The following is a 57330-nucleotide window of genomic DNA, read 5'->3' as shown; positions in this document are numbered from 1 at the left end:
TCAACGACTAGTAATAACGCTTGTGCGGCCGCAGTTGCCGTTGTGCACGGGCAATCCTTATGAAAGGGGACCGCGTGATTAGCAGGAGAAAACGGACCGAAGCGCTTGTTGAGGGCGACCCTTTGTTGGCGGCCAAGCTGGCGCGCATGATCGAGGAGCAGCTTCGCGTCGAGGTGCTGTCCGCCCCGCGCCAGGGTTTGGTGATGTGCGAGGTCCGCGACACGGCCCGCTGCTCTCGCTTCTATATGGGCGAGGCCCTCATGACGGAATGCCGTGTGCTCGTAAGCGGTCCCGGTGCGGGTCAAGAGGCCGAAGGCTTGGGCGCGGTGCTTGGCGTGGACGAGGGCCTGGCCTACAGCCTCGCCGTTATAGACGCGGCATGCGCGCTGCCGGGTTCCCTGGAGTGCCGCATCCAGCTTGAGCAGTACATAGAAAACGCTTGGCACAGCCTGTGTGAGGCGCGCTCTGCGCAGGATGCGCAAACGCTTGCCTCTCGCGTGGCGTTCGATGAAATGGGAGGACAGGACATGAGCGTGCAGGCGGTGGCGAAATGACAACTTCTACGGCGCGCTTTGAGCGCAACGCGGATGCCGATCAGCAGGCTTTTAGGCTGCAGGCAACCTTTAGGGTGCTGCTCGACGCCATGGCTCGTCCCGGTGAGGTGCAGCGGCTTTTCGGCCTGGCGGATGAGGCCGCGCTAGCGGCGCGCGCGGGGTTGATGCCGGCGACCATGCTGCTGGCGGATGCGTTGCTGGATTCTGCAACAAGCCTGGCGGTGACGGGCGAGGAGGGGACGCGCGCGGAGCGTTTGCTGGTGCGTCGGTTCCATGCGTGCGCTCGCGACCAACGCAGCGCCGCCTACGTGGTTGTTCCCGTGAGCGTTCGCGGAGACGTGGCGGCCGCGTGCGTGCAGGGCGTGACGGCCGGAACGCTTGAAGCCCCGCACCTGGGGGCGACGTGCATTGTCGAGTGCTCGACCTTGCTGGGGCGCGGGCGCGATGGGACCGTCACGGGCTCCTCGTCCAACGCTTCTCACGTCGCGCCAGACCAGTATGGCGAGCCGGGATCCGTGGCGGCGGCGGTCGCAAGCGCTCAAGCTGCCACGGAGTGGCGCATAACGGGCCCGGGCGTTGACGGGTCCGCCGTTATCGCCTGCGACCGCGGCGACGTGCTGCGGGCGCGCGTGGAACGTGAGGATGAGTTTCCCTGCGGAATCGATGTGGTGCTGGTCGACGGCGCGGGCCACGTGATCGCGATTCCGCGGTCCAGTGCAATCGAGTGCGCAGGCGCGCTTGAAGATGGGGGTTGTTCATGGGATATGTAGCGGTGAGCGGGGGCGAGCAGGCAATTGCGGCGTCGCTTGACCTGCTTGAGCTGCAGCGAGTCTCGACGCACCGCGCGCTGGATGCAGACGACGTCGCTCGCAGCTTGCCGTGTTTGGTCGAGCAGGTTATGAGCGAGGGCTCGCTGTGGGCGCCGGATATCGCGGCGCTTGCGGTAAAGCAGGCGCGAGGATCGGTCGAAGAAGCCGTCTTTCTGGTCCGAGCCTACCGTTCCACGCTGGAGCGCCTGTATACCTCGCGCACCATCGATACCGGCTGCATGCGCGTGAACCGTCGCATCTCCGCGGCGTTCAAGGACATAGAGGGCGGCCAGGTGCTGGGTGCCACGCGTGACTACAGTCATCGACTGATTGATTTTGGCATTGCGGATGAGGACGATGGTGACCTGCGCGAGACCGCTCGGGTTTTGCGGGAGCGCCTTGAGCAGGTGGCGCCGCCTGTGGGCGAGGAATCGCTAGAGGCTGTGCCCAAGGTGTTGGATTATCTGCGCCATATTGGGATGACTCCCACCTTTGAGCAGGATGATACGGAGCCCGTGGACATTACCAAGACGCCGCTGGCGTTTCCCGCTCCCCGCAGCGTGGTGCTGCAAGCGCTCACGCGCGGGCTCACGCAGGCGGTGGTCGCCATAGGCTATGCGGCGATTCGCGGTTTTGGCCTGTCGCATCCAACGGTGGGGGAGCTGCGTCGCGGAGATGTGCCGGTGACCATCGCGTCTGCGGACTCGGACGCGGCAAGCGAGGATGACGCCTATTACCTGGGAAGCATCCCCGTAGTTGAGGTGGAAAGCCTCATTGTCTCTGACGAAGTGGTCGATGGCCGCCACGTAAGCTCGCTCGACGTGGGCTATGGCCTGGTAATGGGCGGGGATGAGAGCAAGGCGATCGCCATGAGCGTGCTTGATCACAGCCTGCGGGCAGATGATGTGCGCTACCCCACGCAGGACCAGGAATTTGTTCTTACCCATATAGACGGGGTGGAGGCCACGGGCTTTATCAGCCATCTTAAGCTGCCCCACTACGTCACGTTCCAAAGCAAGCTGGATTCCGCCTTGCGTTCCAGGCGCAACGGCGGCCCGGCGCAAGATCTTCAAAACGAGGTCGCCCATGCAAAATAGCTACAACTTTGCGTTTTTGGACGAGGGTTCCAAGCGCGAGATCCGCCGCGCGATCCTCAAGGCGGTGGCCATCCCCGGCTACCAGGTGCCTTTCGCCAGCCGTGAGATGCCCATTGGGCGCGGCTGGGGTACGGGCGGTCTGCAGGTGACGTTGTCTTGCATCGGTCCTGCCGATGTGCTCAAGGTGATCGACCAGGGCTCGGACGCAAGCGTCAACGCGGTGTCTATCCGTACGTTGGTGCAGCAGACCACCGGAGTTGCGACCACCACGTCAACGCAGGAGGCCACGCTTATTCAGAGTCGCCACCGCATACCCGAGCGCCCGCTTACCCGCGACCAGCTTATGGTGCTGCAGGTGCCCACGCCCGAGCCGCTGCGCACCTATGAGCCGCGCGAGACCGTGACGCGCCGCCTGCACGCGGAAGCGGAGTACACCGGCGCCTACCTAGAGCTGTTTGAACAGATTGTGCGATACGGAACAACCACTACCGGCGCAGACCATCCTGTGATGGTGAACGGGCGCTACGTTATGGCGCCCAGCCCCATTCCGCGCTACGACAACGGCCGCCTTAACAATGCTGACAACCTCTTTTTGTTTGGCGCCGGCCGCGAGAAGAAAATCTACGCCGTGCCGCCCCACACCAAGGTGGAGTCGCTCGCCTTTGACGACTACCCGTTTGTGCGCGAGGACTTTGAGGGCAAGCGATGCTGCGTGTGCGGTGCCACGGGCGTGTTCATGACGCAGACCGTGGACCCCGCCACCGGCGAGCCCGCATGGCAGTGCTCTGATACCGACTATTGCTCTAACCACGTTGCACACCACAGGGAAGGCGGGCGCGCATAGATGGATAACGTACACAACGGCGCGAATGGCGCCGCGGCCGCGGCGGGCCGGCAGCTGCCTGCAACCGTGACCAGGAGATTTGAAGATCTGCATCCCGTATTGCGGGTTAATCACCTGGCGAAGCGCTATGGCGAGGGTTGCGACTATTGCCGCAACGTCAACGCTCCCCTGGAGCGCAACATCTGCCCCAAATGCGGCACCGTGCACGCCGTGCGCGACGTTTCGCTCGAGGTTCATCCCGGCGAGATCTTGGGTATTGTGGGCGAAAGCGGATCGGGAAAATCGACCCTCATGCAGTGCCTGTATTTTGACCAGCAGCCCACGTCGGGCGATATGCGCGTCTCGGCCTTTGACGGCGGCGCTGCCAATTGCTTCGAGGTGTCGCGCCAGCAGCAGCGCTATATTCGCGACCGCATCTTTGGCATGGTGTACCAAAATCCCTACCTGGGCCTGCGCATGAATTTCTCCGCGCTGTCAAATATTGCGGAGAAGCAGATCGCCGCCGGCTCGCGCGAGGTGGGGCAGATGGTCGACCGCGGGCGCGAGCTGCTTGAGCGCGTCAACATTCCGGTTCGTCGCGAGCAGGAGGCGCCCCGCGCGTTTTCCGGCGGCATGCAGCAGCGCGTCCAGATCGCCAAGGCGCTCTCCAACCGTCCGCCCCTGCTGTTTTTGGACGAGGTCACCACGGGGCTCGACCTCTCCGTGCAGGCTCGCGTGCTCGATTTGATTTTGCAGCTGCGCCGCGAGCTGGGAGTCTCCATGGTGGTGGTAAGTCATGACTTGGGTGTCATCCGCCTGCTGGCGGACCGCACCATGGTGATGCTGGACGGCCGGGTGATCGAGCACGGCCTTACCGACCAGGTGATGCAGGACCCGCAGCACCCCTACACGCAGGAGCTTGTGTACTCGCTGCTGTAGCACGGGCGAGACGCAAAAGGCCGCCGGGTACGGGCGCCCGCCCCTTAAATCGTCCAAAACGCTTAGCTACCTATATTTGGAGGAACTAAGAGCATGTATGTAATTCGCAACGGTATCATCGTCCAACCGGACCGCCTGCTCTTTGGGTACGAGCTGGTGGTCGATGCCGACCGCATCGCCGCCATTCAACAGCAGGGCACGCTTGAGGCGGAGCGCGCCGGCGCCGGCGTGATCGATGCGCACGGCGGCTACGTGGTGCCGGGCCTGGTCGATATTCATTCTGACTATATCGAGGGCGTTATCTCTCCGCGCCCCACCGTTCTCATGGATTTTCCCACGGCGTTTTTTGAGGCCGAGCGCGAGCTGTTGGGCCATGGCATCACCACCATGTACCACTCGCTCTCTGCCTATGGGCGCGATGTGATGGACACAAAGCCGGTGCGAGCTTGGGAGAATACGCAGCGCATCATGGCCCTGATCGCCGCATCCAAGCGCACCGAGGGGCGCAATGCCCACCTTATTAGGCATCGACTGCATTTACGTCTTGAGATCGACAACGTGGGCGTGGTTGAGGACGTCGCCCGCCATATCGCCGCCGGCGAGGTGGATGAGCTGAGCTTTATGGATCACACGCCTGGCCAGGGCCAGTATCGCGACTTGGAGATCTGGCGCCGGTCGGTTCGCAGCGACCGCGAGCTCTCTATGGAGGACGCCCTGGAGGTTGCAAAGGCTTGCGAGGAGTCGCCCAAGATTACGCTGGACGCGCTGACATCGCTCGCCAGCCTGGCGCGCGAGCACGGCGTGCCCGTTGCCAGCCATGACGACGACACGGTAGAGAAACTGGAACTGATGCAGCAGCTGGGCTGCACTATCTCGGAGTTCCCCATTAGTCTGGAGGTCGCTGCCGAGGCGCGTCGTCGCGGCATGAGCACCGTGATGGGCACGCCCAACATCTTGCTGGGCAAGAGCCATTCTGGCAATCTGTCTGCCAGCGAAGCGGTTCGCGGGGGCGTGGCGAGCTGTCTGTGTTCGGACTACTATCCCACCGCTATGCTGCAAAGCGCATTTGTACTGCACCACACCTTTAAGCTGCCGCTTGAAGAGGCCTTTGCCATGCTCACTATCAACCCGGCGCGCGCCGTGGCGGCAGATGACCAAATTGGAAGCCTGGAAGAGGGCAAGAAAGCTGACGTACTGGTTGTGCGCGAGGTCGAGGAGGGGCAGCATAGCTACCCGGTGATCACCATGGCAATGGTCGACGGCCGCGTGGTGTCTCGTACCTGGTACCCTTCGCTGCCAAGCATGTCCGCGCGTTTCGCGACCGATGCCGCGACCGTGGAAGAGACGCTTGTGGACGAGGGGGTGCGCGCATGAGCGGAGCGAAGTCTTTTGCGGGGGCGTCCGCCGCGGTGCCAGCCTCAACGCCGCTGCTTGATATCCAAGACGTCAGCAAGGGGTTTACCCTGCATGCCGCCGGGCGTCGCGTGAGCGGTTGCGAGCACATCTCGATGCGCGTGGGCCATGGGGAGTTCGTGGGCGTGACGGGGCGCTCGGGTTCGGGCAAATCGACCATTCTCAAGTGCATCTACCGCACCAATCTGCCCGAGTCTGGCAAGATCCTGTATGATTCCGCTGCGTTTGGCGTGGTCGACTTGGCGACGCTGGATGAGCGGCGCATGATTTACCTGCGCAATAACGAGATTGGCTACATCAGCCAGTTTTTGGATTGCGTTCCGCGCACTACGGCTCGCCAGATCGTTCGCGCCAGCGCGTCAGAGGCGTTTGAGGACGAGGAGGCGATCGAGTCTGAGACCACGCGCATGCTGGAACATTTCGATTTTCCCAAGAACCTGTGGGATCTGTATCCCAACACGTTTTCCGGCGGCGAGAAGCTGCGCTTGAACATCGCCCGCGCTATGGTACGTCGTCCACGCTTTTTGCTGCTGGATGAACCTACCGACAGTTTGGACAACGCCAGCAAGGCGAAGGTGCGCGAGCTGATCGAGCAGCTTAAGGCGTCCGGTACCACTATGCTTGGCATCTTTCATGACCTTGAGTTTATGGAAGGCGTTTGCGATCGCGAGTACAACATGCAAGCAGGCGGGTTTGTGGCGGGGAGTTCTGTAGCAGAATAACGGTGACGACCGGCTCCCGTCTGTGCGGGGTGCCGGGCGGGCGCCCAGGGAGTGACTGGAAAGCGATTGGGGAGGATTCACATGGCGATGGAATACGGTAGTCCGGCGGGAACGCTCGACCTACATATGCATAGCGTGTATTCAGATGGGTCGGAGACGGTCGAAGGGCTGATCGCTGCCGCTCAAGGTATGCGGCTGGCGGGCATCGCCGTGACCGATCACGATTGCCTGCGCCAGCTTTCGTCCATTCGCGCCGCCGCCCGCGGTGCTGCCGTGCCCGTGTTGGCGGGTGTTGAGGTGTCTGCCATGGATCCCGCAACGGGGCACAAGTTGCACGTGCTGGCGTACGGCCTTGAAGCCACGCCCGCCGGCGACGGCCCGCTTGAGCGTATGGTGGACGCCACGCTTTTCGCCCGCACGCAGTTGTCGCTGTGGCAGGCGTGGACCATTATGCGCGCCGGTGAGACGTTTGACGGTCGCGAGCTATCGCTAGACGAGGCCATCGGCGTGGGATCTCGCAGCACGGGCTTTTATCGGCAGCATCTTATGGAGGCGTTTTCGCATCTGCCCAATGCGGACGAGCGACACCAGGCGTGCGTGAAGCGCCTTTTCAAAGGCGGTGGTATCGCCGACCGCACCGTCGACTACCCTGCGGCGGAAGATGCGGTTCGTGCGATCCGCGAGCAGGGCGGTGTCGCCGTGTTGGCGCATCCGGGCCAGATGGATTCTTGGGCCGCGGTGCCGGGGTTGGTGCGCGCGGGCCTTCAGGGTATAGAGGTGCACCATCCGGATCACAGCTTGGCAGATGTCGAGCGCGCCCGCCGGGTCGCGGCGGAATACGGCCTGTTTGCAACCGGCGGTAGCGACTACCACGGTACCTTTGGCAAGCCCAAGGCCGTTGGCTGCCGGTATATTGGCGCGGATGAGGCGGGCGAGCGCGTCTCCCGGCTTTTTGAGGACGAGGTTCGCCTTAGCTAGCGGGCTGCGCGGCGGCTGCGGCGTCGCTGTCGCTGGCGGCGTTGTTGTCAGCGCCAACGGCGTCAAGATCCTGCGGGTCGACGGGTTCTATAAGCTCTTGGTTTTGAGCCGTGGCGTCCTCGCCCAAAACGGTGCGTACTAAACGGTCGAGCTGGACCATAAGCCAGTCGATGCCTTGGGGTGCGGATTGGTTCTCGGCGGCGACAAGCTCGGCGCGCGCGACCTCGCGGCCCTGCTGGCTCAGCACCAGTTCGCCCACGGTGTCGCCGCGCTTTACGTCGCCCTGCACCCGGTCGATGTCAAGCGCGGCCTCCACATCGCCTGCCAGGCTAAACAGCGAGATCGCCTGCTCGGGATCTGCAAGCGTGACGTCGACGGTCTTGTCCGTCCAGTCGTCATGGGCGGCGCGGCCCACCAGCGGCGTGCCCTCGGCGGTTACGGCTTGCGTGCGGCTGCTGGCAACGGGGTAGCTAACCACGTGGTCGTAGTACCAGTTGGCCAGGGTGCGGGTGTCATCCCAGCGGGTGTCGCTGGTCTCGCTGCCCAGTACAACGGTGTAGATCTCGCCGCCCGTCTCTCGGTTGAACGCGCCAACAAAATTGGAAAGGGCGATGTAGGTGCCGCCGGTCTTGCCGCCAATGTTGCCATCCTGCCCCAATATCTCGTTGCGCTGCTTAAGCTCTATAGTGCGCTCGCTTCCGTCCGCGCTGGTGACGGTGATGTGGTTATCGGTGTCCGCTACAATCGAGCGGAACGCCTCGTTTTTCATCGCGTGGGCAAACATGGTTGCCACGTCGCGCGCGGTCGAGTGGAAATCGCCCTCCCAGCCATCGAAGTCCAGGCCATGGGGGTTGGCGAAGACCGTGTGGTCCATGCCCAGCTCCGCCGCCTTGGTGTTCATGGCGTCGATAAAAGTCTGGTAGGGGTCATCGCTTTGCGGGTCGATGAGCGCTCCCACAGACGTTGCGATCGCCATGGCGGCGTCATTGCCAGACGGCATCATAAGGCCCTTGAGCGCCTCGGAGAGGGGGAGCTTGTCGCCCTCTTTAAGGTCGGCGGTCGACTGGCCAACGGTGGCCGCACGTTGGTCTACCGTTATGGTGTCATCAGATTGGGCATTTTCAAGCGCGATGATGGCCGTCATGACCTTGGTGAGCGAGGCGATCTTTACCTCCGCGTCGGCATCGCGCTCAAAATAGGCTGTTCCGTCCTGGCCAACAACAATCGCGGCGGCGGCAACAATATCGGGCTGATCTTCCGCTGCGCGCGCTTGCTCCGCATAGGATGCGCCGCAGATGATATCCGTGTCGCGGACGTCCGCATAGGCAGACGGCGCCGTCAGCGCTCCCACAAGCGCAAGGGTTGCAGCGGAGGCAAGGGCGCGAATGCGGAACTTACGGGGGCGATGCGGCGGTTGTCTGTGTTTGAGCATGGTTTCCACCTTAAAAGAATGTGACCCGGCGGTGCGGTTGCGACGCCGCGCGCAAATGAGTGTAGACTGGCTAAAGATGAGTATACCTGCTGCCATGCGATTAATCGGGGGTCGCGTTGGCGCCAGACGGATAGCCCAAAGGGGAGGTCGCATGGACGCGCATATCCTTGTTGTCGATGACGAGAAGACCATTACCGACCTGGTTGGAATCTATTTAAAGAACGAGGGCTACCAGGTAACGCTTGCCTACACGGGAGCGGATGCGGCGCGAGAGATCCTGACAAACGAGTTCGACCTGGCGGTGCTGGACATCATGCTGCCGGACGTCGACGGCTTCGAGCTGCTGCGCACCATCCGCAACAACCATACGTATCCCGTCATCATGCTGACCGCGCGAGACTCGCAGACTGACAAGATCGAGGGCCTCTCGCTGGGTGCGGACGATTACGTGGTCAAGCCCTTCCGCCCGCTTGAGCTGGTCGCCCGCGTCAAGGCGCAGCTCCGTCGCTACACCAAGTACGGAGCCCGCGGCCAGGCAGAGGAAGAGGCCTCTGAGATCGGCTTTAACGGACTTGTCATCAACCGTGATTCGCGTAGCGTGATGGTGGACGAGAAGCCGGTGCGCTTAACGCCGCTCGAGTATTCCATCTTGCTGTATTTGGCTGAGAACCGCGGGCGCGTGGTGCCGGTCGCGGACTTGTTCCAAGCGGTGTGGGGCGAGGAGTTCATGTCCTCGTCCAACAACACGGTGATGGTGCATATCCGCCATCTGCGCGAGAAGATCGGCGACGACGCGCAGAGCCCGCGTTTCATCAAGAACATCTGGGGCGTCGGCTATACCATCGAGGGATAGAAAAACCGCAGGTAAAAGACTATATAGCAAGCAATCGTGCGTAGTATTGCATCAGGGATTGCACCAAATCTTGCAACGTAGGATTGCAAGATGTATACAAATCTTGCAACGTAGCGTGGCAAGATTGGACGTCTCATGAACTCGATAATTGCTGAGAAGATCCAGGATTTCTTCGACACAGGCATTCCCGAGGTGTTTGAGCGGGACCTTGACCTGGGTGCCGTGCAGCCTCCTGCACGTGGCAATCTTGCGATTGTGGTCGCGGGCGTTCGCCGTTGCGGAAAGACATATCGTCTCTATCAGGAAATGCATCGCATTGTTCAGGCGGGATACAGTTTCGACAATATCCTCTACTTCAACTTTGAGGACGAACGCCTCAGGCCATATGATTCGCAGCTCCTGTCGAAGGTTCTCGACACGTTTTATGCCATGCGTCCGCAAGCGAAAACAGAGGGCGCGTTCCTATTCTTTGATGAGATCCAAGAAGTGCCCGAATGGGGAGCTTTCTTGCGCCGCGTTATCGATACGCAAAAAGCGACAATGTACGTTACCGGTTCCTCGTCCAAAATGTTGTCAACGGGCTTGGCAAGCGAGTTTCGAGGACGTTCGCTAACTCGCGAGCTGTACCCCATGAGCTTTGGGGAATATGCGCGTTTTCGCGGCGTACGGGCAAAAGGCACGGGCGCCGGCGCGTCCATTGTGTTTGGCAGCACGTTGTCCGCCCAGTTGCGAAACCTCTTGCCCGAGTACCTTGAGCGAGGAGGGTTCATTGCCGCGCAAAATCTTTCTCCGGCAGATAGAATCTCTCTGTTGCAAGAATATGCCTACCGCACGGTCAACATGGACGTTGTAGAACGTTATGGAGTTCGCAACCAGGTGGTGGCCTCTCGGTTTCTAACTCGGTGCCTTGCCTCATCTGGCAGAGAGCTGTCGATCAATAAACTTGCGGCGCAGTTTAAGAGCGCCGGCGTGTCGACGTCTAGGGCGACGCTCTCTAATTTACTCTCGTATTATCAGGAAGCTGATCTGGTGTTCGAGCTCAACGAGTTTTCGCGTTCGCTTGCGGACAATACGCGATCGGCCTCAAAGGTGTACGCCATCGACCCGGGAATGCTTATGGCGTTTTCGCCTTCAGCAAGCAGGGATGAGGCGCAGCGATTGGAGACCGCCGTCTTTAATAAGATGAAAAGGGTTAACGTGAGCCCCAGGCATGGCTCCCTTTCGCGGCTGCTGGTAACTGAGTCCGGCGCGATACGCCATGAAATCGACTTTGTGGTCGGCGGCCCTCTTATGGGCGAGGCGTATCAGCTTGTCCAGGTGACATGGGACATGTCAAATGAAAAGACCCGTGCGCGCGAAATCTTGGGCCTGCAGGCGGGCATGCGCTCGCTAGGTGTACCCGAGGGTTGGATCGTTACTATGGACGAGGAGGACGAGGTTGCGTTTGAGGGCGGAGTCGTTCACATTGTTCCCGCGTGGAAGTGGTTGCTAGATTAGCTATGTGCGCACCGCGAGCTTAAGCAAGTCTTTTGTACACATGGACGCGAGCGCTCAATATACTCGATACCAAGATTAAACGCCCGAGTGCCCGTCACATCGGCGCTCCCATGTCTATAGGGGTATCCCATGGCTAAAAAGCACGGGGACTGCGCGCCCATCAATCCCATAACGGGTCGTCCGAATGATCCGGATGCGCCCGGTCCCAACACGCCCGGTCAAGCTGGCGCCGACGCAACCACGGCATCTACACCTGCCTCCAATCCATCTTTTGCCGCGGGCTCCGCGCAGTCTCAGGTGCCGGCGGCTCCGCCCCAGGACTTCGCGTGGGCGGGGGACGGCGTTGACCAGCGGGTGGACGATGCCATCCAGAAAGTACGCCGCGTGTTCGAGAGCCGCATCGTCTCTTGCGTGGTGCTTGGCCTGCTGCTTATCGAGTTGCTCGGCCTTGAGAACATCCTTATCGCGATGGTGGCGTTTGTGGTGGGGTACATGCTCATCGAGCGCTTTGTCAACGTCCGCCGCACCGTTACCATGGGCGGCATCGCCTGGCTGTCCATGCTGTTCATAGGTTCCCTTGTGACGCGGGCGGCCGGTCCGCTGTTCCTCAATATCGAGTACTTCTTCATGTTCTGCGGCTTCTTTTTGGCTCTTGCCATCTGCGGCAGCTTTTTTGCCGGACGGGCCATGTTTAACTTTGGGCGCGACCGCGGTCGCGAGGATGCGGACCGCGCCATCGCTCGGCACATGGTCGATCGCCTGGTGGACCACCGTGACAGTTGGGATAACTTGGATGGCGACTATCTGGAGGTCGAGGGCGCTATCAACCGGGTCCGCGAGCGCGAGCGCCAAAGCGCCCAGGCGCTGACCGATGAAGCGCGTCGCAAGGACGACCTGGTTACCTATCTGGCCCATGACCTCAAGACTCCGTTGGCAAGTGTGGTGGGCTATTTGTCGCTGCTGCAGGAGGCGCCCGATCTGCCCGCGGAGCAGCGCGTGCGTTTTACGGGGGTTGCGCTGGACAAGGCGCATCGCCTGGATGCTCTTATCGAGGAGTTCTTCGACATCACCCGTTTCGATTTCCACGATATTGTTCTTACGCGCGGCTATGTCGATCTGGGCCTCATGCTTGCCCAGGTGGCGGACGAGTTCTACCCCATCTTGTCCGACCAGAGAAAAGACGCCTCTATCGAGGTCGAGCCCGGGCTTACCGTGCTGGTCGATGGCGACAAGATGGCGCGCGTGTTCAATAACATCATGAAGAACGCCATAGCTTATAGCTATGAGGGCTCGACCATTCGGGTGAGCGCGGACCGAGAGCAGGATGCGGCGACGGGCGCCGCCTGCGTGCGCATACGCTTTGAGAATCAGGGAGACCCCATTCCCGCGCCAAAGCTCAAGGTGATTTTTGAGAAGTTTTACCGCTTGGATGCCGCACGTGCGACAAATCGCGGCGGTGCCGGCCTTGGTTTGGCCATTGCGAAGGAAATCGTAAACGCCCATGGTGGAGCTATTGAGTGCATATCGACTCCCGAGCATACGGTCTTTACTATTACGCTCCCGGAATGAGACAATACACGAGAGGCCAACCGGGCTATTCCGACTAATAGTTCCAAGGTGGCCGTAGGTGGATGTGGACGAGGAGAACCTGCCGCGGGCGTGCGCGCCCGCAAGCTTGGTTGACACGGCCTGCGAGCCGGTTGGGTTTCAGGCATCGCGCAGCCTTCTTGTTCACCTCTGCCCGGGACACAAGGGGCCTTCGGGCCCTTTTCTCGTTGACATTACAATGCCCTAACAATTGCCTTTCACCTGCATGAAGTGTGCCACGTACCATCTGATGAGCTAATAGGCTCATGAGGAGGTAGCGAGTGGAAAACAACGAGCAGGAGTGGACGGACGCGGTCGCGGCGGCGCGTGCGTTTGAGATGGGGGAGTCCGTGGCGTCTCCGGTATATGCGGATAAGGCGCCCGAACCTCAGCATGATGTTCGCCTGGGCGTGGAGCATCTGGACCTGTTCTACGGCGACCACCATGCGCTTAAAGACGTCAATATAGCCATTCGCGATCGTGAGATCACGTCGTTTATCGGTCCGTCCGGCTGCGGCAAGTCCACGCTGCTGCGCTGCTTCAACCGAATGAACGATAGCGTTAAGGATTGCCGTATCGAGGGCTCCATCACGCTGGACGGCGCGGACATCTACGCGGACTACAACGTGACCCGTCTGCGTCAGCGCGTGGGCATGGTTTTCCAGCGCCCCAATCCGTTTCCCATGAGCATCTACGATAACGTGGCCTACGGTCCTCGCGGTCTTGGTATCAAGGATCGCGATGAGCTTGATGGCTTGGTCGAGGAGTCTCTGCGCCGCGCGGCGCTGTGGGACGAGGTAAAGGATAAGCTCAAGAGTTCCGGACTCGGTCTTTCCGGTGGTCAGCAGCAGCGCCTGTGCATCGCCCGCGCGCTTGCCGTCAAGCCCGAGGTCCTGCTTATGGACGAGCCCACCTCTGCTCTCGATCCCATCTCTACAGTTATGATTGAGCAGCTGGCAATGGAGCTCAAAGAGCATTACACCCTGGTTGTTGTCACGCACAACATGCAGCAGGCGTCTCGTATTTCCGACTCCGTGGCGTTTTTCCTGTTGGGCGAGTTGGTTGAGCATGCTGAGACCGGTGAGCTGTTCCGCAATCCGCGAGATACCAGGACTCAGGATTACCTTACCGGCCGCTTTGGCTAATCGACCGAGTTCGCACCGATTGCGGAGTCGCTTTTGATGACATGCACGCTGCCTTGTTATCGGCGCGTCCGGCACGGTGTATGATTGGTCGCATAACAAGTGTGGGCAGTTGACGGGCGCCGAGGCCTTGATGGGTCTGCGGCGCCACACGATATCCGCGGGAGGCGAGCGGCATGATCTATTACGTTGAGGACGATGACAACATCAGGGGTTTGACACTATATGCCCTGCACCAGCAGGGTATCGAGGCGGAAGGGTTCTCGTGCGACAGCGAGTTCAAGGCGGCGGTGGCAAAGCGCGTGCCGGATGCCGTGCTGCTCGACATCATGCTGCCGGACACCGACGGCCTTGAGATCCTTCGTCGCTTGCGCTCGTCTTCGGAGACTGCAACGGTTCCCATCATGATGCTGACCGCAAAGGACACGGAGCTCGATAAGGTTGTGGCTTTGGACGGCGGCGCCGATGATTACCTCACCAAGCCCTTCTCGTTGATGGAGCTTACGAGCCGTTGCCGTGCACTGCTCCGTCGCGGTGGCATGACCAAAAAGACCTCCGACATCCTGACTCTGGGCGGCATCTCTCTATCTCCCAGCCATCGTCAGGTTGTGGTCGACGGGCAGGAGGTCAAGTTGACCCTGCGCGAATTCGACCTTCTTGAGTACCTTATGCGCAAGCCGGGCGTCGTGTTTTCCCGTGAAGCCCTGCTGCAAAGCGTGTGGGGGTGGGATTTCGATGGCGGTTCGCGTACCGTTGATGTCCACGTGCAGACGCTCCGTCAGAAGCTGGGTGAGCGCGCCGGTTGCATCGAGACGGTGCGCGGCGTCGGGTATCGCCTGGCTGACAGCGCAGAGTAGTTCGGGGCGTTGATTGTGACCACTCGCCATTCGCTTTCTCAACGCGTTTTCGCAACCTTGTTCATAATGGCCGTCGCGGTCATCGCGGTGTTCACCGTCGCGGGCACGTTGTATCTGCAGGGGAATCTTGCCGATTCCACTCACGAGGAACTGCGCGAAGAGACCGACGTGGTGGCGGCGGCGCTTAACCAGGCAAGCGATGACTATGTTCTCCTCGACCAAATCGAGCTGGGCGATACGCGCGTGACGCTGGTCGCCGATGACGGCACCGTTTTGTACGATAGCGATGAGAGCCCCTCCGACATGGCGAACCACGCTGATCGCCCGGAGATCGCCGAGGCGTTGGCGGACGGCGACGGTATATCAGAGCGCTCCAGCTCTACTATGGGCGAGACCATGCTGTACAACGCGGTGCGCTTGGACGACGGCAGCGTGATACGCCTCTCCAAGCGACAAGAGGGCTATATCTCCATCTTTTTCACCCTCCTCATTCCGCTTTTGTGCCTGGGCGCCGTGGCGGCGCTGCTTGCGTGGGCGGCCGCCAGCCGCGAGGCCAAGGCGATCATCGCCCCGCTTGAGCTGGTCGATCTCGATCATCCCAAGCGCAATATGGAAAATGCCTATCAGGAAATGGTGCCAATGCTTGAGCGCATCGAGAATCAGCGCCAGGAGCTCAAACGCCAGATGCGCGTGCTCGCTGACAACGACCGCATGCGTCGCGAATTTACTGCCAACATTACGCACGAACTCAAGACTCCGCTTACCGCAATCTCTGGCTACGCGGAGCTTATTGGCAGCGGTATGGTGGCAAGCGAGGATGACCAGCGTGATTTCGCCATGCGTATCTATAAGGAGGCGGGGCGTCTCACCTCGCTGGTTAACGATATCCTTACCCTGTCTAATTTGGACGAGGCCGAGCATAGTGCCGATGCCGCCGCTGCGAGCGTGCTGGGCACTCGAGAGCCGGTGGACCTGCCCCGCATGCTCGACTCCGTATATCAGAGACTTGAGGGCGTCGCCGCCAAGCAGGGGGTACTGCTGACCGTTTCCTCCTGCCCCGCGGTGGTCGAGGGCGTGCCGCGCCTGTTGGACGAGCTGGTCTACAACTTGGCGAGCAACGCGATTCGCTACAACAAGGCCGACGGCTCCGTTCTCTTGGCCTGCGGGCTCAATAGCGATGAACGACCCTATATTCGCGTATCGGATACGGGCATCGGCATCGCGGAGGAGGAGCGTGAGAAGATTTTCGAGCGTTTCTACCGCGTGGATAAGAGTCGTTCGAAAGCGCGCGGGGGGACCGGTCTGGGGCTTGCTATCGTGAAGCACGCGGCCGTGTTCCATAATGCCGAGCTAAATGTGGAGAGCAAGTTGGGTGAGGGCACGTGCATTACCGTTACGTTCCCCGAGGCATTCAAAGTCTCTTCGTTTTAGTTCATAAAAAGCGAGGCCGCCCCCTTTCGCTCGACATTATGCGCTGCTAGACGAATTTGCTTTTAGCCATGAGAGCGAAGGTTTCGTAAAGAACAACATTCTTTCGGTGAATGCGATAGAATGTCAAATTAGTCGCAATAGCAATTAGCTTCTTGTTACACCAATTTATGTGCGGGGGCATTTTTGAAAGGTAACGGCTCTTTATGACGCTGCTCGAGTTATTCCAACTTCTGCGGAAGCATATTAAGCTGCTCGTTGTGTTGCCAATCGTGTGTACAGTTGCCATGGCGGGCGTTAGCTTTTTCATGATGGAGAACACCTATACGGCAAGTACGAGCATGTACATCCTTGCTCGCGAGTCATCTGCTGGCGGATCCACCAACTATACCGACCTCTCCGCATCCCAGATGCTGGCGAATGACGTCGCCACGCTGCTGCAGAGCGACGTCGTCCAGGACGGTTCCGCTAAAAAACTGGGTCTTAAGAGCCTGAACGGCTATAAGGTGTCCGTTTCGAGCGAGACCACGTCGCGTGTCATTACGCTGAGCGTTACCGGCAAGGATGCCGAGGGTGTCGCCCGCGTTGCGAACGCTATCGCAGAAGAGGTCTCTGAGGTTGCGCAAAACGTGCAGATGGCTCAGAGCGTCAATGTGATCGATCGCGCCGACGCCCCCACATCTCCCAGCGGCCCCAACCGTACTTTGTATGTTGCCGTCGCGTTTTTGGCAGGACTGTTTGCCGCGGTTGCGATTATCGTACTTATCGATATGCTGAACACGCGCGTCCGCAGCTCTGAGGATGCCGAGGACCTCCTTGGCATCTCTGTCATTGGCCGTATCCCGGTTCTTAAGGACGGTAGGTAATCCATGGCGTTGAAAAAGAGGGCTGGCAACGATCGCCGCGCTGTTCAGAATGCAATGAAAACCTTGCTTGCCAACATTCGTTTTGCAAGCGTAGATAAGCCCATCCAGACCCTTGCGGTCACCTCGTCCAAACCTAAGGAGGGCAAGTCGACCACGGCATGCAATTTGGCTCGAGCAATTGCATCGAGTGGTGCTAGCGTGGTTTTGGTCGAGTGCGATATGCGTCGTCGCAGCCTGGCGAATATGCTTGGCGTCCACTCGTCTGGCGGCATCTACGCCGTTCTTTCCGAGCAGGCAACGCTTGATGAGGCGCTGGTTGAGGTCGATCAGCCCGGTATGTTCTTCCTTGACTGCGAGCCGCATATTCCCAATCCGGCTGACCTGATTGCCTCCCGTCGTTTTGCAGACCTAATCAGTCAGCTCGAGAACCGCTTTAATTACGTGGTTGTCGACACGCCGCCGGTGGGCGCCTTTGTCGATGCTGCCGAGATTGGCCAGCTGGTTGATGGCGTTTTATTTGTTATTCGCGAGAACTATACCAGGCGCAAGGAGGTTGTGGACGCTGTCGCCCAGCTTCGCAAGGCAGAGGTTCATATTATCGGCACGGTGATGAATTGCTGCGAGAACATTGGTAACGAGTATTATTACTCGTATTACTCCAAGGACGGCTCTCATCATAAGTCCAGCGCGGGCCAGCCCGATCCCGTGGTTGATGGCGTGCTGAGCGCTCCGGTAAAGCTTGAGCCCGCTTCGCGCGCCAAGCGCCCCAGCGGCAGCCGCTTCGCAAAGCGTTAACGCGGCCGTGCGCGATATACATTGCCACATTCTCCCGGGTGTCGATGACGGCGCCCGGGATTTGCATGAAAGCTTAGATATGCTGCGGTCGGCAAAGAAGGCGGGTATAACCCGTATTGTTTGCACGCCCCATTGCCGGGACCCCTACTTTAATTATGCGGCCATGTGGAATGCCTTTAGGCTCCTACAGAGCCGTGCCGGGGGGTTCCCCTTGCAGATGGGCTTTGAGGTCAACTATGCAAAGCTGATGGACTTGGGCCTTGATTACGCGCGCTACCTTCACTTTGATGGCAGCAACGAGCTGCTGCTGGAGCTTTCTCGCGGCGCCACCAAGTACGACTTTGTGGAGTACGAGCGCACCATCTACGAACTCCAGGGTAGGGGCTATCAGATTATCATCGCCCACCCAGAGCGCTGCCGGGCTATCCAGCAGGATATCGAGATCGCTCAGCGCTTGGTTTCGATGGGTTGCAAGCTTCAGGCTTCGGCTGACTTTATAGCTGGCGGCAGATTTGGCAAAGAGAAGCGTCCCGCGCTTAAGTTGCTCAATGCCGGCTTGTATGATTATGTGGCAAGCGATGCCCATAACGCCGGCCATTACCGCTACTTCAAAAAGGTATGCTTGCGCTACGTCGAGCGCTAGTGTCTAGGGCTTCGCGCTGCTTTTGGTTATTGTGCTGCGGCAAGGAGGCCCAGATGGAACTGACCGTGCGCTTTGATGCGCGAGATGCGGCGTTTGATGTGCGCAAGCGCGTGTTTATGGACGAGCAGGGCTATGAAAACGAGTTCGATCAGATTGACGACGATCCCCGGTGCATTCATGTGACGCTCTACGTTGATGGCGAGGTCGCTGGCTGTTCCCGCGTGTTTCCCGAGGAGCTGGAGAGGGCGGCTGCACTCGATGCCCCCAAGTCTCCCGCTTGCGAGTTCGATGAGGGAATTGGGGCTTCTGAAACCTACTTGCTGGGGCGCGTGGCGGTTCTGGGCGAGTACCGGCGCCGTGGCCTCGCGAGCGAGATAGTGCGTGCGAGCGATGATGCGGCGCGTGCCGCCGGCGCTCGTTTGGTCAAGCTGCATGCGCAGGAGTGCGTGCGCGACTTGTACGCGAAGATGGGATACACCCAGATCTCCGACGTGGATTATGAAGACGAGGGCCAGCCCCATCTTTGGATGGCAAAGCGGCTTTAGAGATTATCTAAGTCTTTATCGCTTAGGTTTTATGAGCGCGAATGTGGGTAGTATAGAATCCGTTAATGTATAGGGTGCCTCAGCAAGGTTTGTGGGCGCCCGCTTTATGGAGGGATTCTCGCATGCGCCAGTTTAAGACGGAGAGCAAAAAGCTGCTCGACCTCATGATCAACTCGATCTATACCAACAAGGAGATCTTTCTTCGCGAGTTGATCTCCAACGCGTCGGACGCCGTGGACAAGCTCAACTTCAAGAGCCTGACCAATTCCGATATCAAGCTAGACTCCAACGACCTGGCTATCAGAATCTCGTTCGACAAGGACGCGCGCACGTTGACCGTTTCCGATAACGGCATCGGCATGACCGCGGAGGATTTGGAGCGCAACCTGGGCACCATCGCCCATTCGGGTAGCGAGGAATTCAAGCAGGAAAACGCCGAGAGCCAGGGTGGTGATGTCGACATCATCGGCCAGTTTGGTGTGGGCTTCTACTCTGCGTTCATGGTCGCATCCAAGGTTCGCGTTGTGAGCCGCGCCTTTGGCGAACAGACGGCGCACGTGTGGGAGAGCGACGGCCTTGAGGGCTACACCATCGAAGATGGCGAGCGCGCCGAGCACGGCACCGATGTCATCCTGACCATTCGCGAGAACACCAAGGGCGAGAACGGCGAGGCGGGCGAGAATTACGACACCTACCTTACCGAGTGGGGCCTGCGTGACCTCATAACCCGCTACAGCAACTACGTGCGCTATCCCATCCAGATGATGGTAAGCAAGAGCCGCGAGCTTCCTCGTCCAGAGGATGCCGGCGACGACTATCAGCCCCAGTATGAGGACTACCAGGAGCTCGAGACCATCAACTCCATGACGCCCATTTGGAAAAAGCGCAGCTCAGATGTTGAGCAGTCCGATTATAACGAGTTCTACAAGTCGACTTTCCATGATTGGGACGATCCCGCGCGCACCATCAGCTTCCATGCCGAGGGCTCGCTCGAGTACGATGCGCTGCTGTTCATCCCCGGCCGCGCCCCCTTCGACCTATACAGCAAGGATTATCAAAAGGGCCTCTCCCTCTACAGCTCCAACGTCATGATTATGGAGAAGTGCGCCGACCTGTTGCCGGACTACTACAACTTTGTGCGCGGTGTGGTGGATTCCGCCGATATCTCGCTCAACATCTCTCGCGAGACCCTGCAGCAGGACCGTCAGCTGCGTGCCATCGCCTCGCGCGTAGAGAAGAAGATCACCAGCGAGCTCAAGGCTATGCGCGACGATGATCGCGAGACCTACGAGGCCTTCTTCGAGAACTTTGGACGCGGCCTCAAGTTCGGCATCTACTCCAGCTATGGTATGAAGGCTTCCGAGCTGGCAGACCTGCTGCTGTTCTGGAGCGCGCGCGAGAACAAGATGGTGACGCTGGCGGAATACGCCGCGACCATGCCCGAGGGGCAGAAGGCGATCTATTACGCCGCCGGTGACGACCGCGAGCGTCTGTCCAAGATGCCCGTGGTGAAGGGCGTGCTCGATCGCGGCTACGACGTGCTGCTGTGCACCATGGATGTGGACGAGTTCACCTTCCAGGCCATGCGGACCTATCACGCCTGCGGCCTGTCCAAGGTCTACGAGGACGAGGTGGCGCGCGAGGCGGCTGCCAAGGCGGTGGCCGACGGCGCCGAGCCTGAGGTGGAAGATCGCGACATCGAGTTCAAGAACGTTGCGACCGGCGATCTTGATCTGGCAACCGAGGATGAGAAGAAGGATGCCGAGGAGGCTACGCGCGAGCACGGCGACCTGTTCGAAGCCATGAAGGAAGCCCTTGGCGATAAGGTGGAGAAAGTCGCCGTTTCGGCCCGTCTGACCGATGCCCCGGCCTGTATCACCACCGAGGGTCCGCTGTCGCTTGAGATGGAAAAGGTTTTGGCTCGCGGTCCCGAGGCGGGTACCGAGGGCATGCCCAAGACCGTCCGCGTGCTGGAACTCAACGCTAAGCACCCGGTGTTCGAGAAGTTGGTGGCCGCTAAGGAGGCGGATGACACTGAGAAGCTCTCCCTGTACGCGGGGCTGCTCTATGACCAGGCACTGCTGGTGGAGGGTATCTTGCCTGCCGATCCCGTTGCCTTTGCTCAGAATATCTGCAGCTTGATGTAGATTGCTTCTTGGCGATGTAGTGCCGAGCGAACAGAGGGCTTCGCAGCTCATATACGAGTTGCGGAGCCCTTTTTGGTGGATTAAGGCTTTCTGAAGGGACATGCTTTGGCCTTCTATAATTATGTGGAGCTGCCGGTTTGGCTGCTAAAATAAAACTCCAAGTACTACGGGGAATTATGGGAGGCGTGCATGGCGAGTTCGTACGGCACCGATGCTGACAAAAGCGCTTTGCGAGCGGGCTACCTTGCCGCGCGCCAGCAGATTCCCGCCCCTTTCAAGGCCCGTATGGATCGATCGATCGACGAAACGCTACTGGATTTTCCGCTGTTTGCAGAAGCCCCGCTTGTTTTGTCCTATATATCTTATGGGAATGAAGTCGATACACACGGCATTATCCAGGGCGTTCTCGAATCGGGGCGCCGCGTGGGCGTGCCCTTGGTCGATTCGGCAACCCGAGAGATGGCGTTTTACGAGATCGAATCCCTCAATCAGGTCTCACCTGGTTTCAAGGGCATTCTCGAGCCCGATCCAGATGAGTGTCGCCTGCTTTCTATGGACGATTTCTTTGGGTCGGTATGTTTGGTCCCCGGTTTGGTATTCGATGCCCAGGGTCACCGCATAGGGTATGGAGGCGGTTGCTACGACCGTTTTCTCTGGCATTACCCGGGAGACAAAATCGCCCTGGCAAGGACCATGCAGATCAGTTCGAATCCGCTTCCCGTCGAGTCATTCGACGTTCCGGTTGATTTCATCGTGACCGAGGGCAGCGTCTGGGCGTGCCGCTAGGCGCATGCTAGGAGATGTCCTCTAGATCAATCTCGTCAAACGGTAGCGTAAGCTTTACGTGCGAGTTCACCATACCCTGGGATTCGTAAAAACCATGCGCCTCCGTACGCGTGCGGTTGCTGGTGACTTCAAGTTGCACGCATCCCATTTCTTTTGCGACGCGCTGGGCTTCTTCGAGGAGCGCGGCCCCAATTCCCTTGCCGCGGTGGGGCTCGTCCACAATGAATTCAAGGATCTCAGCGACGCGCGCCGCGTGGTGCAGCTGGTTTTCAAAGCGCAGGTTCAATATGGCGCATGCGGGGGCATCTGCTTCTTCGCGGGCGACAAGGCAGCAGTAGTGCGTGCTCTTCACTTGTTTGACAAACATTTCGCGAAAGGGCTCAAAGGGCAGCCGACACTTCTCTAGCTGGCAAATGAGGTCCCAAACGCGTTCGCAATCGTCTGCGGAAGCGGTATCAAAGACAAACGACATGATCATCCCCCGTCCCGGTGCGACTATAGGGTGCGCGCCGACAGTGTATCCAGTATAGGCGGTGCGTGCGTGGCCTTTTGTAAAGTCTCGGTGCGCGGTCTATCGCGGGGAGCATGCGGAAAAACAGAGCACTTACAACAGTATATATATGCTACAACAACTGTCGCGTAGGCTTCGAATGTGTTGGTTTATTTCATCTGTCAACCAAAATTACTCCCCACATGTACGTTTATACACAATTGTTGTATAGTGCTGGAGCAATCGTATCGGAATCCTTTTCTGTCAACGACCCCTGTCTTGGACGGGGAGTGTACGTGGGGGACAGCGTCGACTAGGTTTGGATGGTTCTAGTGAAAAAGGCATTTCAGATTTTCAAGCGCGATATCTTGCGCCTGCTTAAAAATCCCGTTGCTTTGGTTATCACTATTGGCGTATGCGTTATTCCGTCGCTCTACGCTTGGTACAACATAGTTGCCAACTGGGACCCGTATGGAAACACGGCAAATATCAAGGTTGCCGTTGCCAACAACGACCAGGGCACGTCCAACGAATACGTGGGAGAGCTCAACGCGGGCGATGAGACCGTCTCCAAGCTTAAAGAAAACGACCAGCTTGGTTGGGTCTTTACAGACGCGGATGCTGCCGTGGAGGGCGTGAAGTCCGGCGAGTACTACGCAGCGATCATCATTCCGGATGACTTCAGCACCAACCTTACCAGCATGTTGACGGGTACGTTTACCCAGCCTCAACTTGAGTATTATTGCAACGAGAAGAAGAATGCCATTGCGCCCAAGGTGACCGATACGGGCGCGCAGACGGTCGAGGAGCAGATTAACGAGACCTTTGTCGCAACGGTGAGTGAAACGCTGGTCGAGAAAATACAGAATGCGGCGGGCGATCTGGATGCTCAGGGCGCCGAGACCCAGGGCGGCATCTTGGAGAACGTCCAGCGTTCCAGCCAGGCTCTGCAGGACGTGCGCGATGCCCTAGCGGGCATGCAGAAAACCATCGCGACCTCCAAAGAGGCGGGGGCCAAGGCTGACGAGACCTTGTCGGCGCTCTCCGGCCAAATCCCCTCATTGGTCAACGCGCTCGATAAGGGCGATGCGCTGCTGGCATCCGCGCGCACCAGCTCGCGCAACTTTGCGAGCTCGCTCAACACAGCTCTTAGTCACGGCTTGACCCAAATGGGCAAGGCGTCTTCCAATGCCAACGTCGCCGTGGGCAAGCTTTCCGGTGCCATTAGCGCGGCTGGCGGCAAGGTTGATGGAGCCCTGGCAGATGTCCAAATGGTCATCAATGATGTTAACCGGATTATCATCGATATTCGCGAAATCACGGGCATCGACAGCGGTCTTGTTCTTTCCGCGCTCGAAGAGCAGCTGGCAGAGCTCCAGACGTTGAAGGACGCCCTGCAGGACCAGAGCACTGATATTCAGAACTCCGCGGGCGCGATTGCGGGCGCGGTGTCATCTCTTGACTCGGCCACCCAACAGGGGATCAGCGCTATGGAGGGCGTGCAGCAGGATATGGCCAGCACGGTGCTTCCGCAGCTAAGCCAGGGCATGGATTCATTCTCCGAGGTATCCGGCGATCTTACCGGCGTGGTGGCAAGCCTTGAGCCCACCATCGCGCAGGCTCGCGGCGTGCTCTCCCAGCTCATCACAACCTTGGACCAGGCTTCTTCGACCATGTCGCAGGCTGACTCCTCGCTAGAGAAGTTGCAGGGCACGTTGAGCACGGCTGCAAATGATGTTGCCGCGCTTCGCGCATCCGAGTCGCTTGATAAGCTGGACGAGATTCTTGGTGCCAGTTCTGCCGACCTGGCGGATTTCATGTCCAGCCCCGTGACCCTTACCACTAAGGCAGTGTATCCCGTGAGCAACTATGGCTCCGGCGTGGCCCCGTTCTATACCAACCTGGCGCTGTGGGTGGGCGGTTGCGTCCTCATCGCCATCATTAAGCTAGAGGTCGATGGCGAGGGCATTGGCGCGTTTACTGCTACCGAGGGCTACTTTGGCCGCTGGTTGCTGCTGGTGGTGCTTGGCTTTGTGCAGGCCTTTATCGTGTGCTGCGGCGATTTGGTCCTAGGTATGCAGTGCCTGCGCCCCGAGCTGTTTGTGTTGGCGGGTATTTTTACCTCATTCGTTTACGTCAACATCATCTATGCGCTTGCGAGCGCGTTCAAGCATATCGGCAAAGCGTTGGTTGTAATCTTGGTCATCGTCCAAATCCCGGGTTCATCGGGCATGTACCCCATCGAGATGATGCCGGGCTTCTTCCAGCGCTTGCACCCTCTGCTGCCCTTTACCTATGGCATCTCTGCCATGCGCGAGACCATTGGCGGCATGTACGGTATGGATTACGCAATCAATCTGGGTGTCCTTGCGGTCTTTTTGGCGGTCGCGCTCTTTATTGGTGTGAAGCTGCGCACCCTCATGCTCAACCTCAACCTGCTGTTTGATAAAGAGCTGGAGCGCACGGGCGTTATGATCTGCGAAAAAGATGACCGTCCCCGTGAGCGCTTCTCTTTGCGCTGGGCCCTGCGCGCCATGCTCGACACCGCGGGCTATCGTGAGGACCTTATTCTGCGGGCGGCTCGATTTGAGGAGCGCTACCCCAAACTCATCAAAGCTGGCTTCATGCTGGTGTTTGGTCTTCCCGTGGTGCTGTTCATCCTTACCGCCACGCTCGATTTGGAGATCGAGGGCAAGATTATCATGCTGGTCCTTTGGATTGTTTCGGTCATTCTCGCGGATACGTACATGATTGTGGTCGAGTACATACGCGAAAGCATGCAGTTCCAGCTTCGCATCGCCGAGCTTCCGGATGATGCCTTGGTGAATGAGATTCGCTCGCACACAACCGTGCTGCCCGGGTCGCTTGCGGTCAAGGTGGCCCATGACGGCGCGGATGAGGACAAGGACGTGGCGGGGGACCACAGCGCACCGCGCGCCAAGCACATGAAGGGAGGCGACCAGTAATGAAAAACATCATCAACCTGTTCAAACACGATCTTTCCAACATTCGCAAGAGCGTCATCGGCCTTATTGTGATGGTGGGCCTGGTCATTGTCCCCGTGCTCTATGCTTGGTTCAACATCGCGGGCAGCTGGGACCCGTATGGCAATACGGGCAACCTCAAGGTGGCGGTCGCCAACAGCGACGAGGGTTATACAAGCGATTTGATTCCCATCAAGATCAACATGGGCGACAACGTAACCTCTGCTCTGCGCGCCAATGATGCGTTGGACTGGGTGTTTGTGGATGAGGACGCGGCGATCGAGGGCGTGAAGTCTGGCGAGTACTACGCGGCAGTGGTGATACCGCAGGAGTTTTCGGCAGATATGATGACCTTGTTTTCAACCGAGGTGAAGCACTCTGAGATCATCTATTACGAGAACCAGAAAGCAAACGCCATCGCCCCGCGCGTGACCGATAAGGGCGCAAGCACGGTGCGCCAGCAAATCGACGAGACCTTTACCCAGACCATTGGCGACATTGGCCTAGCTACCAGCTCGAGTTTGCTTGAGTTCATGGATAGCGATGAGGTCAAGAATTACGTGTCAAACCTTAGCTCTACGCTGGATGGCGGCATCAGCAGCCTGCGCGACGCGGCGTCCACCGCCGGTTCGTTCGGCGGGCTCATGGGGTCAACCTCTAGTTTGGTGTCTTCTGCCGGCGACCTGTTGGGCACGTCTGGCGAGACGTCCGACCGCTCGCAAGAGCTTTTGACAGATGCCAAGGCCGGCCTGGCGAGCGTTCAGGGCGCACTTGGCGACTCGGCCGACTCCATCAATGACGCCCTAGCCTCTGTGTCCGGCAGTTTTGATGACGTTTCAAGCGCTGTGGACGATGTGTTCGACGCGGCGGGAACCCAATCGCAAGATACCCAGGATCAAATGAATGCCTTGGCAGATAAGGTGGGCGCGCAGGCGTCCAAGATCGAGGCGATCACGGCGGACGTCGAGGCGCTCAAGCAGAAGCTGCCGGATAACGCCTTGAAGCCCCGGCTTGAGGCGCGCCTGAACGATATCATCACCAGTTTGACGAGCGTCTCGACCAAGCAGCGCCAGCTTGAGAGCCGCTTGCGCCAGGCGGCGAGCGATTTGGCAAGTGGTCTTGCGAACGCCCAGCAGGCCCGCGCCGACGTTATCGCCCTGATCGACGAAGCGAAGCAGACCTTGTCCCAGGTTAAGGGCGACTACGATGAGACGTTGAAGGGCCAGGCTGAGGAGCTGAAGTCCTCTGTTGAGAACATTGCGTCTTCTGCATCCGGCATCTCAGACAACGTTGACGCGACGGTGGACAGTCTCAAGAGCGCATCGGGTTCCCTGGCAGCAGACCTGGGCAATGTGCAAAGGGTCCTGACAAATACCTCGTCCACGCTGAATGCGTCCGCAGATGATTTGCAGCAGATGAAAGCGGAGCTCGACGAGGCGGTCCAAAACGGTGATCTCCAGAAGATTCGCGAGCTGATCGGCAATGACCCCGAGGCGCTGTCGGAGGCGCTTGCTGCGCCCGTTGGCCTTGACCGCCATGCGGTCTACCACATCAAGAACTATGGGTCGGCGATGGCTCCGTTCTACACCATCTTGAGCCTGTGGGTGGGTGGCATCGTCCTGGCCGCTATGTTGAAGGTCGGCGTGGATGATTCCGTAAAGATGCAGCTGGCCCCGGTGCGTCTGCACGAGCTATACCTGGGTCGTTTCATGCTGTTCGCCATGCTGTCGCTTCTGCAGAGCACTCTGGTGTGCGCCGGCGACATCCTGTTCTTTGAGATTCAGTGCGAAAGCCCGCTGCTCTTCTTGGCGACGGGCTGGCTTGCGGGCTTTGTGTTCTGCAACATCATCTACACGCTCACCGTCTCGTTTGGCGATATCGGCAAGGCGCTTGCGGTTGTGTTGCTGGTCATGCAGGTGGCTGGCTCGGGCGGAACGTTCCCTATCGAGATGACAGCGGACTTCTTCCAGATGGTCTATCCGTTCCTGCCGTTTACGCATGGCATCAATGCGATGCACGCCGCCATGGCGGGTTCGTATGGAATGGAGTACTGGGTTGAGATGGGCACGCTTGCCAGCTACCTTATCCCGTCTTTGGCTCTGGGCCTGGTGTTCCGTCGTCCGGTGATTCGCGCCAACAACTGGATTATCGAGAAGCTCGAAGAGACCAAGCTGATGTAGCGCGCGCCCGTCCCTTGCGCCTGCCCGCCTTGTGAGAGGGAGGGCGTGGTGGTCGGCGAATCTGGGCTGCAGCGGCGTAGGCTTCTCTGCAGAACTGGGCAGTTGTTCGGTTTCCCGGCCTGGTATTATTTTGGACCGTTTTATTGGCTCAAAGTGGTTCCTTTTAATACAGATCCTGAGATTGGTATTAAAGGGAACCACTTTTTTAAGAAATTCTGGCACTAGATAATACCGATTTCTATTTGTGTATTAGATTGAACCATTTTTGATGAGAAAAATGGCACCAGATAATACAAGTATTATCTGGTGCCATTTGATCTTTTTGACGATTTTGCGTCGTCAGCTTCGCATCGTTCGAAATGACGAAGCATGCGCTCTCCCATGCTTTCTTTGGCGCGGCAAGCACGTCGGAGACGCCAGAGCAGATATATTTTCTTGTTACGTGAAGATTGGCTGGCTTACGACGGATGCTGTTGCCACCGAGGCGCTTATCTTAAGGGTTTGACCTGCACAAAAGAAGTCGGTGAAAGAATCATGAGTTATTCCAGACTCGCTTTGGGAGAGATATGGCGGTAAGAATGCGATATTCCTTCATGCGACCATGCACGGTGAATGACCGAGAAGTTTGAACGGCGGGTCTGTCATGTCCAAGGCAAATGTCGAACGAATCAACGAGATCCTAACTGCCGCGAGAAGCGACGGACGTCTTGCGACCTGTCAGGATAAGAACCTGCGTCGAGCATGTGGTCGCTTGGTTGAAAGCGGCAAGCTGGTGATGCCATATCAAGGCCTGTTCGCTGAGAAGGCTTACTGGGATGAGCTGGAGATGCGACAGCAAGCGAAATGCATGATTAAGAGCCTGGCTCGCATGCACCCTTCGTGGGTATTCTGCAGCCACTCCGCGGCGGTGCTGCACGGCTTAGAGGTGTCCACCTCAAAACTCAAACATGTTCATGTGGTGGGGACTCGCGAACCGTGCGGCATCGTTCGCTTTCACAATAACAGGCATGCTGAGACTGCGATGGTTGATGGCGTGGAGGTCACAACGCTAGAGAGAACCGTCTGCGATTGCGTCCGCGCAAACGGCTTTAGGTACGGGCTGGCAACGGTTGATTCTGCGCTCCGTACATCTCAGGTTAGTCCAGAAGAATTCCGAGACCGATTGGAAAGAGTTTGCAAGGCGATAAACAATGGGCAGTTCGTTCTCGATGTCTTCGATTACGGTGATGGCAGGAGCGAGAACGGGGGAGAGTCGTATGCGCGGGCGGTAATGATTGAGAACGGAGTGCAGTTGCCCGATCTTCAGGTTGAGTTGTATGACGAAGTTGATAAGAGGACATATCGAATCGACTACGGATGGCGGCTGAAGAAGGCTTACGTGGCGGGAGAGCTTGACGGCGCGGGGAAGTACAAACGGATTGCTAAAGAGCGGGGGATGTCCGTAGTCGACGTCATCCGTGTAGAACGCCTTAGGGAGTCAAGGTGCCGAAACAAGGGAATGCTATTCGCTCGGTTTACTTTTGCCCAGGCGGTCGCGGGTCAGCCCCTGCTCTCTATCCTTGATGCCTGCGGCGTTCCAAGGATTGAAGGAGCGAACGCGATTCCTGCAATGCGGGAGACTGGATAAGAGGCTTCGCGAGCTCTTCTGTAGACGAAGGGGCCGTTATATTGCGAGGAGAATTGGTACAACGCAAAAGGGCCCGGACGAATCCGGACCCTTTGAGTCGCCATGGGGCGAAGACAGCCTTGCGGTGACGCGCCTATACGGGGGAAATGCTCAACGCGTCAAGCAAGTTGTGGAAGGAGCGCTCCAAGTTAACCCGTTGGTTAGAGGAGCGACGTTTGGTGGAGTCGAGGAGGCCAGTTCTCTGTGTCGGGGGGAAGGAGAAATGGTTCGCACGTCGGGATGGCTGCACCGAAAAGGTACTAGCTGCGTCTTTGGGAGAATGCATGCGTCGACCTCCTCGCCCGTCCACCTGTACCATGCGCATTACAGTCGCTGCTCTCGTAACGCGCTTAGTCCATTATCCCTTGTTTTTGCGATTAGAAAAGACCTAGAATCTCTTACACTCAAACGTGGTATGTATAAAATCGCAGGTAAAAATGGTTGTATTAGGAATTACCTACCGTTTAACCGTGAAAAATATACCGTCTACCGTGTGCGCCTCGTGATGAAACGGTAGGGGGTCAATGGAGACGGTTCGGTGCGCTATCAAATGAAATCATTCTCACAGGCACTTTGCATAATGAATAAAAGAATCACAGGTAAATGAGAAATGCTATTCATAACGTGATAAAATGTTACAAATTGCTGCGAATTAGATTTGTTCTATGCAAAACCCAAACATGGCCATCACCTTACAAGGGGGCTACGCCTTGGTGGCCTCGCGTATCTGGGTGATAACGCGCTCCATGGTTTGGTCGATGTTCTTCTTTTTGAGCTCGCATTCCCAAATGGTGATAGCAGTCCATCCCAGGTTTTCAAGCTCGGCGATAGCCGCTTGATCTCGCTCCACGTTGCGCTTAAACTTGGCGATCCAAAAGTCGGTGTTGCGCTTGGGCATGGATGGATTGCAATGGGGGCAGCGGTGCCAAAAGCAACCGTTGACAAAGATGGCTATCTTGCGACCGGGAAACGCGATGTCGGGGCGGCCGGGCGCCTTCTTCCACTGCAGCCGGTATCCCGTAAGGCCGGCTTCGCGCAATCGCTGCCTCACCAGAAGCTCTGGCTTGGTGTTCGCCCTCTTGTTTCCCTGCATCGACTTCCTGCTGTCATGACGACGTTTTACCTGGCGCGCGTCTCCTTCGGCATCCTTTGCCTCGGTGAGCACTTGCACCACCTCAACGTCGGCGGGCATCCATTGCAGCGTGGCGAGCGCTTCGCGTTTGACCCAGCGGATATCCATCTGCTCGGTTTGCTTGATTTCGCCTGAATCTATCTGGCACAAGAAGCAGTCCATCGAGAGGTGGAAGTCGTCGTAGTCAAATTCAACGGTGTAGAAGTTTCTCAGGTTGGAAACGGTGACGTGTAGCTCTTCTGCGAGTTCGCGCACGCAGGCATCTAAAGATTGCTCTCCTCGTTCGACCTTGCCCCCGGGAAACTCCCATAATCCCGCCATGTCGCCGTACCCACGCTGGACGGCGAGGACTTCATCGGTTTCATGGTTGCAGATGACGCCGGCGGCAACATGGACGGTTTTCACGGTCTGGGCAATCCCTTCTAAACGCTTGGGCAGGGGGACGATTGAACGCTTGGTGCAAGCGATTGTCCCGATCGACCTAGCTATAGTAGCGCTCCGGCGACGCGGGAGTGAACCTTACAAAAGCGAAAGCATCTCGTAAGGCAAATCGATGGCTGTCGCAGCGTCAACTTGAGAGTATATGGTCAAGGAGGTGTTCGTCATGAAGGCAGCAAACAACACAATGGATGGAATCGCATACGGTATGTCGATGGGCCAGATGGCTCTTGTGCTCATTGTTATGGCCGTGCTTTCTCTGGGCATGCTGTGGCTCATGGCAAACGCATCCATGCACAGCACGTTATAGCTCGCATATACAGATGTAGGGCAAAAGGGCGCCGTTTGGCGTAGATGAGAAGTGGAGTCATTATATGAATATGAACGTACCTACTCCCAGTATGGTTGGACGCCATGCGGCGCCTGCGGCGTCTCGGATCTCTACGGCTCCGGTGGTACTCGATGCGCAACATATCGAGAAGGTGTACGGTTCGCGTAATAACGTGACGCGTGCTTTGGACGATGTCTCGTTCAAGGTCACCAAGGGCGAGTTCGTCGCCATCATGGGTCCTTCCGGATCCGGCAAGTCGACGCTTCTGAACTGCGTCTCCACCATCGATCAAGTGACTAGCGGATCGGTGATCGTGGGAGGGGCGGACGTCACCAAGCTGAAATCAGCTAAGCTCACCAAGTTCCGCCGCGAGCAGCTCGGCTTCATCTTTCAAGATTCAAACCTGCTTGATACCTTGACCGCGCGGGAGAACATCGCACTGCCGCTCACCATCGCGCGCGTTTCCGCCAAAGAGGTGCTTGCCCGCGTTGAAGAGGTGGCCCTGCGACTCGGCATCGCCCAGACGCTCGACAAGTATCCTTATCAGCTGTCCGGCGGCCAGCAGCAGCGCGTGGCGGCGGCGCGCGCCCTGGTGACCAAGCCCGCGGTGATTATGGCGGACGAGCCCACCGGCGCGCTCGATTCCAAGAACGCCCGTCTGCTGCTCGAGAGCTTTGAGAATATGAACCAGAACTACGGAGCGACGGTTCTCATGGTCACCCATGATAGCTTTGCCGCCAGCTATACCGGTCGCGTGCTGTTCATCCGCGACGGCAAGATCTTCACCGAGTTGCGTCGCGGCGACAGTTCTCGTCGCGAGTTCTTCGACCGCATTATGGAAGTCGTCGCCATGATGGGTGGGGAGGGATCCGATGCTCTTTAAGCTCGCATGGGGCAACGTGCGCCGAACGGGCAAAGACTACCTGGTCTACTTGCTCACGCTCACGCTTGCCGTAACGGTGTTCTACGCATTCAACACCATTTCCGTCCAGGCGGATATTGTCCTGGAGGAGGAGGGGTTGCCAGAGCTTCTCGGCACCATCATGTCCGGCCTCACCACATTTCTTGCCGTCGTCATGGGCTTCCTGATGGTTTACGCCAACAACTTCATCATGAAGCGGCGTAAAAAGGAGTTCGGTCTCTATCAAGTGCTGGGCATGAGCCGAGGCCAGGTATCGCGTGTCATGGCGCTTGAGACGGCGATCGCCTCTGGTGCGGCTCTGGTGCTTGGCATTGTGTTGGGCGTGGCGTTTTCTCAGTTCATGACGTTTTTTACGGCATCGTTGTTCAAGACGCAGATACGCGACTTTCACTTCTTCTTCTCGATTCCGGCCCTGCTGATTACCGTGGGGTGCCTGGTCGCCATCTTTTTTGTCACGTTGCTGTTCAATCTGGGCGTAGTTCGCCGCGCTAAGGTTATCGACCTTATGAGCGCAAATCGCAAGAACGAGGCGGTAAAGACGCGCAATCCCATCTTATCGGCTGTGATATTCATTGTCGGAGCGGTCATGATTGGCGTGGCGTACTACCGCCTGTTGCGCGACGGCCTGCCCATCGATGCGGCGCCAAGCGAGTACGATGCGGCGTTTGTACAGTTCGCGACCACTACGGGAATCGTGGTCGTCGGCACAATCCTGTTCTTCTTCGGTTTCTCCGGGTTTCTGCTCAAGGCGCTGCAGGGGGCCCGCGGTCTCTACTGGCGCGGTCTCAACATGTTCACCATGCGCCAGCTCTCCGCCAAGGTGAACACGGTGAGTTTCTCCATGGCGATTATCTCGATGATCTTGTTCCTCGCCATTACTAGCGTGACGGGCGGTATGTCTATCGCCAACGTTATGAACACCAGCGTGGAGCGGAGCACAATCGCGGACTATTCCCGTGCGGTGATGTATTACGGACCCGACATGTTCAACGATCCTCAACTTGAAGCCGATCGGGCTCAGGAAGGCTATGCACCGATTAAGCTCGCGTCCGAGCCGCTCAACATACTGAAAATCAGCGAGAACAATATCATTGATGCCGGCACTGCTAACGAAGAGCCCTTCGACCTTGCTCATATCTTGGGTAAGTACGAACAAGTGGAAGTGTATGACTCTCGACGGATGGGCGAGGAGGTTCCGTTGGTAAGCCTCAACGGTCTTGCCGATGCGGTGAATATGCCTTTGCCCAAGGGCACGGCAAGCAGCAACGCCAATATGATGGGCTTGCAGGTCATGAAGGAGAGCGATTATAACCGCTATCTTGCTTTTCGTGGCATGGATCGCGTTGACCTGGGCAGGGACGGGTATTTGATCGCGAGCGATCTGGGCGAAAGCGTCGGCAAGATATATGATGCCGCCCTCCATGATGGCGTTGAAATCGACATGGGCGGTAACGTTTTGCATCCGGTGTCCGATCATGTGGACGAGGCGGCGAGCTCATTCTTTAACGCTTCAATGGGTTCCAATTCGGGTACCGTCATCGTGCCAGACCGAATCGTCGACGAGCTGGGGCTTCCGCTCTATACGAGCTACTTTATGGGAAACTACAAAGAGGGGCTGTCCTACGAGGAGACCGAGGGCTATGTGCGACGCGAGCGCACATGGGGAAGCATAACAAACGCCGACGGCACGGAAAGCGCCATATGGGGCATGGAGGCAACTAGGCTGCAGACCTATGAATCCACCAACTCGATGAATGGCCTTATCAGCTATCTGGCGATTTATATCGGTTTCGTCCTCGTCGTGGCGTGCGCAGCCATCCTTACTATTCAACAGCTCTCCGGCGTGGCGGATTCCAGCAAGAATTGCCGCATTCTCTCCGAGCTGGGTACGTCGCGTCACGAGATCATGCGCTCCGTGCTGGTGCAGCAGGCGATCTTCTTTGTGTTCCCGTTGGTTATGGGCGTGGCGCACTCGCTGGTCGCGCTCCAGGTTGTTATCGAGATCGTGGCGCTTTTTGGTGGCATGTCGATCGGTGGCACGGTGGGGATGACCTGTTCGATCTTCCTGCTCTGCTACGGCGGCTACTTCCTGGTCACCTACCTCATGAGCAAAGGGATCGTGTCGGACGCCATCCGTGTGCGCCATGCGCACTAGCGAGCTCGTTTTTCGCGTACTCGTGTCCACCCTCGTTTTTGCTCGAGTGATTGGAGGCAAACCCCATGGTGCCTCGTCCCGTTATAGAAGCCATGGTCTGCGGTCTTAACGATGTGTTGCTTCCCGTTATGGGATGGGCAGCCGGATTAGCTGTCGTCTGGCTGGTTGTTGACATGTACCGCCGTGGACCCCGCGGCTAGGCTTGCTCCGGCAGGCTAAAACCGAGGATATAAGAAAGCGCTCCAGTGCCGCGTTTGGCATTGGGGCGCTTTCGCGTTGTGGTTGCAGAAAAAATGCGCCCCAGCTGTGGTACAAGGCAGCCGGGGCGCATTGGGGCCAAGTGCGGGGATGGGGGAGGAGGAAGGGAAACTCGTATCTCCCCGCACTGGCTAGATTGAGGCGGCGTAGGGTCGCATGGGCCAGGCCTCGGAAGGAGAAAGAACCTGGGCGGCGGCGTTGCCTGCCTTCTTGGATGCGCGGATAAACGCCTGGTATGCGCGCTTGAGATTGGCTCGCTGGTCGGCAGAGTGATTGCGCTTAAGCGTTACTTTCTTAACGGGCGCGGGTTTGTGTGCCGGTTTGGGCGCAATCTCGATGGCGGTCTCGCCGATGGTTGCAAGAGCTGCGTCCTGCAGGGGAAGCGGGACATCATCAGGCTTTGCAATCGTGTCTTTGTGGCGCATACGATCAACTCCAATTCAGCGTTGCCGGGCCAGTGGCCCAACGGTCGTTTGGCGCACCGCTGTATATGTACCACCGCCCTTTTTTATTAATCAGGGGCGGTCCTTAAGAAAGACTGAATACAGATTCAGTCCACAGTTACATCGTTCCCATCGACATCAACGGTATTGTTTTCGCTGTTAATGGTCTGTGCGGCATTGCGTAGGGCATCGTGGATAAGGGACGAGAGATTGCGAACAAATCGCTCGCGGTCGTCATCATCAAAAGCGCTGAAGCCGCCCGTCTTGCCGCCCGCTCGGCGCACCTTCTTCTCCTCATGGCGAATGAAGAGCTGCATGTCTATGGTCTCCTTGCGGTACAGGTGCCCGCGTACTCCTATGGCGAAGGCTCCTCGTCCCAACACCATGTTCTCCTCATGGCGAATGAAGAGCTGCATGTCTATGGTCTCCTTGCGGTACAGGTGCCCGCGTACTCCTATGGCGAAGGCTCCTCGTCCCAACACCATGCTGGCAAGGCCAATGTCTTGGGTTACAACCACATCGCCGGGTTGCAGGCGCTCGACGATGGCGAAGTCGGCGGCATCCGCACCTACGCTCACGTCGAGCGTTTCAACCCAAAAGCCCCGGCGCGCGGACAGGGCGTCTCGGGGGTCGTCGCGGCGGATGCGGCGCTGCAGGTTCTGCGTACTGTTTCCGGCGACTACGGTATGGATGCCGTGTCTCCTGGCGGCATCGAGCGCCTCGCGCGTGACGGGGCATGCATCGGCGTCGATAAACAGGGTGGGTGCAAGCGGGGACGCGGTTTGCATGGGTAGGTCCTTTGCTGGATTGCGGGAGGCTACAATGGGGAACAAATGCGTCGATAGATGTATCAAAGGGGGATACCGTGTCTGTTCTCTACGCACTTGCCGGCCTGCTCATTATAGCTGCCGTTGTATCGTTGGTCTTATCTCTGCTGGGCGTTATCGTGGTGGGTGCGCTGCGCATCCTGCCCGTGGTCTTTGTGGTACTCGCGGCGGTGTTTTTTCTTTCCGGTGGTCGCATCGACGTGCACCTGCCCGATAAGTGGCGTAGGAAATAGACGCGATCGCCTTTTGCCGCCACCGGTTTGAAAGGTTTTTGGGACGGCGGCCATGTGTGTCCAAGGTGTGTTTGTCCAAGTTATTCGCAATCAATCTTTTTCCTGTAGAATAATCTAACGACGTTAGATATTAGGAGGAACCGGTTGTGGCTACAGAAGAGCAGGTCGATGAATTCATAGCGTTGGTTGATGAAACAAGGCCGGTGCACCTATTCCATCACATCGATGAGACCACTGTGGGCGCCGGCGGCATCATGCGTATGCTGTGCTGCGCCAAGGAGGGAGACGATCCCGTCACGGCCGGCGCGATAGCCGAAGAACTGCACGTCAGCACGGCCCGCGTCGCAGCGCTCCTCAAGAACATGGAGGCCAAGGGGCTTATAGCGCGCGAGCGCGCCATATCAGACGCTCGCGTTACGGTGGTCACCCTCACGCCCCGCGGGCGCGCTCTGGCAGATGCGGCGTATCGAAACGTTCGCAACCATGCGGCCGCCATCATCGACGCGGTGGGTATCGAGAGGCTCCGGGCGTTTTTCGAAACGGCTCGCGACATCTGCGCCGTGGCTCGTCCCGCTTCAGTTGCTATGGACGAGGAAGATGGCGAGCAGGCACCCCGCGCATCGCGCTGCCCGTTCTCGTCCTAATACGGCTATGTCCTAATCAATCCCTGCAGCGCATGGCTGCATATAAATATCTCATAGGGTTAGGTATAAGGAGCGCGTGTACGATGGTCGATCTATCGGCGCATGCGCCTGCGAAGAAAAGGAGCAACGTGTGACAAAACTACTACGGTATCTCCGTTCGCGCGAATGGGCGGTGGCGGTGCTGGCACTGGCATTTATTGTTGTCCAGGTGTGGCTTGACCTTAAATCACCTGAGTATATGGCCGAGATTACCCGCCTGGTGCAGGTTGAGGGTTCAACTATGCCCGAGATCTTAACCGCGGGTGGCAAGATGCTCGCCTGCTCGCTGGGCAGTTTGCTGGCGGCCGTGGCAACGGCTGTATGCTCGTCGTTTATCGCGGCGGGTTTTGGCGGCACCATGCGCGCCAAGATGTTTCACAAGGTGCAGTCGTTCTCTATGGAAGAGATCGGCCGCTTTTCCACCCCAAGCCTCATTACCAGGTCGACCAATGACGTCATGCAGGTGCAGATGCTGATCGTGCTGGGTCTGCAGATGCTGATCAAGGCGCCTATTACCGCCGCTTGGGCTATCACCAAGATTGCCGGCAAGCGCTGGGAATGGACGGCCGCTACGGGTGTGGCGATTTTGGTTTTGCTTGCCGTTGTGGGAATCTGCCTGCTTATCGCTACACCGCGATTCCGTCGCATGCAGCGTTTGACGGATGACTTGAACCGGGTGTCGCGCGAGAACTTGTCGGGCCTTTCCGTGGTGCGCGCCTATAACGCCGAGGCCTATCAGCAGGATCGTTTCGACGTCGTCAACGATACGCTCACCAACAACCAGCTGGTGGCGTACCGAACCATGGTGTTCCTCATGCCCACCATCCAGGCGACCATGAGCGGCCTGTCGCTCGCCATCTATTGGATTGGCGCGGCAGTTATCAACAGCGCTCTCATGGCGGATAAGATCGCGCTGTTTTCCGACATGATGGTCTTCTCCCAGTACGCCATCATGGTGGTCATGGCGTTCATGATGCTGGTAATGATCTTCATGATCTTACCCCGCGCCCAGGTGGCGGCGTCGCGTATCAACGAGGTGCTGGATACCGAGGCTTCTATCGAGGACGGCGCGCTTGAACAGGGCAAGCCCGGCCAGACCGGTGAGATCGAGTTCCGCGATGTGACCTTCCGCTACCCGGATGCAGAGGGCAGCATGCTGCGGCACGTCTCCTTCTCGGCGCATCGCGGCGAGACGGTGGCGCTTATCGGTTCGACTGGCTCGGGCAAGTCAACGGTGATCAACCTTATCCCGCGCTTTTACGATGCGACGTGGGGCGAGGTGCTGGTCGACGGCGTGAACGTGCGCGAGTACACCACGCGCGCGCTGCGAAACAAGATAGGCTACGTGTCGCAGCGAGCCACGCTCTTTGGCGGCACGGTCTCGAGCAACATCGCCTACGGCGATAACGGCCGCGGCCCCGTGACCGATTCCGATGTCGAGGCGGCTGTGGGCGCCGCGCAGGCGGCTGAGTTTGTGGAGAAGATGGAAGGTGCGTACCAAGCGCAGATCGCTCAGGGCGGCACCAACCTTTCCGGTGGTCAGCGCCAGCGCTTGTCCATCGCTCGTGCAATCGCCCGCAAGCCTGAGATCTTGATTTTTGACGACAGCTTCTCCGCGCTGGACTACAAGACCGATCGCGTGCTGCGCGATGCGCTCGACCGCGAGTGCGCGGACACCACCCGCATCATCGTGGCGCAGCGCATAGGCACCATCCGCGATGCGGACCGCATCGTGGTGCTGGAAGACGGCCGCGTTGTGGGCCAGGGCACGCATGAGGAGCTTATGCGCGATTGCGAGACCTACCAGCAGATTGCCCTGTCCCAGCTAAGCGAAGAGGAGTTGGCGTAAATGGCAACCAATCATGCTATGCCGGCGCGCGGTCCCATGGGAGGCCACGGCCCTATGGGTGGACGAGGACCTATGGGTGGACGCGGCGCCGCTGGCCAGAAGATAGACCGCAAGACCTGGGGCAAGCTGCTCGCGTTTTGCCGCCGCTACGTTCCCGCGGTCGCGATCGCGCTCGCGTGCGCTGCGGTGGGCACCATCTTGACGCTGCTGGGCCCCAACATGCTCTCCGACATCACCGATGCCATCCAAAACGGCATCGCGCCCGATACGGATAAACTCGAGCTCATTGTGACCACCGTTTCTGACAACATGCAGCAAAACGCCCAAAAGCTGGCAGAGCAGCAGGCCGCTGCCGCAGTCGCCGCGGGTATGGACCCTGCCGCTGCGGGCGCTGCCGGCGACGCCGCCGCGATGGGCTCCATGCAGGATATGGCGAGCGTCGCGGACACCCCCGACACCTCGGCCCCGGGCGATGCCACCAAGGGCATGGAGGCGCTGCTCCAGATGCCCCAGGAGACGCGCGCCGCGCTGATGACCGATGTCGAGGTCGATGGTGTCACCATTACCTCCAAGGACCAGCAAGAGCTGCTCGATATCTTTGCGAACCTTGATATGAACGATACCCAGGCGACCATGTCCGCCCTGGATAACCTGCCCAAATCCGTCAAGAGCTTGGTTGAACCCGGTATCGACATGGAGCTTGTATTGGGCACGGCGACGGTGCTCATTGGGTTCTACATAGCAAGCTACGTGCTCTCGGTGCTGCAAGGCCTCATTATGACCACGGTGACGCAACGCATCTCGCGCGGGCTGCGTGCAGAGATCTCTGCCAAGATCAACCGCCTGCCCATGTCCTACTTCAACCGCGTGCCCACCGGAGATATCCTCTCCCGCATCACCAACGATATCGATACACTGGCTCAGTCGCTTAACCAAAGCGTCAGCACCTTGCTGTCCGCCGTGGTGCTGTTCTTTGGCAGTCTGTTCATGATGATCCGTACCAACGGGTGGATGACGCTTGCCGCCGTAGGCGCCAGCCTGCTGGGCTTTGCGCTGATGATGGCCATCATGGGCCGCAGCCAGAAGTACTTTATGCGCCAGCAGAACGCCCTGGGCGCGCTGTCCGGCCATATCGAGGAGTCCTATACCGGCCACACGGTCATCACGGCCTATAACGCCGAGGACCTGGTGGGCGCCGAGTTCGACCGCATGAACGCCGAGCTCGTGTCGGCGGGCTTCCGCGCCCAGTGCCTGTCCGGCCTCATGATGCCCATCATGACGTTCATCGGCAACTTTGGATACGTGGCGGTGTGCGTGGCGGGCGGCGCCCTCGCGCTTGACGGTCAGATAGGCTTTGGCGTGATCGTCGCCTTCATGCTTTACGTGCGCTACTTCACGCAGCCGCTTTCCCAGATAGCCCAGGGCGTGCAGGCGCTGCAGTCTGCCGGGGCCGCGGGCACGCGCGTGTTCGAGTTCCTCGATGCGGAGGAGATGGCAGACGAATCCGCCAAGCCCGCGTTGGGCGACCGCACGGTACGCGGCGAGGTTGAGTTCGATCACGTGCGCTTCACCTATGACGGAGCGGACAAGCCCGTCATCAAGGATTTCTCGGCCCATGCCCTGCCCGGTCAAAAGGTCGCCATCGTGGGTCCCACGGGCGCTGGCAAGACCACCATGGTCAACTTGCTCATGCGTTTCTTCGAGATCGACGGCGGCGAGATTCGCATCGACGGGGTGCCCACGCGCGACATGCGCCGCGAGGATGTGCACAGCCTGTTTTGCATGGTGCTGCAGGATACCTGGCTGTTCGAGGGCACCATTCGCGAGAACCTGGTCTATTGCGATGAGGGTGTGGACGATGAAAAGGTACGCCGAGCGTGCCGAGCCGTGGGCCTGGACCACTTCATCCGTTCGCAGCCGCATGGGTATGACACGGTGCTAAACGACCAGATCAACCTTTCGCAGGGCCAAAAGCAGCAGATGACCATCGCGCGCGCCATGATCGCCGACAAGCCCATGCTCATCTTGGACGAGGCGACCTCGAACGTGGACACGCGCACGGAGCTTAAGATTCAGCAGGCTATGGACGAGCTCATGAGCGGTCGCACCAGCTTTGTGATCGCGCACCGCCTCTCGACCATCAAGAACGCCGACCTCATCTTGGTGATGAAGGAAGGCGATATCATCGAGAGCGGCACGCATGATGAGCTGCTCGCGGCGGGTGGCTTCTACGCCGACCTGTATAACTCGCAGTTCGCGGAGTAGTTGAGCTTACTGAGCTTGCGGACGGGGACATCGTCCAAAAGAACAACGGCGACCCTGGAGTTTTCCGGGGTCGCCGTTTGCATATGGATGCGCGGCTGCGTATGGCGGGTGCGCGTGGCGTCTGTGCGTGGATGTACGGTCTAGATTCTTGCAAGGGCTCTTAGGCGCCCCAAACTTCTTGAGCGATCTCGCGTACCAGGGCGATTTTTGCCCACTGCTCGTCCTCGGTGAGCTTGTTGCCAATCTCACAGCTGGCAAAGCCGCACTGGGGAGAGAGACACAGGTCCTCAAGCGGCAGGTAGCGCGCGGCCTCATGGATGCGCTTGATGACGGCCTGCTTGTCCTCAAGTTCGGGGCGCTTGGTGGTCACCAGGCCCAGGACAACCTTCTTTCCCGGCGCCACGTGGGCGAGAGGTTCAAAACCACCTGAGCGCTCATCGTCAAACTCAAGGTAGAAGGCATCGACGTTCTCGCGGGCAAACAGGATGGGCGCGACCAGATCATATGGACCGCTCGAAGCATGGGTTGAGTGGTAGTTGCCGCGGCATACGTGGGTGGTGATGGCCATGTCTGCCGGGCGGTCGACCAGCGCCAGGTTGTTTACGCGCAGGTACTTCTCCGCCTCCGCTTCGGGCGTGGAACCCGCGGCGCGAATGGCTGCCTGGAAGCCCTCGTCCACCAGCGCGCCCCAGGTGCAGTCATCAAGCTGCAGGTTGCGGCAGCCGGCGGCGTAGAGCTCGCGGATAACGGTGCGGTACGCGGCGCCGATGTCCTCAAGCAGCTCATCCTCATTGGGATAGATGCTGCGTGTGCGCTCGGTGGCGGCGGCGTCGCGATAAAGCTCCAACACCAGCTGAGCGGGCGCGGGGATAGTTTGCTTGGCGACGTGGCCGGGCTCCTCAAGCGCCTGCACAAAGGCGAAGTGGTCGATAAAGGGATGGTTCTCTCCAGAGATCTTGCCGGTGAGGACGGCGGAGCCATGCGTGGTCTCCTCGCCCACAAAGAAATAGCCATGGTCTAGCTCCACGTGCTCGATGCCGGCGAATCCCCACATAAAGTCGAGGTGCCAGTAGGAGCGGCGAAACTCGCCGTCGGTGATAAGGGGCAGGCCGGCATCCTTCTGCTTCTGGACAAGTTCGGCGATGCACTCGTCCTCAACCTGCTTGAGTTCGGTATCGTCCAGCTCGCCGGCGGCATGTGCGGCGCGCGCGGCTTTAAGGCGATCGGGACGAAGAAAGCTGCCGACGATATCGAAGCGGGTGGGTGCGATGGCAGTCATGGTTGGTTCCTTTCATTGGGTGCGCTATCTGATGAAAGGAGTATGCGCGGACGCACCTCGATTGGGAAATACTGAAATCAATGACAATACGATAGGAAAAACCTATAGCACGGATGAGCTTGGGATATGCTTGCGAATCGCGGCGATAAACGCTTCTCCGTAGCGCGAGAGGTGCGTGTTGCGCCGCGTGACAATACCCACCTCCATGTGCTCTTCAACTTCAAGGGGAATCGCGATGATGTCTTCGCCGTTGAGCTCGTGCGAGATCACGCCCGAGCACACGGTGTAGCCATCGAGGCCTATGAGCAGGTTGAACAGGGTGGCACGGTCGCGCACGCGGATGTTCTTGTCGCGGCCCAGCGTGGAGAGCGGTTCCTCTGAGAAGTAGAACGAGTTGAAGTCGCCTTGCTCGTAGGAGAGGTAGGGGTAGCCGGCGAGATCTTCGAGCGTGACAGAGGGACGCGTCGCCAGCGGGTGCGTCGAGGAGAGGAAGACGTGCGATGCGGTCGAGAAAAGAGGCTCGAACTCAAGCTCCTCAGCGCGCAGCATGCGGGTTATGACCTCGCGGTTTGCGTCCGAGAGGTAGAGCACACCCAGCTCGCTTTTCATATGGGCGACGTCCTCGATGATCTCGTGCGTCTGTTCCTCGCGCAAGGTGAACTCGTAGCGGCTGGCGTTAAAGGTGCGGATCACGTCCACAAAAGCGTTGACGGCAAACGAGTAGTGCTGGCAGGAGACAGCGAAGCGGGGCACGGGCTGGGTGTCGCGCTTGAAGCGCTCTTCAAGCAGGTCGGCCTGCTCCAGCACCTGGCGCGCGTAGCCGAGGAAGGTCTGCCCCTCGGTGGTGGTCACCATGCCCTTACTCGTCCGCTCAAACACCGTGATGCCCATTTCGCGCTCCAGGTCGCGCACGGCGGCGGTCACGCTTGGCTGCGATACAAAGAGCCTGCGTGCTGCCTCCGTGACGCTGCCGCATGCTGCCACCTCGACGATATATCTGAGTTGTTGGAGTTTCATCTGGTTTCCGTTCTTTCATGGGGAAGGTTTGCCGGAGAGGGGGTGTCCCATAGTCGCCGGTACGCGGTCGATCGCGCTGCGCCAACTTTCTCGATAACGCCCTCTTGCTGTAGCTTTGAGAGAATGCGCTCGAGCGTGCGTTGACTCATGCCGGGGTTGGCGTCCAGGATTTCCCGTTTTGTCGCGGTGCCGAGCTGCTTGTCGAGAAACGCACGGACCGCATCTTCGTTGCCCGCGGGGGCGCCCACCAGAGAGAACCTGTCGGCGAGCTCTCGGTAGCACGCGCCGATGATACCTAGCATGTACGTGATAAAGGGGGTGTAGTCGTTATCGCCCTCCCGCCAGCCATGGGAGCTTGCGGCGAGGGCCTCGTAATAGGTCTCCTTCGTTCGCTCGATCTCCCTTTCGATTGAGACGTACTTTCCCACGTCGTATCCAGAGCGGTACATGAGCAGCAGCGTGACCAACCTGCTCATGCGTCCATTGCCGTCGTTGAACGGATGGATGCTCGCGAAGTCGAACGCGAACACAAGGGAGACAAGCAGGGGGTCGTACACCACGGCCTCGACCTGCTTGCGATATTCGTTGCAGATGGCCTCGATGGCACCGGACGTTGCGGCGGCGGACGTGGGGATAAAACGTGCGACGAGCTCGCCTTGGGCGGTTCGCTCGGCGATGACGTTATCGGAGTCCTTCCATCTGCCTGCATGGGAATCTCCGGAGAAACGGTATAGGTCGCGGTGAAGCTGGAGGATGACGCCGGGCGTGATGGGGATGTTATCGTGGCTCTCGTGGACGATGTCCAAGACGTACCGGTACCCGGCGATCTCACGCTCGTCGCGGTTTTTCGGCTCCACGTTCTCGAGCATAAGCTCGTGCAGGCGCCTGTCGGAGGTCGAGATGTTTTCGATCTTGTTCGAAGCGCTCGTGCTCTGAATCTTGGCCACCTCCACCAAGGCGGCGAAGCGGTTGGGATGGGCGGCGGAGAGCAGGGACGTCTTGCCCTTGAGCTCCCGGATGTTCCCGAGAGCGGATACGACCTCCGGAGTCATGAGGCTGGCAAGCGCCCTGTTGAAATCGAATTGAGTCACGATATCCTCGCCATCTTCGTAATATTATCGACAAGTATACTAGATATGGCGAAGATAAGTTTGAGCGGTCGCACGGGTCGACGACCCCTCATCGGTGTACCCCGCTACCGAGAACTTTGTTTAACTTTGTTCAACTTGTTAAAGCTCGCCATACCAAGCGGCCGCCTCCTGCCGGAGGCGTCTTGTGGACTCGGTGCCGTTCGAAACTCCTTCATATGTCATGGTTGGTATCGCATTTCCTTATGTGCGCGAATACCGGCTCGAGTGCGTAAGGGAACGGGCGCTGCCTCAAGCGTGCCCTCATACTTCTCTCCAACGAAGTGAAGAAAAAGCTTAAACTTCTCTCCATTGAAGAGAAGTTGGTATACTGATGGCGGAGGAAGGGGAGTATCCAATGTCGCCGACTGCGTTTGACTATGCCGATCTTGTGCAAGAGGCTCGTGCTTTTGAGTTTCCGAGCCCCCGTCCGCGCCGCGAGGTTGTCGAGGCGCTGCCCGAGCCCGCGCCGTTCAATCTCATCCATGCCATTACGGGTATCCGTCGGTGTGGCAAGACGTTCTACGCGTTCCAGCTCATCCAGCAGTTGTTGTCCTGCGGCGTGCCGCGCGATCGGGTGTTCTACTTCAACTTCGCAGATGACAGGCTTCGACCGACGCCTCCTGCGTTGCTCAATGATGTCGTTGAGGAATACTGGCGCCAGGTCCCTTCTGCCAGAAGCGAAGGATGCTACCTATTCCTCGATGAGGTCCAAGAGGCGGACGATTGGGAAGGATTCTGTCAGAGAATCGCGGAGCGAGAGCGCGTGACGCTTGTGGTGACGGGTTCGTCGTCCAAGCTGTCCGCTGACGAGATCGCGAGCCGGTTTCGCGGCAGGCTTCTCGAGCATCCTATGCGCCCCCTGTCCTTTGTAGAATTCTGCCTATTTAATGGCATCGATCTTCCAGATGCGGACGACCTTGCGCTTGCAGGTTCCGTTGCTCCGACGATGAGAAGTTCGTTGGAAGCCGCTTTTGATCGGTATTTGATTGAGGGCGGTTTTCCTGGGGCGCAGGGCTGCGGCGGCGCCGAGCGTATGGCGTTGCTGCAGACGTACGTTCGCGATGTCGTGGTGCGCGACGTGGTCGACAGGTACCCGCGTGCCGGCGTGGCGCTGGCGAACCAAGTCGCGCTGTATGGGCTGCGCAACACCGGTTGCGAGTTGTCGGTCAACAGCCTTGTGGCGAGCCTGAAAAAGGTGGGGTATCCAACAACGTGGGAGACTGTCTCGGAGGTGTCGCGACTGCTCGAGCAGGCACATCTCTACGATGGCGTAAGCGAGTATTCCACGTCATTCTCCCCGTCGAGCACGGCGACCCGCAAGGTGTATGCCGTCGACACCGGCATGGCGCACGCCGTCTCCCGCGCGAGCCAGCAAGATGCTGGCAAGCGGCTGGAGACCGCCGTGCACAACGAGCTCGCTCGCCGAGCGGCATCGGCCCGGATTGACACGGTTTGCTCGCTCACCGTTCCCGGCGCAAAGCGGGAGAAGGTCGACTTCGTGGTGGGTGACGCTCTTTCGCTCGAGCCATATGGCCTTATACAGGTGACGGTGGATATGACGGCGGATCGCACGCGAGCACGCGAAATCGGTTCTTTGGCGTCCGCCATGTGGTATGCCGGGGTGGACAAGGGTCTGGTGGTAACGCTTCGCGAGCGCTCGACGATCGAGGTTCCCGAGGGAATGATCGAGGTCGTGCCCGCGTGGCATTGGGCGCTTATGGACGGCGTGGGGTAAGCAAATAAAGACCGAATAAAGGCGCCTGCTCGAGCTGCTTTCTGGTGTCCTTGTGCGGATTTCAGTGGCAGCTCGGTTCGGAAGAGGGGTTGATAATGAGGCGGATTGCCTGCGCTCGTTGCGGACGAAGGCTGCCAGTTAAGTTCGGCGTTATGCCGAGGCGGTGCGCCTGTGGAGAAGAGTTCGAATGGGCACCGTTGGGCGGGTTCGGCAGATCAACTGCCGTCTTGGCAGCCTTTGCCCTCCTTATGTCTCCGATTCTCGTCCTCATTTGGTTTACGCGGCGGCTTCTTCAAGATTCCATCGTCCTGTACGCTGTGGCGTTGATTGTCGTTTTCTATTGGTTTCGCGTATGCGAGACGCTGCTCGTTCGTTTTGGCTTGGTGCGTATGACGGGAGTCAAGGTTGAGTAGCCGGCGCGTTATTTCGCTCCAGCTGAAAGGGCCAATGTGCGCGAGGCAGACTTGAAAACGATCGCGTTCGCCTTGGCTGGTGTTGCGGCGGGGGTCTTCATCAAGGTTCTTGATGTGTGGACCTGCAATGCGGCGAACATCTATCGCGCCGCCGACCTGCGCTGTCGCCAGCTGCCACACTGCCGTTTACAGCAAAGCATCTCACGGGGGCCCTGCTTCCTCACCGCAACGGGCGGTGGCGGAATTGTCATGATGTGTTGCTACAATTGTCGCTGCTAGATGGTGGAGCGCAACGGCGGTTGCGAGGATAGTCTTGCACTGAGTCCAGGTGGCCAAAGGGGCGAAAGCATTCCATGACGGCTGCCTTCGGGCCTGGAACAACAGTGCTACAAGGAGGCTTTCATTATGGATGACGCAGCGACGCAGCTTGCCGACCGTCTGCTCGATCTTCGCCGCAAGGCCGGCTATTCGCAGGAGCAGTTGGCGGATCTGCTCGGGGTTTCCCGTCAGGCCATCTCGAAATGGGAGGGCGCTCAGGGTCGCCCCGAGGTCGACAACGTGGTCAAGCTCGCGCAAATCTATCGTGTGAGCACGGACTTCATCCTCACGGGCTCGGCGAGTGTCCCGTCGGTGTGCGAGACGCCCTTGGCAGCCGCCCCGCGCGAGTTGTCGCGCGAGCACCGCTTCGCCCTCAGCGCCCTCATGGTTATCGCCGGTACCGCGGTCGTGTTCCTGCTGATCGTCGTTATCCTGACCATCCTGTCCACGATGCTCACCGCGGGTGCCGACATCCCCGGATGGAAGTAGCCGCTGGCTGGGTTCTCGTATTCGCTATCAATTGACTTGACGCGTGTAAGGTAACTTGGCGTTTGTCCGATACGCCCTTTCTTGCGGAGGCGGGGCTCATGCGCCTTGGTCTTGTATGCTCAGGGGCGGGTTGGCAAAAGGAGCAAAAGAATTATGGGCATCCTCGTTGAGGCACGTGGTGTGCGCAAAAGTTACAGACATGGAGATCTGAGCACTGAGCTTCTTCGCCGCGTTGATATGAGCGTGTCGGCTGGGGAGATGGTGTCAATCGTGGGACCATCCGGTTCGGGCAAGTCGACACTGCTGTACTGTTTGGCGGGGCTTGAGGTCCCCGATGCGGGCGAGATTCATCTTATGGGCGTGGATATCGTGCGAGCGAGGCGCGGCGAGAGCGCGAAGGTTAGAGCCAGGCATGTCGGGTTCGTGTTCCAGCAGTATAATCTCATGCCCTCGCTTTCCGTGGGCGAGAACGTCTCGCTACCTGAGCGCTTTGCCGGTCGTAGGGTGAGCAGGAAGGACATGTGCGATCTCTTGGAGCGGGTCGGTATGGGAGGGAAGGAGCATGCTCGTCCGGCCGATTTGTCCGGTGGCGAGGCGCAGCGCGTGGCGCTCGCCCGGGCTGTCGCTTCTGGTCCGGACATTGTGTTTGCCGATGAACCCACTGGCGCCCTCGACACGGCGAACGGGAACGTGGTCCTCGATATGCTGCGAGCCATGGCGGATGGGGAGAGCCGGTCCGTCGTTATGGTGACGCATGATCTTGAGGCGGCCGCTCGTGCCGACCGAGTGCTTGTGATGCGTGACGGGAAGATCGTCCACATGATGACTCGCTCCACGTCGCGGGAAATCCTCGCCGCGATGGAGAAGATGGAGCCGCGCGAAGCCGCCGAGGGGGCGATGTTGCGATGATTCTCCTGCTTGTTGGCGATGTTCGGGAGCATTGGCATGTGTGGTTCGGCGTGCTCGCCGTTGCCGCCGCGTTTGGCTATATGGGAGGTTGGTTCGCATCGTTTTCCGCAACGGCGGCAGCGGATCCGATGGCGTCGGCTTCTTTCTTCTTTAGAAGCGTCGCCCAGGCGATTCTCATGTTCTCGGCGCTTTCCGGATGCGTCGTTCTCTCTTCAACGGCCCGGGGAAGCATCTTCTCGTTGCGGCGCACCTATGCCCTGTGGCAGGTGATCAACATTCCTCCGGTTGTGGTGGGCTTTGCCGTCATCGTTCAAATTGCGCTTGTGGGGGTCTTCGGTTCGTGCTTGGGCTTGGCTTTGTGCTGGGCAAGTTCCCCCGCCGTATTCAGCGCTCTGTTCAAGGATATCGACTTGTTCGAAGGGGTGCGGCTTCTGACAGGATTATCCCTCTACCCTGCGGTTATGGGTGTATCGTTACTCGTTTCGGTGCTCGGTGGGGCGCGCGCCGCAAGGGCAGCGGCGTGCGCCCCGCCCGTGTTGGCCTTGCGTGACGAGCGGTCGGTCGAGGGCGCATCCGCGCGCATGACGCCGCTGCGATGGCTTGCCGCCCTTGCCGCATGTGCCGCCGCCGCGTGGTGTGTGTCTACGGTCGACCCCGCCTTGGCCCCTGTCGACTTCGGTCAGAGTACCTGGCTTGTCTTTTTGCCTATTGCGATCCCGGTGCTTATTACGGCGTTCTCCCCAGTACTTTTGCCGAGGATCCTGCGCGCGGTGACGTGTCCGTTGTCGCGCTGGACAGCGTGGCTTCTTGCGCGCAGGAGCGCTCGGCACGGTTTGACGAAAAGCTTGTCGATTGAGACATTCCTCGTGGTTGCTATGGGCATCGTTGCGGGTTTCTATTCGATGATGGACTTGATGGGGCGGTATGCCACGGCATGCGACTTGCCGATTGGGAGCGGATTCGGCCTCGACCCGCGCCTCGCGTGCGTAATGTTTGCGGGGCCGATCATCTTGGCGACTGTGGGGTCATGCGCACATGTAGTTCTTGCCTTGCGAGTGCGTGAGCACGACGCGTCATTGCTGGAGGTATGGGGTGCCACCCCGCGCCAGGTCTGCGCCGTCTCGCTTTTCGAGGCCTTTATGCATGTGGTGACTGCAGGCTCAGCTGCATTGTTTGCTGTTGTGCTTTCCAACGTGATCGCGGCCCATGCGTTGGGCTTGGGTGCTGGGAGCGCGACGCTGTCCGTGCGTTTTGCCCCTGCGGCCCTCATCGCCGTCGCAGGATTCGTCGTGCTGGTTGTAGCGGAGCTGATGCCGGTGTTTCGCGTGATCAGGGTCGCACCGGTGCGGTTTCTCAACGAGTGATTGACGCTGTCCTAAAGCTGATATACCAAAGAAATTCTCACTAAATATAGGAGGAATAGAGGTATATCATGCCCAAGATCATTTCAAGCTCCACGCTGCGCAACGGATACGACGAGGTGTCGGCATGGTGCCGGGAAAAGCGGTAGCCGGTCTGTGTCGCTAAAAATGGTGCAGGTGATCTTGCGGTCATGGACATCGAGTCGTATGAGCGGCTCATGGTCCGCCTCGATTTGCTCAAGAGCTCGGCCGAGGGGCATCGTGATGTGGTGGAGGGGCGGACGCATCCCGCCCGCAAGGGGGCTAGCGCCTGCGCGAAGAGTTCGGGTTGTAGATATGTTCTCCGTTGTGGAAACCGATGCGGCCCTGGAAGACTTGCGAGAATCGATCGTTTACCTAAGCTACCGCACCGGCGGAAAGCAGACAGGTGCGAATCTGCTCGATGCGTGGAGCGCCTCGTTGGCCTTCTCGAGCAAGCGCCTTATGCATTCCCGCTCGCTCTCGATCCCGTTGTTGGGTTGCTGGGTTATCGTTGGGCACGTGCCGGCTCCAATATTGTCCTGTACGCGGTGCGTGAGGCAGAGGGGACTGCCACCATCGAGCGCTCGACTGCCCGGGGTTCACGGCAGTGGCGGGTGGCCCTGCAGCGTTTGTGGAGGGGCTGGGCACACATCGCAATATTTGGATCGTGGGCGGCAACACCGTCCTGGCGCCCCTGCTTTCTCGCGACATGGTTGATCATCTCATCATCCAGGTGGCGCCCGTGCTTTTGGGCGAGGGCGTCCCGTTGTTCACGCAAGGGGGCAGGTGCGTCGCTTCAAACTTGAGGTGGTCAGCCAATACGGCCAGTTCGTCGAGCCGGTGTATTCACGCTGAGGCGGGCTGCGGTACAAGGGCTCTGTTCAACTTGTTAAACTTTGTTCAACTTGTTAAAGTTCGCCATACCAGGCGGCTGCCTCCTGCCAGAGGCGTCTTGTGTGCCTAGCGCTGATAGAGGCTCTTTTATCCTTTTGCTGGACGAGCGATGGGGTGGGACAATGAATCGAAAACGGCTCTGTTTGATTATTGATGTCGCCAGTCTGGTGATTTGCCTGATTCCCCTCGCATGGTTTCTTTTGCGGGTATCGAAGTTGCCTGATGTCGTTCCCGTCCACTTTGGTTTTGGGAACGTTCCAACCCGCTTTGGAAGCAAGTGGGAGTATCTCTTCATGCCGCTCTTTTCCATTGGCGTGATCATTTTTGGAATATGCTGTCGGTATCTTGGGCTCTCCAACGTTCCCGGTGTTCACGCGCGTGAGGAACGAGACCTAATTGTTGCCATCATTGTGCTTGTGTCTGCCGTTTTGCTAGACGTGAGCTGTTTCTACCTCTTCTTCCTTGCCTTTTCGCGTTAGCCTAACGTGAGAGACCCACATGCCATGCCTGTGATGCAAACAGCGGCTATGCCCCTATCGGTCTTCCGTAAAGGATGGCCGCGCCCTCGCTGTCGTGGCATCGAGCCCCACGGGGCGGATACTAAAGCCCCCCGCTATGCCTGGGGGTTTGTTTGCTAGCCTTTGCTCTTCTCATGTCTCCGATTCTTGTCCTCATATGGCTTGCGCGGCAGCTTCTTCAAGATTCCATCGTCCTGTACGCTGTGGCGTTGATTGTTGTTTTCCATTGGCTTTGCGTATGCGAGACGCTGCTCGTTCGTTTTGGTTTGGTGCGGATGGCGCTAGCAATATCCCCAGCCTTCCACGCTCCATGCGGCGTTTTGCGTAGGCCTGGTGAGTACCCACTGCCAGTCTTCGTACGTCTCATTTGGCGAGAAGCCTTCGTTTGTAGATCTCCAGCTGGTTGTGAACGTTGATAGGACGATGATGCGGTCTTCAGCTCCCGTTTGTTTGCGATCGAGTTCATCGTCCAAAAACGTTTTTTCAATCTCGCCGTTGTAGCGGAGTTCTTTAAGGGTGCATCCCGTAAAGTCTGAGGCGAACGTCGCTTCAATGGCGTCGAAAGCGGAAGAGATGTCGGCTTCTCCGTAGAGACTTGTGGGCGCCGCGATGCGTTGGACCGATTTTGTATCCCCGCCGGATGAAAAGAGCGCGGATGCGATGGCTCCAAAGATGATGAGGGCGCCTATTGCTGCGATGAGGGCGGTCTTCTTACGCATGGGCATCTCCTGCGGACGTAAGGCCAAGCGGTGGTATCTTTTGATCATTATATTGCCGCGCTTGAACAGCGGGTAACAAACGGCGGGTTTATCTACAGAGCGGGGGTTGCCGTGGCGTTTGACTACAAGAAGGGATACAAGGAGTACTATCTTCCACCCAAGAAGCCGGGGGTTGTCGAGGTGCCCGAGATGGCGTTTCTTGCAGTGAGAGGGCATGGTGACCCCAACGAAGAGGGCGGGGCGTACAAGGATGCGCTCGAGATGCTCTACGGAGTTGCCTACACCATCAAGATGTCCAAGAAGGGCGACCATCGCATCGAGGGCTATTTCGATTTTGTGGTGCCACCGCTAGAGGGTTTTTGGTGGCAAGACGGCGTGCTTGGCGTGGACTATGCGCGCAAGGAGGACTTCAACTGGATCTCGGCCATTCGTGTGCCGGATTTTGTGACGCGCAGTGAGTTCGAGTGGGCCGTTGAAGAGGCGACTGCCAAGAAAAAGCGCGACTTTTCCCAGGTGGAGCTGCTCACCATTGAGGAGGGGCTGTGCGTTCAGTGCTTGCACGTGGGTCCCTATGATGATGAGCCGGCGACCGTCGAGGCGATGCGCGCGTTCGCCGAGGAGAGCGGTTACGTTGAGGATTTTTCTGACGAGCGCATGCATCATGAGATCTACCTCAACGACGCCCGTCGTACTGCGCCCGAGAAACTCAAGACAGTGATCAGGCATCCGGTTCGTAGGGCTTAAGCGCCAGAATGGCGACGGGATTGCTTTGTGCACTTCTAGAGGCCCCAAGGCGAGTTTCACCCCTATACTGGTACCTATCGAAGATAAAAACACAGCGCCCGTCGGGTAGTCGGGCCGCGGGCGCTTGCCTGCCAGTAACCTGCCTCCTTGGTTGTCCCTTCTTCGCGTAGCCCTACATAGAAGGAGGTCGCGGCTATGCGGAAGAGGGAAGTCTCATCGACCCTGACGGTCTACCATGATGGTCAGTTTTGGGTGGGCGTGGTAGAGCATGTCGAGAGTGACATGCTGAGCGTTGCGCGCGTGGTATTTGGCGCGGAGCCATCGAATGAAGAAATCTATACATGGGTGCTTGAGCGTTGGACGAGCTTGCATCTAAGTACGGCGACGGAACCGGTTGAATCTCATCAAAACCGGCTGCCTGGCAATCCCAAACGCCGTGCGCGTGAAGCAGCGAAGGCCTTGCATATGCGAGGTGCCTCAACCGCATCGCAACGTGCGCTCGCTCGTGAGCGGGAACGCTCGAAGGATGAGGCCCGATCAGAGCGTACGGCGCGCGGCAGGGAAGAGACGTTCGCGCGATGGGAAAAACGCCGCGAGAAAAGGCGTCGCAAGCATCGCGGGAAATGAACAGTTACGTCTCTACCCGCAGAGCGTGGCTGGTCTATCTGGATGAATGGAAGGCGGGGCCGCCAGCCGGACTCTCGAGTAAGCTCGCATAATCCGCTCTGTTTATGCGAGGATTGAAAAAGCGCATTGCCCCATGCTTGTTTTCGGAAGGATGGTGACCCTATGGGCTGGATAGAAGGGTTGAATGCCTCTGTGGACTACATAGAGGAGCATCTTGACGGTGACATCGATATCGCGCGTGCGGCGTCTTTTGCGTCCTGCACCGAAGGGCAGTTCCGGCGGATGTTCTCCTATCTTGCGGGGATGGGCCTGGCAGAGTACGTGCGCAAGCGTCGCTTGTCGTGCGCCGCGCTCGATCTGTCTAGGGGCGAGCGCGTGCTCGATGTGGCGGTGCGGTATGGCTACTCTTCGCCAACGGCGTTCAATCGAGCATTCCAAGAGGCCTTTGGCGTATCTCCCAGTGAGGCAAGGTGCCCCGGCGCCTCTCTTCTCGTTTTCCCGCGGTGCACGTTCGCCCTTACCGTTACGGGTGCGGAGCCCTTGTCGTGGAGGGTTGTGCCCCAGCCGGGAATGCGCCTCGTGGGAATAACGGCATTCTGCGGTGGCGCTCAGGGTAATCCGCTAGTTCAAATGTCCTCTTCAGGCAGAGAGGGCTTGCGCAATCTCTGGGAGAGCGCTTCGCAAGATGGGGTTATCGAGCAACTGATCGCGCTGACGGATGGGTCGGAGCCTCAAGGAATCCTCGGCGTCAACGTGTGCAAGGACGATGGCCAAAGCTATCAGATAGCCGTTGCATCGTCTCGTGAGGCGCCGGCGTGGGCGGATGAGATCCATGTTCCATCTGGGCTTTGGGCCGTATTCGACTGCACGGGTCCTTGCAGCACGGCGACGGCAGAGCACTATCGCAGGGTCTACTCCGAGTGGCTGCCTTCGTCAGGCTACGGGCTGTCGGGTGACGTAAGTATCGAGGTGTATCCGCAAGGCGATTTCTCGTCCACGTCATATCGCAGCGAGATATGGATGCCCATCTCGAAGCGGTCCGGCGCATAGCCATCCTTCCTTCTGTTCGTTGCGGTTTTACCGCGCGGTTCGTCCATGAGGACGAGGAGAAGGAGGAGTACAACAATGAAAGAAACCCGTACCGGTGGAGCTTGTCAACCTGTTGGCGGGTTGATGACGGCCGGACTCATGCTCGCGTTGTTTATCGCTGCGCTTGATTCTACCGTGGTGGCAACGGCGCTGCCGACGATTTCGGCCGCCTTGGGTGGAGCGGCGCATTATGCCTGGCCTATGACTGCATATCTTGCTTCAAGCACTGTGTCCACGCTCCTATGCGGCGGCCTTGCGTTTCATTTTGGCTTGAAGCGAACGTATGCGTTTGGCCTGGCTCTCTTTGCTGCGGCGTCTGCGCTGTGCGCCGCGGCTCCCACCATTGAGGCGCTTGCCGCGTTTCGCTTGCTCCAGGGTATTGGCGGCGGCTTGTTAGAGGCCGGCGTCTTCATAGCCGCTGCCATGATGCTTCCGCCGCGCGATAGGGGTCCCTATCTTGGGGCGGCGTCCGCCATGTACGGCGTGGCGAGCGTTATCGGTCCCGTGATTGGAGGGGCCGTCGCCCAGGGTTTGTCTTGGCATGTCATTTTTGTTGTGAATATTCCGATCGCGATTGTCGCGTTTGCACTATCGTCGAGGAGTCTGCCGGGCAGGGGCGATGGACCCCGCTCGGCGCAATTCGATGCGGCGGGAAGCGCGCTGGCATCGTTGAGCGTATTGAGCCTCGTTGCCGTGTTCAGTTTGGCGGGCGGCGCGTTCCCCTTGGTATCTCCCCGGGCAGCCGCTCTTGTAGCGCTATTTGTTATCCTCACGTTTGCCCTGTACAGGGTTGAGGCTGCTGCGAGTGCTCCCGTGATTCCCATGGGGCTGTTCTACCGCCCTCGGGTTGTCGCAGGATTCATCTCGGGCTTCTGCGTGCAGTTTGCTCTCATGGCGGGCGTGACGTATCTGCCGCGGCTTTTGCAGGAATCGATGGGTATCGCCGCCACCTCATCGGGTGCGGCGCTCATTCCCATGACGCTTGCCCTCATGCTTGGAAGTAACGTGTCGGGCGCCCTGTTCAGGAAGAATGGCAGGCTTCGTGCGCTTGCGGTGAGATCTTCGTTCGTAATCTTAGCTGCGGCTGCAGCGTTCATTGTTGGGGCGCAAAGCCTGACCGCACCCCTGGTTACATTGCTCGCGGCGGCGCTTGGCCTGGGCGTCGGCGTGGGAATGCCGGTTTCCAATCTATCGGCGCAGACGGGGGCAGATGCCCGCGACGCTGGCAAGGCAACATCCACGGCGATGTTCTTTAGGGGATTTGGCGGAACCGTATCCACTGCTGTATGCGGAATGCTTGCCCCCGCTGCATCCCCTGCCGGCACCACTTGGGTATTTTGCGCTGTGCTTGTGTCTGCGGTGGTGGGCCTTGCGGTGTCGATTCCTATTGCAAGTAGAATCTCGTCCTAACTGATTTCAAGGTGATGCTTGCGTTGGCGCCTGCCTTACTTATCCGTTGCATTCCACCTGCGCAGATTGGGCAAGATCGCCCCCAAAAGCGATGCGCATTCGTCCACTGACCAGCCCATGTGCTCCGCCATGCGCGGCGCGCAGTCCTCGATCATCTCTTCCATGGTGGTCTCGTAGGTGTACGCGCCCTGGTCGTAGCACCAGCGGCAGAAGTCTTCGGTCTCGGTGCCGTCTGCTTCGTGCCCATGCTGATCGGGTCCGGTGAACATCATGCCGCAGCTTTGACAGTAGTGCTCCGGCATGTCGAGCAGTCGCATCACGGGCACCTCGAGCTCGCGAGCGATGAGCTTGATCATGTCGATGCTCGGCTCCGTCGCTCCAGTTTCCCAGCGACTTACCGCTTGACGTGTGATGTAGAGCCGCGAGGCGAGTTCCTCTTGGGTGAGACCGCGTTCGCGGCGCAGTCGGGCAAGGGCGTCTTTGAGCAAGATCATGGCGATTCTCCTTTAGGTGGGCATTGGGTTTAAAGCCCGTTTCCTTCTTGCGATTATCTCGTGCCGCATGTGGTCAGTCGAGCAACGCTTTGTTGCGCTATCCCTTTTTACGGGTCGCGATCGCCCCGGTGATGGCTGCGATGAGGATGAAGGGCGCGATGCGGACGAAGATCCACTCGAAGCCGTGGAGCATGGTGCCCGCGATCGCGTATTCGGGGTTGGTGAAATTCCAGTCGAGATATGATTCCCCAATCATTCCAAGCGCCAGGAGGATAAGGGCTACGGCGACGGCGAGCGATATGCACAGCGTGTTCAAGGCTCGGCACTTTAATTCGTGAGCCCGCGCAAACTGCGCGTTGAGCACTTCGAGTTTTTCGGAGAGGGCTTGCAGGCTGTCCGGCTCAGAAGCGATGACCGTCTTGCCTAAAAGGGTGCTTACAGGCGTATCGAGCACCTCGCCCAGGGAAAGGAGCATCTCCGCGTCGGGCACCGAGAGACCGCGTTCCCATTTGGATACGGTCTGCCTCACCACGCTCAGCTTGATTGCGAGCTCCTCTTGGGACAAGCCCTTCTGTTTCCTGAGTTCGCGGATGTTCTCGTTTAACATGGGGAGCTCTTTCTCTCGCTGGGACTTACGATACCGCAATATTGCTCATGGCACGTCCGTTGCCGCAAGCAACGGTTTGTAACAGCGGGTCGTAGCGGTGCGATTGCGTGAGGGCGTGTGCTGATGAGGGTGTAGCTTGCGAAAGCGGGAAAGGGTGGGCGTTTTCGATTTGGGGTCCGTTTTGTCATCATTGCGAGTGAGCAAAGATGAGCCTTTCGGTTTCTTCGGCGCTTGCCTCATAATGACGGTATAGCTGAAAAACGGCACCAGGCTCGCGTAGCCCGGCGCCGCCTAGAAACCCGCGGATGGCGTGCAGGGGCGCCGAGACGATATGAGTTGAACATTGGGAGCCCCTCCCCTTGCAGCTCTATCGTGGGTCGGGCGACAATGGTCGTAGCGCCAACCGTGGCCGCGCGCCACATGCGACGGAGAGGGGCCCGCCATGTCCAATTATGTCACAGCCATCGGTCTCGACGTCCACGCGAGGAGCATCTCCGCATGCGCCTTCGACCCCATGACCGGCGAGGTGTCCCGCGCAAGGTTCGGATACGACCCCGCGTCGGTCGCCGAGTGGGCACTGGGGTTCGAGTCGCCCAAGGCGGTGTACGAGAGCGGCCCGACCGGCTTCCACCTCTGCCGCGCCCTGAGGGCGCTCGGCGTCGACTGCGCCGTAGGCGCCGTCTCCAAGATGCACCGGCCGGCCGCCGACCGCGGGCGCAAGAACGACCGGCGCGACGCCGAGTGGCTCGCCAGGCTCCTCGCCTGCCGCAACGTCGTCGAGGTGTGG

Annotated in this window: 55 protein-coding genes (1 of these 55 cut by a window edge); 44 read left to right on the top strand and 11 right to left on the bottom strand. The window is 58.8% G+C overall.

Going from position 1 to position 57330, the window contains the following annotated elements:
* From HMPREF9452_RS04460 to HMPREF9452_RS04420, 9 genes are all read left to right on the top strand, one after another.
* Positions 1-11, top strand: partial view of a PhnE/PtxC family ABC transporter permease gene (locus HMPREF9452_RS04460; RefSeq protein WP_009140928.1) — the 3' end only. Its footprint begins 868 nt before the window's first position; 11 of the gene's 879 nt are visible here — the last part of the coding sequence; the start codon falls outside the window, past its left edge; the stop codon is at positions 9-11.
* 63 nt (positions 12-74) lie between these two features.
* Positions 75-554, top strand: coding sequence for a phosphonate C-P lyase system protein PhnG (locus HMPREF9452_RS11255; RefSeq protein WP_009140927.1), 480 nt, complete (start codon positions 75-77; stop codon positions 552-554).
* Complete coding sequence (phnH, locus tag HMPREF9452_RS04450; protein ID WP_009140926.1) at positions 551-1324, top strand: phosphonate C-P lyase system protein PhnH; 774 nt, start codon at positions 551-553, stop codon at positions 1322-1324. The genes HMPREF9452_RS11255 and phnH overlap by 4 nt, the downstream gene beginning before the upstream one ends.
* Positions 1312-2460 (top strand): carbon-phosphorus lyase complex subunit PhnI, encoded by a 1149-nt coding sequence (locus HMPREF9452_RS04445; protein ID WP_009140925.1) that lies wholly within the window; start codon positions 1312-1314, stop codon positions 2458-2460. The genes phnH and HMPREF9452_RS04445 overlap by 13 nt, the downstream gene beginning before the upstream one ends.
* Positions 2450-3304 carry an alpha-D-ribose 1-methylphosphonate 5-phosphate C-P-lyase PhnJ gene (locus tag HMPREF9452_RS04440; RefSeq protein ID WP_009140924.1) on the top strand — a complete coding sequence of 285 codons (855 nt, stop codon included), beginning with the start codon at positions 2450-2452 and terminating at the stop codon, positions 3302-3304. The genes HMPREF9452_RS04445 and HMPREF9452_RS04440 overlap by 11 nt, the downstream gene beginning before the upstream one ends.
* Positions 3305-4222: an ATP-binding cassette domain-containing protein gene (locus tag HMPREF9452_RS04435; RefSeq protein ID WP_009140923.1), complete on the top strand. Its 918-nt coding sequence runs from the start codon at positions 3305-3307 to the stop codon at positions 4220-4222.
* Between the two features lie 93 nt (positions 4223-4315).
* Complete coding sequence (locus HMPREF9452_RS04430) at positions 4316-5596, top strand: alpha-D-ribose 1-methylphosphonate 5-triphosphate diphosphatase (RefSeq protein WP_009140922.1); 1281 nt, start codon at positions 4316-4318, stop codon at positions 5594-5596.
* Positions 5593-6357 (top strand): phosphonate C-P lyase system protein PhnL, encoded by a 765-nt coding sequence (locus HMPREF9452_RS04425; RefSeq protein ID WP_009140921.1) that lies wholly within the window; start codon positions 5593-5595, stop codon positions 6355-6357. The genes HMPREF9452_RS04430 and HMPREF9452_RS04425 overlap by 4 nt, the downstream gene beginning before the upstream one ends.
* Before the next feature lie 81 nt (positions 6358-6438).
* The gene (locus tag HMPREF9452_RS04420) at positions 6439-7335 is read left to right on the top strand and encodes a PHP domain-containing protein (protein WP_009140920.1); all 897 of its coding nucleotides are present in this window, start codon (positions 6439-6441) and stop codon (positions 7333-7335) included.
* On the opposite strand, the gene HMPREF9452_RS04415 is transcribed toward HMPREF9452_RS04420, so the two are convergent.
* Entirely contained in the window at positions 7328-8767 is a 1440-nt protein-coding gene (locus tag HMPREF9452_RS04415; RefSeq protein WP_009140919.1) for a D-alanyl-D-alanine carboxypeptidase family protein, read from the bottom strand. The genes HMPREF9452_RS04420 and HMPREF9452_RS04415 overlap by 8 nt on opposite strands.
* A 151-nt stretch (positions 8768-8918) precedes the next feature.
* Between HMPREF9452_RS04415 and HMPREF9452_RS04410 the strand changes: the two genes are divergently transcribed.
* The 12 genes from HMPREF9452_RS04410 to HMPREF9452_RS04355 all read left to right on the top strand — a co-directional run bounded on the left by HMPREF9452_RS04410 (position 8919) and on the right by HMPREF9452_RS04355 (position 21913).
* Positions 8919-9620 (top strand): response regulator transcription factor, encoded by a 702-nt coding sequence (locus HMPREF9452_RS04410; protein WP_009140918.1) that lies wholly within the window; start codon positions 8919-8921, stop codon positions 9618-9620.
* 135 nt (positions 9621-9755) lie between these two features.
* Positions 9756-11117 (top strand): ATP-binding protein, encoded by a 1362-nt coding sequence (locus HMPREF9452_RS04405; RefSeq protein WP_009140917.1) that lies wholly within the window; start codon positions 9756-9758, stop codon positions 11115-11117.
* A 129-nt stretch (positions 11118-11246) separates the two neighbouring features.
* Positions 11247-12686 carry a sensor histidine kinase gene (locus tag HMPREF9452_RS04400; protein ID WP_009140916.1) on the top strand — a complete coding sequence of 480 codons (1440 nt, stop codon included), beginning with the start codon at positions 11247-11249 and terminating at the stop codon, positions 12684-12686.
* A 299-nt stretch (positions 12687-12985) separates the two neighbouring features.
* Positions 12986-13849 carry a phosphate ABC transporter ATP-binding protein PstB gene (gene pstB, locus HMPREF9452_RS04395; RefSeq protein WP_009140915.1) on the top strand — a complete coding sequence of 288 codons (864 nt, stop codon included), beginning with the start codon at positions 12986-12988 and terminating at the stop codon, positions 13847-13849.
* 173 nt (positions 13850-14022) lie between these two features.
* Complete coding sequence (locus HMPREF9452_RS04390) at positions 14023-14703, top strand: response regulator transcription factor (protein WP_009140914.1); 681 nt, start codon at positions 14023-14025, stop codon at positions 14701-14703.
* Positions 14704-14718: 15 nt separating this feature from the next.
* Positions 14719-16134, top strand: coding sequence for a sensor histidine kinase (locus HMPREF9452_RS04385; protein ID WP_232205016.1), 1416 nt, complete (start codon positions 14719-14721; stop codon positions 16132-16134).
* Positions 16135-16337: 203 nt separating this feature from the next.
* On the top strand, positions 16338-16997 hold the full coding sequence (locus tag HMPREF9452_RS04380) for a YveK family protein (RefSeq protein ID WP_009140912.1): 660 nt from the start codon (positions 16338-16340) through the stop codon (positions 16995-16997).
* Positions 16998-17000: 3 nt separating this feature from the next.
* On the top strand, positions 17001-17792 hold the full coding sequence (locus HMPREF9452_RS04375; protein ID WP_009140911.1) for a CpsD/CapB family tyrosine-protein kinase: 792 nt from the start codon (positions 17001-17003) through the stop codon (positions 17790-17792).
* A gap of 7 nt (positions 17793-17799) precedes the next feature.
* Complete coding sequence (locus tag HMPREF9452_RS04370; RefSeq protein ID WP_040362318.1) at positions 17800-18435, top strand: tyrosine-protein phosphatase; 636 nt, start codon at positions 17800-17802, stop codon at positions 18433-18435.
* Positions 18436-18488: 53 nt separating this feature from the next.
* Entirely contained in the window at positions 18489-18980 is a 492-nt protein-coding gene (locus HMPREF9452_RS04365) for a GNAT family N-acetyltransferase (protein ID WP_009140909.1), read from the top strand.
* A gap of 122 nt (positions 18981-19102) precedes the next feature.
* Positions 19103-21127: a molecular chaperone HtpG gene (htpG, locus tag HMPREF9452_RS04360; protein ID WP_009140908.1), complete on the top strand. Its 2025-nt coding sequence runs from the start codon at positions 19103-19105 to the stop codon at positions 21125-21127.
* Between the two features lie 189 nt (positions 21128-21316).
* Positions 21317-21913, top strand: coding sequence for a 5-formyltetrahydrofolate cyclo-ligase (locus HMPREF9452_RS04355; protein ID WP_009140907.1), 597 nt, complete (start codon positions 21317-21319; stop codon positions 21911-21913).
* A gap of 7 nt (positions 21914-21920) precedes the next feature.
* Here HMPREF9452_RS04355 and HMPREF9452_RS04350 read toward each other — a convergent pair whose 3' ends face one another.
* Positions 21921-22385 (bottom strand): GNAT family N-acetyltransferase, encoded by a 465-nt coding sequence (locus tag HMPREF9452_RS04350; protein ID WP_040362316.1) that lies wholly within the window; start codon positions 22383-22385, stop codon positions 21921-21923.
* Between the two features lie 341 nt (positions 22386-22726).
* Here HMPREF9452_RS04350 and HMPREF9452_RS04345 point away from each other — a divergent pair, with 341 nt between their 5' ends.
* The 3 genes from HMPREF9452_RS04345 to HMPREF9452_RS04335 all read left to right on the top strand — a co-directional run bounded on the left by HMPREF9452_RS04345 (position 22727) and on the right by HMPREF9452_RS04335 (position 29194).
* Positions 22727-25369 (top strand): YhgE/Pip domain-containing protein, encoded by a 2643-nt coding sequence (locus tag HMPREF9452_RS04345; protein WP_009140905.1) that lies wholly within the window; start codon positions 22727-22729, stop codon positions 25367-25369.
* Complete coding sequence (locus HMPREF9452_RS04340) at positions 25369-27567, top strand: YhgE/Pip domain-containing protein (RefSeq protein ID WP_009140904.1); 2199 nt, start codon at positions 25369-25371, stop codon at positions 27565-27567. The genes HMPREF9452_RS04345 and HMPREF9452_RS04340 overlap by 1 nt, the downstream gene beginning before the upstream one ends.
* A 643-nt stretch (positions 27568-28210) precedes the next feature.
* Positions 28211-29194 (top strand): type IV toxin-antitoxin system AbiEi family antitoxin domain-containing protein, encoded by a 984-nt coding sequence (locus HMPREF9452_RS04335; RefSeq protein WP_009140903.1) that lies wholly within the window; start codon positions 28211-28213, stop codon positions 29192-29194.
* Positions 29195-29936: 742 nt separating this feature from the next.
* Here the strand turns inward: HMPREF9452_RS04335 and vsr are convergent.
* The gene (gene vsr, locus HMPREF9452_RS04330; protein WP_009140901.1) at positions 29937-30770 is read right to left on the bottom strand and encodes a DNA mismatch endonuclease Vsr; all 834 of its coding nucleotides are present in this window, start codon (positions 30768-30770) and stop codon (positions 29937-29939) included.
* Positions 30771-30969: 199 nt separating this feature from the next.
* Here vsr and HMPREF9452_RS11760 point away from each other — a divergent pair, with 199 nt between their 5' ends.
* The 4 genes from HMPREF9452_RS11760 (at position 30970) to HMPREF9452_RS12265 (ending at position 34411) form a co-directional block, all read left to right on the top strand.
* Positions 30970-31113, top strand: coding sequence for a hypothetical protein (locus HMPREF9452_RS11760; protein ID WP_156786181.1), 144 nt, complete (start codon positions 30970-30972; stop codon positions 31111-31113).
* A gap of 91 nt (positions 31114-31204) precedes the next feature.
* Positions 31205-32017, top strand: a complete 813-nt coding sequence (locus HMPREF9452_RS04325; protein ID WP_050797623.1) for an ABC transporter ATP-binding protein — start codon at positions 31205-31207, stop codon at positions 32015-32017.
* Entirely contained in the window at positions 32007-34211 is a 2205-nt protein-coding gene (locus HMPREF9452_RS04320) for an ABC transporter permease (RefSeq protein ID WP_009140898.1), read from the top strand. Before HMPREF9452_RS04325 ends, HMPREF9452_RS04320 begins: the two co-directional genes overlap by 11 nt.
* A gap of 65 nt (positions 34212-34276) precedes the next feature.
* Complete coding sequence (locus HMPREF9452_RS12265; RefSeq protein ID WP_009140897.1) at positions 34277-34411, top strand: hypothetical protein; 135 nt, start codon at positions 34277-34279, stop codon at positions 34409-34411.
* Positions 34412-34600: 189 nt separating this feature from the next.
* Here HMPREF9452_RS12265 and HMPREF9452_RS04315 read toward each other — a convergent pair whose 3' ends face one another.
* Positions 34601-34894, bottom strand: a complete 294-nt coding sequence (locus HMPREF9452_RS04315) for a hypothetical protein (protein ID WP_009140896.1) — start codon at positions 34892-34894, stop codon at positions 34601-34603.
* A gap of 125 nt (positions 34895-35019) precedes the next feature.
* Positions 35020-35700: a YaiI/YqxD family protein gene (locus HMPREF9452_RS04310; protein WP_009140895.1), complete on the bottom strand. Its 681-nt coding sequence runs from the start codon at positions 35698-35700 to the stop codon at positions 35020-35022.
* A gap of 77 nt (positions 35701-35777) precedes the next feature.
* On the opposite strand from HMPREF9452_RS04310, the gene HMPREF9452_RS04305 reads away from it, so the two are divergent.
* The 4 genes from HMPREF9452_RS04305 to HMPREF9452_RS04290 all read left to right on the top strand — a co-directional run bounded on the left by HMPREF9452_RS04305 (position 35778) and on the right by HMPREF9452_RS04290 (position 40769).
* On the top strand, positions 35778-35972 hold the full coding sequence (locus tag HMPREF9452_RS04305) for a hypothetical protein (protein ID WP_009140894.1): 195 nt from the start codon (positions 35778-35780) through the stop codon (positions 35970-35972).
* Positions 35973-36118: 146 nt separating this feature from the next.
* On the top strand, positions 36119-36616 hold the full coding sequence (locus HMPREF9452_RS11250; protein ID WP_009140893.1) for a MarR family winged helix-turn-helix transcriptional regulator: 498 nt from the start codon (positions 36119-36121) through the stop codon (positions 36614-36616).
* A gap of 130 nt (positions 36617-36746) precedes the next feature.
* Positions 36747-38504: an ABC transporter ATP-binding protein gene (locus tag HMPREF9452_RS04295; RefSeq protein ID WP_009140892.1), complete on the top strand. Its 1758-nt coding sequence runs from the start codon at positions 36747-36749 to the stop codon at positions 38502-38504.
* Entirely contained in the window at positions 38505-40769 is a 2265-nt protein-coding gene (locus tag HMPREF9452_RS04290) for an ABC transporter ATP-binding protein (protein ID WP_009140891.1), read from the top strand.
* Positions 40770-40929: 160 nt separating this feature from the next.
* On the opposite strand, the gene HMPREF9452_RS04285 is transcribed toward HMPREF9452_RS04290, so the two are convergent.
* The 3 genes from HMPREF9452_RS04285 to HMPREF9452_RS04275 form a co-directional block, all read right to left on the bottom strand.
* The gene (locus HMPREF9452_RS04285; RefSeq protein WP_009140890.1) at positions 40930-42048 is read right to left on the bottom strand and encodes a 5-methyltetrahydropteroyltriglutamate--homocysteine S-methyltransferase; all 1119 of its coding nucleotides are present in this window, start codon (positions 42046-42048) and stop codon (positions 40930-40932) included.
* 102 nt (positions 42049-42150) lie between these two features.
* Positions 42151-43065, bottom strand: a complete 915-nt coding sequence (locus HMPREF9452_RS04280; protein WP_009140889.1) for a LysR family transcriptional regulator — start codon at positions 43063-43065, stop codon at positions 42151-42153.
* A complete protein-coding gene (locus HMPREF9452_RS04275; protein WP_009140888.1) occupies positions 43062-44156 on the bottom strand; it encodes a Fic family protein in 1095 nt (364 codons plus the stop codon). The genes HMPREF9452_RS04280 and HMPREF9452_RS04275 overlap by 4 nt, the downstream gene beginning before the upstream one ends.
* Positions 44157-44550: 394 nt before the next feature.
* On the opposite strand from HMPREF9452_RS04275, the gene HMPREF9452_RS04270 reads away from it, so the two are divergent.
* From HMPREF9452_RS04270 to HMPREF9452_RS04245, 7 genes are all read left to right on the top strand, one after another.
* Positions 44551-45930: an ATP-binding protein gene (locus tag HMPREF9452_RS04270; RefSeq protein WP_009140887.1), complete on the top strand. Its 1380-nt coding sequence runs from the start codon at positions 44551-44553 to the stop codon at positions 45928-45930.
* A 449-nt stretch (positions 45931-46379) separates the two neighbouring features.
* Positions 46380-46622 carry a hypothetical protein gene (locus HMPREF9452_RS11755; protein WP_009140885.1) on the top strand — a complete coding sequence of 81 codons (243 nt, stop codon included), beginning with the start codon at positions 46380-46382 and terminating at the stop codon, positions 46620-46622.
* A 126-nt stretch (positions 46623-46748) separates the two neighbouring features.
* Positions 46749-47150, top strand: coding sequence for a helix-turn-helix domain-containing protein (locus tag HMPREF9452_RS04260; RefSeq protein WP_009140884.1), 402 nt, complete (start codon positions 46749-46751; stop codon positions 47148-47150).
* A gap of 153 nt (positions 47151-47303) precedes the next feature.
* A complete protein-coding gene (locus HMPREF9452_RS04255; protein ID WP_009140883.1) occupies positions 47304-48059 on the top strand; it encodes an ABC transporter ATP-binding protein in 756 nt (251 codons plus the stop codon).
* Between the two features lie 38 nt (positions 48060-48097).
* Entirely contained in the window at positions 48098-49423 is a 1326-nt protein-coding gene (locus HMPREF9452_RS04250; RefSeq protein WP_232205015.1) for an ABC transporter permease family protein, read from the top strand.
* A gap of 625 nt (positions 49424-50048) precedes the next feature.
* Positions 50049-50405 (top strand): dihydrofolate reductase family protein, encoded by a 357-nt coding sequence (locus tag HMPREF9452_RS12335; RefSeq protein WP_198003580.1) that lies wholly within the window; start codon positions 50049-50051, stop codon positions 50403-50405.
* A gap of 52 nt (positions 50406-50457) precedes the next feature.
* Positions 50458-50814, top strand: a complete 357-nt coding sequence (locus HMPREF9452_RS04245) for a DUF1648 domain-containing protein (RefSeq protein ID WP_009140880.1) — start codon at positions 50458-50460, stop codon at positions 50812-50814.
* Between the two features lie 320 nt (positions 50815-51134).
* On the opposite strand, the gene HMPREF9452_RS04240 is transcribed toward HMPREF9452_RS04245, so the two are convergent.
* The gene (locus HMPREF9452_RS04240) at positions 51135-51572 is read right to left on the bottom strand and encodes a hypothetical protein (protein WP_009140879.1); all 438 of its coding nucleotides are present in this window, start codon (positions 51570-51572) and stop codon (positions 51135-51137) included.
* A gap of 111 nt (positions 51573-51683) precedes the next feature.
* Between HMPREF9452_RS04240 and HMPREF9452_RS04235 the strand changes: the two genes are divergently transcribed.
* The 4 genes from HMPREF9452_RS04235 to HMPREF9452_RS04220 all read left to right on the top strand — a co-directional run bounded on the left by HMPREF9452_RS04235 (position 51684) and on the right by HMPREF9452_RS04220 (position 55442).
* Positions 51684-52316 carry a GyrI-like domain-containing protein gene (locus HMPREF9452_RS04235; protein WP_040362313.1) on the top strand — a complete coding sequence of 211 codons (633 nt, stop codon included), beginning with the start codon at positions 51684-51686 and terminating at the stop codon, positions 52314-52316.
* A 195-nt stretch (positions 52317-52511) separates the two neighbouring features.
* Complete coding sequence (locus tag HMPREF9452_RS04230) at positions 52512-52943, top strand: YjdF family protein (protein ID WP_040362312.1); 432 nt, start codon at positions 52512-52514, stop codon at positions 52941-52943.
* Positions 52944-53105: 162 nt separating this feature from the next.
* Positions 53106-53993, top strand: a complete 888-nt coding sequence (locus HMPREF9452_RS04225; protein WP_009140877.1) for an AraC family transcriptional regulator — start codon at positions 53106-53108, stop codon at positions 53991-53993.
* A 75-nt stretch (positions 53994-54068) separates the two neighbouring features.
* Complete coding sequence (locus tag HMPREF9452_RS04220) at positions 54069-55442, top strand: MFS transporter (protein ID WP_009140876.1); 1374 nt, start codon at positions 54069-54071, stop codon at positions 55440-55442.
* Positions 55443-55477: 35 nt separating this feature from the next.
* On the opposite strand, the gene HMPREF9452_RS04215 is transcribed toward HMPREF9452_RS04220, so the two are convergent.
* Together HMPREF9452_RS04215 and HMPREF9452_RS04210 are read right to left on the bottom strand one after the other, a co-directional pair.
* Positions 55478-55936, bottom strand: a complete 459-nt coding sequence (locus HMPREF9452_RS04215; protein WP_009140875.1) for a zinc ribbon domain-containing protein — start codon at positions 55934-55936, stop codon at positions 55478-55480.
* Positions 55937-56033: 97 nt separating this feature from the next.
* On the bottom strand, positions 56034-56543 hold the full coding sequence (locus tag HMPREF9452_RS04210) for a helix-turn-helix domain-containing protein (RefSeq protein ID WP_009140874.1): 510 nt from the start codon (positions 56541-56543) through the stop codon (positions 56034-56036).
* 442 nt (positions 56544-56985) lie between these two features.
* Between HMPREF9452_RS04210 and HMPREF9452_RS11930 the strand changes: the two genes are divergently transcribed.
* A partial coding sequence (locus tag HMPREF9452_RS11930; RefSeq protein WP_009140873.1) for an IS110 family transposase occupies positions 56986-57330 on the top strand: 345 nt, incomplete at its 3' end.

It is taken from the genome of Collinsella tanakaei YIT 12063 (assembly GCF_000225705.1).
GTDB lineage: Bacteria > Actinomycetota > Coriobacteriia > Coriobacteriales > Coriobacteriaceae > Collinsella > Collinsella tanakaei.
This window is presented reverse-complemented; position numbering and strand designations above follow the sequence as displayed.

Excerpts from the sequence above, each read along its gene's own strand:
- phnH (WP_009140926.1), top strand. The coding sequence starts at position 551 with ATGACAACTTCTACGGCGCGCTTTGAGCGCAACGCGGATGCCGATCAG.
- HMPREF9452_RS04445 (WP_009140925.1), top strand. The coding sequence starts at position 1,312 with ATGGGATATGTAGCGGTGAGCGGGGGCGAGCAGGCAATTGCGGCGTCG.
- HMPREF9452_RS04440 (WP_009140924.1), top strand. The coding sequence starts at position 2,450 with ATGCAAAATAGCTACAACTTTGCGTTTTTGGACGAGGGTTCCAAGCGC.
- HMPREF9452_RS04435 (WP_009140923.1), top strand. The coding sequence starts at position 3,305 with ATGGATAACGTACACAACGGCGCGAATGGCGCCGCGGCCGCGGCGGGC.
- HMPREF9452_RS04430 (WP_009140922.1), top strand. The coding sequence starts at position 4,316 with ATGTATGTAATTCGCAACGGTATCATCGTCCAACCGGACCGCCTGCTC.
- HMPREF9452_RS04425 (WP_009140921.1), top strand. The coding sequence starts at position 5,593 with ATGAGCGGAGCGAAGTCTTTTGCGGGGGCGTCCGCCGCGGTGCCAGCC.
- HMPREF9452_RS04420 (WP_009140920.1), top strand. The coding sequence starts at position 6,439 with ATGGCGATGGAATACGGTAGTCCGGCGGGAACGCTCGACCTACATATG.
- HMPREF9452_RS04415 (WP_009140919.1), bottom strand. The coding sequence starts at position 8,767 with ATGCTCAAACACAGACAACCGCCGCATCGCCCCCGTAAGTTCCGCATT.
- HMPREF9452_RS04410 (WP_009140918.1), top strand. The coding sequence starts at position 8,919 with ATGGACGCGCATATCCTTGTTGTCGATGACGAGAAGACCATTACCGAC.
- HMPREF9452_RS04405 (WP_009140917.1), top strand. The coding sequence starts at position 9,756 with ATGAACTCGATAATTGCTGAGAAGATCCAGGATTTCTTCGACACAGGC.
- HMPREF9452_RS04400 (WP_009140916.1), top strand. The coding sequence starts at position 11,247 with ATGGCTAAAAAGCACGGGGACTGCGCGCCCATCAATCCCATAACGGGT.
- HMPREF9452_RS04390 (WP_009140914.1), top strand. The coding sequence starts at position 14,023 with ATGATCTATTACGTTGAGGACGATGACAACATCAGGGGTTTGACACTA.
- HMPREF9452_RS04380 (WP_009140912.1), top strand. The coding sequence starts at position 16,338 with ATGACGCTGCTCGAGTTATTCCAACTTCTGCGGAAGCATATTAAGCTG.
- HMPREF9452_RS04375 (WP_009140911.1), top strand. The coding sequence starts at position 17,001 with ATGGCGTTGAAAAAGAGGGCTGGCAACGATCGCCGCGCTGTTCAGAAT.
- HMPREF9452_RS04365 (WP_009140909.1), top strand. The coding sequence starts at position 18,489 with ATGGAACTGACCGTGCGCTTTGATGCGCGAGATGCGGCGTTTGATGTG.
- htpG (WP_009140908.1), top strand. The coding sequence starts at position 19,103 with ATGCGCCAGTTTAAGACGGAGAGCAAAAAGCTGCTCGACCTCATGATC.
- HMPREF9452_RS04355 (WP_009140907.1), top strand. The coding sequence starts at position 21,317 with ATGGCGAGTTCGTACGGCACCGATGCTGACAAAAGCGCTTTGCGAGCG.
- HMPREF9452_RS04350 (WP_040362316.1), bottom strand. The coding sequence starts at position 22,385 with ATGTCGTTTGTCTTTGATACCGCTTCCGCAGACGATTGCGAACGCGTT.
- HMPREF9452_RS04345 (WP_009140905.1), top strand. The coding sequence starts at position 22,727 with ATGGTTCTAGTGAAAAAGGCATTTCAGATTTTCAAGCGCGATATCTTG.
- HMPREF9452_RS04340 (WP_009140904.1), top strand. The coding sequence starts at position 25,369 with ATGAAAAACATCATCAACCTGTTCAAACACGATCTTTCCAACATTCGC.
- HMPREF9452_RS04335 (WP_009140903.1), top strand. The coding sequence starts at position 28,211 with ATGTCCAAGGCAAATGTCGAACGAATCAACGAGATCCTAACTGCCGCG.
- HMPREF9452_RS11760 (WP_156786181.1), top strand. The coding sequence starts at position 30,970 with ATGAAGGCAGCAAACAACACAATGGATGGAATCGCATACGGTATGTCG.
- HMPREF9452_RS04325 (WP_050797623.1), top strand. The coding sequence starts at position 31,205 with ATGGTTGGACGCCATGCGGCGCCTGCGGCGTCTCGGATCTCTACGGCT.
- HMPREF9452_RS04320 (WP_009140898.1), top strand. The coding sequence starts at position 32,007 with ATGCTCTTTAAGCTCGCATGGGGCAACGTGCGCCGAACGGGCAAAGAC.
- HMPREF9452_RS12265 (WP_009140897.1), top strand. The coding sequence starts at position 34,277 with ATGGTGCCTCGTCCCGTTATAGAAGCCATGGTCTGCGGTCTTAACGAT.
- HMPREF9452_RS04315 (WP_009140896.1), bottom strand. The coding sequence starts at position 34,894 with ATGCGCCACAAAGACACGATTGCAAAGCCTGATGATGTCCCGCTTCCC.
- HMPREF9452_RS04310 (WP_009140895.1), bottom strand. The coding sequence starts at position 35,700 with ATGCAAACCGCGTCCCCGCTTGCACCCACCCTGTTTATCGACGCCGAT.
- HMPREF9452_RS04290 (WP_009140891.1), top strand. The coding sequence starts at position 38,505 with ATGGCAACCAATCATGCTATGCCGGCGCGCGGTCCCATGGGAGGCCAC.
- HMPREF9452_RS04285 (WP_009140890.1), bottom strand. The coding sequence starts at position 42,048 with ATGACTGCCATCGCACCCACCCGCTTCGATATCGTCGGCAGCTTTCTT.
- HMPREF9452_RS04280 (WP_009140889.1), bottom strand. The coding sequence starts at position 43,065 with ATGAAACTCCAACAACTCAGATATATCGTCGAGGTGGCAGCATGCGGC.
- HMPREF9452_RS04270 (WP_009140887.1), top strand. The coding sequence starts at position 44,551 with ATGTCGCCGACTGCGTTTGACTATGCCGATCTTGTGCAAGAGGCTCGT.
- HMPREF9452_RS04260 (WP_009140884.1), top strand. The coding sequence starts at position 46,749 with ATGGATGACGCAGCGACGCAGCTTGCCGACCGTCTGCTCGATCTTCGC.
- HMPREF9452_RS04255 (WP_009140883.1), top strand. The coding sequence starts at position 47,304 with ATGGGCATCCTCGTTGAGGCACGTGGTGTGCGCAAAAGTTACAGACAT.
- HMPREF9452_RS04245 (WP_009140880.1), top strand. The coding sequence starts at position 50,458 with ATGAATCGAAAACGGCTCTGTTTGATTATTGATGTCGCCAGTCTGGTG.
- HMPREF9452_RS04240 (WP_009140879.1), bottom strand. The coding sequence starts at position 51,572 with ATGCGTAAGAAGACCGCCCTCATCGCAGCAATAGGCGCCCTCATCATC.
- HMPREF9452_RS04230 (WP_040362312.1), top strand. The coding sequence starts at position 52,512 with ATGCGGAAGAGGGAAGTCTCATCGACCCTGACGGTCTACCATGATGGT.
- HMPREF9452_RS04225 (WP_009140877.1), top strand. The coding sequence starts at position 53,106 with ATGGGCTGGATAGAAGGGTTGAATGCCTCTGTGGACTACATAGAGGAG.
- HMPREF9452_RS04220 (WP_009140876.1), top strand. The coding sequence starts at position 54,069 with ATGAAAGAAACCCGTACCGGTGGAGCTTGTCAACCTGTTGGCGGGTTG.
- HMPREF9452_RS04215 (WP_009140875.1), bottom strand. The coding sequence starts at position 55,936 with ATGATCTTGCTCAAAGACGCCCTTGCCCGACTGCGCCGCGAACGCGGT.
- HMPREF9452_RS04210 (WP_009140874.1), bottom strand. The coding sequence starts at position 56,543 with ATGTTAAACGAGAACATCCGCGAACTCAGGAAACAGAAGGGCTTGTCC.